Origin of the sequence: Streptomyces sp. NPDC007025 (genome assembly GCF_042869455.1) — a bacterium.
GTDB lineage: Bacteria > Actinomycetota > Actinomycetes > Streptomycetales > Streptomycetaceae > Streptomyces.
Genome location: NZ_JBIAFT010000017.1, coordinates 55770 through 110946 on the forward strand (window position 1 = coordinate 55770; position 55177 = coordinate 110946).

Annotated in this window: 53 protein-coding genes (2 of these 53 only partly in view); 19 read left to right on the forward strand and 34 right to left on the reverse strand. The window is 71.9% G+C overall.

The window, feature by feature from the left end; genetic code table 11:
• The 5 genes from cysS to ACFYMO_RS28115 all read right to left on the reverse strand — a co-directional run.
• Positions 1-316 carry the start of a cysteine--tRNA ligase gene (cysS, locus tag ACFYMO_RS28095; RefSeq protein WP_388549843.1) on the reverse strand. 1085 nt of this gene lie to the left of the window's left edge, so the window shows 316 of its 1401 coding nt (coding positions 1-316); its start codon is at positions 314-316; the stop codon falls past the left edge of the window.
• A 117-nt stretch (positions 317-433) separates the two neighbouring features.
• Positions 434-841, reverse strand: coding sequence for a PPOX class F420-dependent oxidoreductase (locus tag ACFYMO_RS28100; protein ID WP_019355192.1), 408 nt, complete (start codon positions 839-841; stop codon positions 434-436).
• A gap of 402 nt (positions 842-1243) precedes the next feature.
• Complete coding sequence (gene ispF, locus ACFYMO_RS28105) at positions 1244-1798, reverse strand: 2-C-methyl-D-erythritol 2,4-cyclodiphosphate synthase (protein ID WP_366771881.1); 555 nt, start codon at positions 1796-1798, stop codon at positions 1244-1246.
• Positions 1788-2567 carry a 2-C-methyl-D-erythritol 4-phosphate cytidylyltransferase gene (gene ispD, locus ACFYMO_RS28110; protein WP_366771880.1) on the reverse strand — a complete coding sequence of 260 codons (780 nt, stop codon included), beginning with the start codon at positions 2565-2567 and terminating at the stop codon, positions 1788-1790. Before ispD ends, ispF begins: the two co-directional genes overlap by 11 nt.
• A gap of 321 nt (positions 2568-2888) precedes the next feature.
• Positions 2889-3371, reverse strand: a complete 483-nt coding sequence (locus ACFYMO_RS28115; RefSeq protein WP_016472332.1) for a CarD family transcriptional regulator — start codon at positions 3369-3371, stop codon at positions 2889-2891.
• 739 nt (positions 3372-4110) lie between these two features.
• On the opposite strand from ACFYMO_RS28115, the gene ACFYMO_RS28120 reads away from it, so the two are divergent.
• A complete protein-coding gene (locus ACFYMO_RS28120) occupies positions 4111-4797 on the forward strand; it encodes a DUF461 domain-containing protein (RefSeq protein WP_366771879.1) in 687 nt (228 codons plus the stop codon).
• A gap of 201 nt (positions 4798-4998) precedes the next feature.
• On the opposite strand, the gene ACFYMO_RS28125 is transcribed toward ACFYMO_RS28120, so the two are convergent.
• Together ACFYMO_RS28125 and ACFYMO_RS28130 are read right to left on the reverse strand one after the other, a co-directional pair.
• Positions 4999-5682, reverse strand: coding sequence for a response regulator transcription factor (locus ACFYMO_RS28125; protein ID WP_019355196.1), 684 nt, complete (start codon positions 5680-5682; stop codon positions 4999-5001).
• Positions 5679-6980 (reverse strand): ATP-binding protein, encoded by a 1302-nt coding sequence (locus ACFYMO_RS28130; protein ID WP_366771878.1) that lies wholly within the window; start codon positions 6978-6980, stop codon positions 5679-5681. The genes ACFYMO_RS28125 and ACFYMO_RS28130 overlap by 4 nt, the downstream gene beginning before the upstream one ends.
• A gap of 223 nt (positions 6981-7203) precedes the next feature.
• On the opposite strand from ACFYMO_RS28130, the gene phoU reads away from it, so the two are divergent.
• Positions 7204-7944: a phosphate signaling complex protein PhoU gene (gene phoU / locus ACFYMO_RS28135; RefSeq protein WP_366771877.1), complete on the forward strand. Its 741-nt coding sequence runs from the start codon at positions 7204-7206 to the stop codon at positions 7942-7944.
• 415 nt (positions 7945-8359) lie between these two features.
• Here the strand turns inward: phoU and ACFYMO_RS28140 are convergent, their stop codons facing one another.
• Together ACFYMO_RS28140 and ACFYMO_RS28145 are read right to left on the reverse strand one after the other, a co-directional pair.
• Positions 8360-9715, reverse strand: a complete 1356-nt coding sequence (locus ACFYMO_RS28140) for a sensor histidine kinase (RefSeq protein ID WP_388549851.1) — start codon at positions 9713-9715, stop codon at positions 8360-8362.
• An 85-nt stretch (positions 9716-9800) separates the two neighbouring features.
• A complete protein-coding gene (locus tag ACFYMO_RS28145; RefSeq protein ID WP_366771875.1) occupies positions 9801-10163 on the reverse strand; it encodes a cupin domain-containing protein in 363 nt (120 codons plus the stop codon).
• Between the two features lie 162 nt (positions 10164-10325).
• Here ACFYMO_RS28145 and ACFYMO_RS28150 point away from each other — a divergent pair, with 162 nt between their 5' ends.
• The gene (locus tag ACFYMO_RS28150; RefSeq protein WP_366771874.1) at positions 10326-10523 is read left to right on the forward strand and encodes a hypothetical protein; all 198 of its coding nucleotides are present in this window, start codon (positions 10326-10328) and stop codon (positions 10521-10523) included.
• 14 nt (positions 10524-10537) lie between these two features.
• A complete protein-coding gene (locus ACFYMO_RS28155) occupies positions 10538-10924 on the forward strand; it encodes a type II toxin-antitoxin system death-on-curing family toxin (RefSeq protein ID WP_388550022.1) in 387 nt (128 codons plus the stop codon).
• Positions 10925-11058: 134 nt separating this feature from the next.
• Here the strand turns inward: ACFYMO_RS28155 and ACFYMO_RS28160 are convergent, their stop codons facing one another.
• Positions 11059-11817 (reverse strand): phosphoglyceromutase, encoded by a 759-nt coding sequence (locus ACFYMO_RS28160; protein ID WP_388549856.1) that lies wholly within the window; start codon positions 11815-11817, stop codon positions 11059-11061.
• A gap of 126 nt (positions 11818-11943) precedes the next feature.
• Here ACFYMO_RS28160 and ACFYMO_RS28165 point away from each other — a divergent pair, with 126 nt between their 5' ends.
• The gene (locus ACFYMO_RS28165; protein WP_388549859.1) at positions 11944-13449 is read left to right on the forward strand and encodes an MFS transporter; all 1506 of its coding nucleotides are present in this window, start codon (positions 11944-11946) and stop codon (positions 13447-13449) included.
• Here ACFYMO_RS28165 and ACFYMO_RS28170 read toward each other — a convergent pair.
• The 3 genes from ACFYMO_RS28170 to ACFYMO_RS28180 form a co-directional block, all read right to left on the reverse strand.
• Positions 13411-15597 carry a helix-turn-helix domain-containing protein gene (locus ACFYMO_RS28170; protein ID WP_388549862.1) on the reverse strand — a complete coding sequence of 729 codons (2187 nt, stop codon included), beginning with the start codon at positions 15595-15597 and terminating at the stop codon, positions 13411-13413. The genes ACFYMO_RS28165 and ACFYMO_RS28170 overlap by 39 nt on opposite strands.
• 10 nt (positions 15598-15607) lie before the next feature.
• Positions 15608-16459, reverse strand: a complete 852-nt coding sequence (locus ACFYMO_RS28175; protein ID WP_388549865.1) for a 3-hydroxybutyrate dehydrogenase — start codon at positions 16457-16459, stop codon at positions 15608-15610.
• A gap of 250 nt (positions 16460-16709) precedes the next feature.
• A complete protein-coding gene (locus ACFYMO_RS28180; RefSeq protein WP_388549868.1) occupies positions 16710-18275 on the reverse strand; it encodes an oxidoreductase in 1566 nt (521 codons plus the stop codon).
• Between the two features lie 932 nt (positions 18276-19207).
• Here ACFYMO_RS28180 and ACFYMO_RS28185 point away from each other — a divergent pair.
• On the forward strand, positions 19208-20035 hold the full coding sequence (locus ACFYMO_RS28185; protein ID WP_388549871.1) for a hypothetical protein: 828 nt from the start codon (positions 19208-19210) through the stop codon (positions 20033-20035).
• 790 nt (positions 20036-20825) lie between these two features.
• Here ACFYMO_RS28185 and ACFYMO_RS28190 read toward each other — a convergent pair.
• On the reverse strand, positions 20826-21380 hold the full coding sequence (locus tag ACFYMO_RS28190) for a tyrosine-type recombinase/integrase (protein ID WP_388549873.1): 555 nt from the start codon (positions 21378-21380) through the stop codon (positions 20826-20828).
• 152 nt (positions 21381-21532) lie between these two features.
• Here ACFYMO_RS28190 and ACFYMO_RS28195 point away from each other — a divergent pair, with 152 nt between their 5' ends.
• A complete protein-coding gene (locus tag ACFYMO_RS28195) occupies positions 21533-21715 on the forward strand; it encodes a hypothetical protein (RefSeq protein ID WP_388549876.1) in 183 nt (60 codons plus the stop codon).
• Between the two features lie 219 nt (positions 21716-21934).
• Here ACFYMO_RS28195 and ACFYMO_RS28200 read toward each other — a convergent pair whose 3' ends face one another.
• Positions 21935-22714 (reverse strand): hypothetical protein, encoded by a 780-nt coding sequence (locus tag ACFYMO_RS28200; RefSeq protein WP_388549878.1) that lies wholly within the window; start codon positions 22712-22714, stop codon positions 21935-21937.
• 403 nt (positions 22715-23117) lie between these two features.
• Here ACFYMO_RS28200 and ACFYMO_RS28205 point away from each other — a divergent pair, with 403 nt between their 5' ends.
• Positions 23118-23846, forward strand: a complete 729-nt coding sequence (locus tag ACFYMO_RS28205; protein WP_388549881.1) for a hypothetical protein — start codon at positions 23118-23120, stop codon at positions 23844-23846.
• Positions 23847-23980: 134 nt separating this feature from the next.
• The gene (locus ACFYMO_RS28210) at positions 23981-24127 is read left to right on the forward strand and encodes a hypothetical protein (protein ID WP_388549884.1); all 147 of its coding nucleotides are present in this window, start codon (positions 23981-23983) and stop codon (positions 24125-24127) included.
• A gap of 756 nt (positions 24128-24883) precedes the next feature.
• Here the strand turns inward: ACFYMO_RS28210 and ACFYMO_RS28215 are convergent.
• The 10 genes from ACFYMO_RS28215 to ACFYMO_RS28260 form a co-directional block, all read right to left on the reverse strand.
• Positions 24884-25963 (reverse strand): zeta toxin family protein, encoded by a 1080-nt coding sequence (locus tag ACFYMO_RS28215; RefSeq protein ID WP_388549887.1) that lies wholly within the window; start codon positions 25961-25963, stop codon positions 24884-24886.
• A gap of 36 nt (positions 25964-25999) precedes the next feature.
• Positions 26000-26230: a hypothetical protein gene (locus ACFYMO_RS28220; RefSeq protein WP_388549890.1), complete on the reverse strand. Its 231-nt coding sequence runs from the start codon at positions 26228-26230 to the stop codon at positions 26000-26002.
• Positions 26231-26500: 270 nt separating this feature from the next.
• Entirely contained in the window at positions 26501-27085 is a 585-nt protein-coding gene (locus tag ACFYMO_RS28225) for a DUF4913 domain-containing protein (RefSeq protein WP_388549893.1), read from the reverse strand.
• Positions 27075-28814: a type IV secretory system conjugative DNA transfer family protein gene (locus ACFYMO_RS28230; protein WP_388549896.1), complete on the reverse strand. Its 1740-nt coding sequence runs from the start codon at positions 28812-28814 to the stop codon at positions 27075-27077. Before ACFYMO_RS28230 ends, ACFYMO_RS28225 begins: the two co-directional genes overlap by 11 nt.
• A gap of 5 nt (positions 28815-28819) precedes the next feature.
• On the reverse strand, positions 28820-30358 hold the full coding sequence (locus ACFYMO_RS28235; RefSeq protein ID WP_388549898.1) for an ATP-binding protein: 1539 nt from the start codon (positions 30356-30358) through the stop codon (positions 28820-28822).
• A gap of 21 nt (positions 30359-30379) precedes the next feature.
• Positions 30380-31828 carry an SCO6880 family protein gene (locus ACFYMO_RS28240; RefSeq protein WP_388549901.1) on the reverse strand — a complete coding sequence of 483 codons (1449 nt, stop codon included), beginning with the start codon at positions 31826-31828 and terminating at the stop codon, positions 30380-30382.
• The gene (locus ACFYMO_RS28245) at positions 31825-33363 is read right to left on the reverse strand and encodes a hypothetical protein (protein WP_388549904.1); all 1539 of its coding nucleotides are present in this window, start codon (positions 33361-33363) and stop codon (positions 31825-31827) included. The genes ACFYMO_RS28240 and ACFYMO_RS28245 overlap by 4 nt, the downstream gene beginning before the upstream one ends.
• Positions 33360-34148, reverse strand: a complete 789-nt coding sequence (locus ACFYMO_RS28250; protein WP_388549907.1) for a hypothetical protein — start codon at positions 34146-34148, stop codon at positions 33360-33362. Before ACFYMO_RS28250 ends, ACFYMO_RS28245 begins: the two co-directional genes overlap by 4 nt.
• Positions 34149-34161: 13 nt before the next feature.
• Positions 34162-34446 (reverse strand): hypothetical protein, encoded by a 285-nt coding sequence (locus ACFYMO_RS28255; protein WP_388549909.1) that lies wholly within the window; start codon positions 34444-34446, stop codon positions 34162-34164.
• Complete coding sequence (locus ACFYMO_RS28260) at positions 34443-34922, reverse strand: hypothetical protein (protein ID WP_388549912.1); 480 nt, start codon at positions 34920-34922, stop codon at positions 34443-34445. The genes ACFYMO_RS28255 and ACFYMO_RS28260 overlap by 4 nt, the downstream gene beginning before the upstream one ends.
• A 479-nt stretch (positions 34923-35401) precedes the next feature.
• On the opposite strand from ACFYMO_RS28260, the gene ACFYMO_RS28265 reads away from it, so the two are divergent.
• Positions 35402-36409 carry an NlpC/P60 family protein gene (locus ACFYMO_RS28265; protein ID WP_388549915.1) on the forward strand — a complete coding sequence of 336 codons (1008 nt, stop codon included), beginning with the start codon at positions 35402-35404 and terminating at the stop codon, positions 36407-36409.
• Between the two features lie 47 nt (positions 36410-36456).
• Here ACFYMO_RS28265 and ACFYMO_RS28270 read toward each other — a convergent pair whose 3' ends face one another.
• Entirely contained in the window at positions 36457-37599 is a 1143-nt protein-coding gene (locus ACFYMO_RS28270) for a hypothetical protein (RefSeq protein ID WP_388549918.1), read from the reverse strand.
• Between the two features lie 1100 nt (positions 37600-38699).
• Here ACFYMO_RS28270 and ACFYMO_RS28275 point away from each other — a divergent pair.
• The gene (locus ACFYMO_RS28275; protein WP_388549921.1) at positions 38700-40091 is read left to right on the forward strand and encodes an MDR family MFS transporter; all 1392 of its coding nucleotides are present in this window, start codon (positions 38700-38702) and stop codon (positions 40089-40091) included.
• An 85-nt stretch (positions 40092-40176) separates the two neighbouring features.
• On the opposite strand, the gene ACFYMO_RS28280 is transcribed toward ACFYMO_RS28275, so the two are convergent.
• Positions 40177-40392, reverse strand: coding sequence for a DUF397 domain-containing protein (locus ACFYMO_RS28280; protein ID WP_388549923.1), 216 nt, complete (start codon positions 40390-40392; stop codon positions 40177-40179).
• The gene (locus ACFYMO_RS28285; RefSeq protein WP_388549926.1) at positions 40389-41246 is read right to left on the reverse strand and encodes a helix-turn-helix domain-containing protein; all 858 of its coding nucleotides are present in this window, start codon (positions 41244-41246) and stop codon (positions 40389-40391) included. Before ACFYMO_RS28285 ends, ACFYMO_RS28280 begins: the two co-directional genes overlap by 4 nt.
• A 362-nt stretch (positions 41247-41608) precedes the next feature.
• Here ACFYMO_RS28285 and ACFYMO_RS28290 point away from each other — a divergent pair, with 362 nt between their 5' ends.
• Entirely contained in the window at positions 41609-42757 is a 1149-nt protein-coding gene (locus tag ACFYMO_RS28290; RefSeq protein ID WP_388549929.1) for a methyltransferase domain-containing protein, read from the forward strand.
• Between the two features lie 78 nt (positions 42758-42835).
• On the opposite strand, the gene ACFYMO_RS28295 is transcribed toward ACFYMO_RS28290, so the two are convergent.
• Complete coding sequence (locus ACFYMO_RS28295) at positions 42836-43654, reverse strand: helix-turn-helix transcriptional regulator (protein ID WP_388549932.1); 819 nt, start codon at positions 43652-43654, stop codon at positions 42836-42838.
• A 71-nt stretch (positions 43655-43725) separates the two neighbouring features.
• On the opposite strand from ACFYMO_RS28295, the gene ACFYMO_RS28300 reads away from it, so the two are divergent.
• Both ACFYMO_RS28300 and ACFYMO_RS28305 read left to right on the forward strand, forming a co-directional pair.
• Positions 43726-44442, forward strand: a complete 717-nt coding sequence (locus ACFYMO_RS28300; protein ID WP_388549935.1) for an SDR family oxidoreductase — start codon at positions 43726-43728, stop codon at positions 44440-44442.
• Between the two features lie 98 nt (positions 44443-44540).
• Positions 44541-44945 carry a hypothetical protein gene (locus tag ACFYMO_RS28305; protein ID WP_276476079.1) on the forward strand — a complete coding sequence of 135 codons (405 nt, stop codon included), beginning with the start codon at positions 44541-44543 and terminating at the stop codon, positions 44943-44945.
• A 90-nt stretch (positions 44946-45035) separates the two neighbouring features.
• Here the strand turns inward: ACFYMO_RS28305 and ACFYMO_RS28310 are convergent, their stop codons facing one another.
• Positions 45036-45437 (reverse strand): hypothetical protein, encoded by a 402-nt coding sequence (locus ACFYMO_RS28310; protein ID WP_388549939.1) that lies wholly within the window; start codon positions 45435-45437, stop codon positions 45036-45038.
• Positions 45438-45662: 225 nt separating this feature from the next.
• Between ACFYMO_RS28310 and ACFYMO_RS28315 the strand changes: the two genes are divergently transcribed.
• From ACFYMO_RS28315 to ACFYMO_RS28325, 3 genes are all read left to right on the forward strand, one after another.
• Complete coding sequence (locus ACFYMO_RS28315) at positions 45663-46130, forward strand: phage holin family protein (protein WP_388549942.1); 468 nt, start codon at positions 45663-45665, stop codon at positions 46128-46130.
• Positions 46127-46555 (forward strand): DUF3618 domain-containing protein, encoded by a 429-nt coding sequence (locus tag ACFYMO_RS28320; RefSeq protein ID WP_360294989.1) that lies wholly within the window; start codon positions 46127-46129, stop codon positions 46553-46555. The genes ACFYMO_RS28315 and ACFYMO_RS28320 overlap by 4 nt, the downstream gene beginning before the upstream one ends.
• A 150-nt stretch (positions 46556-46705) precedes the next feature.
• Entirely contained in the window at positions 46706-47263 is a 558-nt protein-coding gene (locus ACFYMO_RS28325; protein ID WP_388549945.1) for a GNAT family N-acetyltransferase, read from the forward strand.
• A 49-nt stretch (positions 47264-47312) separates the two neighbouring features.
• On the opposite strand, the gene ACFYMO_RS28330 is transcribed toward ACFYMO_RS28325, so the two are convergent.
• Both ACFYMO_RS28330 and mshA read right to left on the reverse strand, forming a co-directional pair.
• Complete coding sequence (locus ACFYMO_RS28330) at positions 47313-47813, reverse strand: YbjN domain-containing protein (RefSeq protein WP_388549948.1); 501 nt, start codon at positions 47811-47813, stop codon at positions 47313-47315.
• Positions 47806-49173 carry a D-inositol-3-phosphate glycosyltransferase gene (gene mshA / locus ACFYMO_RS28335; RefSeq protein ID WP_276476085.1) on the reverse strand — a complete coding sequence of 456 codons (1368 nt, stop codon included), beginning with the start codon at positions 49171-49173 and terminating at the stop codon, positions 47806-47808. The genes ACFYMO_RS28330 and mshA overlap by 8 nt, the downstream gene beginning before the upstream one ends.
• Positions 49174-49369: 196 nt before the next feature.
• On the opposite strand from mshA, the gene ACFYMO_RS28340 reads away from it, so the two are divergent.
• Complete coding sequence (locus ACFYMO_RS28340; RefSeq protein ID WP_388549951.1) at positions 49370-50197, forward strand: class I SAM-dependent methyltransferase; 828 nt, start codon at positions 49370-49372, stop codon at positions 50195-50197.
• Positions 50198-50258: 61 nt separating this feature from the next.
• Here the strand turns inward: ACFYMO_RS28340 and ACFYMO_RS28345 are convergent, their stop codons facing one another.
• Positions 50259-51548 carry a CHAD domain-containing protein gene (locus tag ACFYMO_RS28345; RefSeq protein ID WP_366771839.1) on the reverse strand — a complete coding sequence of 430 codons (1290 nt, stop codon included), beginning with the start codon at positions 51546-51548 and terminating at the stop codon, positions 50259-50261.
• Positions 51549-51695: 147 nt separating this feature from the next.
• Positions 51696-53954 (reverse strand): RNA degradosome polyphosphate kinase, encoded by a 2259-nt coding sequence (locus ACFYMO_RS28350; RefSeq protein ID WP_366771838.1) that lies wholly within the window; start codon positions 53952-53954, stop codon positions 51696-51698.
• A 228-nt stretch (positions 53955-54182) separates the two neighbouring features.
• On the opposite strand from ACFYMO_RS28350, the gene ACFYMO_RS28355 reads away from it, so the two are divergent.
• Positions 54183-55177, forward strand: the 5' portion of a protein-coding gene (locus tag ACFYMO_RS28355; RefSeq protein ID WP_366771837.1) for a helix-turn-helix domain-containing protein. It continues 931 nt past the right edge of the window; the window shows 995 of its 1926 coding nt (coding positions 1-995); the start codon lies at positions 54183-54185; its stop codon lies beyond the right edge, outside the window.

A 55177-nucleotide genomic window follows, 5' to 3' on the forward strand; every position in this document is an offset into this window, starting at 1 on the left:
AGCCGAGCGCCTGGTAGGCGGCGTCGAAGGCGCGCTCGTTCTCGTAGCCGATCGCCCACCAGGGGCGGCCCTGCTCGGCGGACTTGGCGATGATCTTGTCGTCGATGTCGGTGACGTTGCGGATGAACGTGACGTCGTAGCCGCGGTGGGCGAACCAGCGGCGCATGATGTCGAAGTTCAGTCCGGAGCGGACATGCCCGATGTGCGGCGGCGCCTGCACGGTGGCACCGCACAGGTAGATCGAGACGCAGCCGGGTTCGAGCGGGCTGAAGTCGCGGATCTGCCGGGCGCTGGTGTCGTACAGGCGAAGAGTCACGATGCCCAGGGTAGTAGCCCACCGGGCCGCGCCGTGCCCGGACCGGAGCGGATGCCCCGGGCCGGACGCCCGGCGTCCGGCCCCGGCCGTCGGGCACGGGCGACCGGGGCGGCCGGCTCAGAGGCGGCCGACGACCTTGTCGACGCCGACCCGGACCACGACCCGCTCGGCGTCCTGGTCGGAGGCCGGGTTGAACTCGGCGTAGCTCTTGCCGACGTACTTGTGGGCCAGCTCGTCGATCAGCTCCTGCCCGCCCTCGGTGGTGAGGGAGGCCGTGCCGCGCAGTTCGGCGTAGGTGTAGGGCGCCTCGGCCGGGTGCACCAGAACGGTCACCCGCGGGTCGCGCCGCATGTTGCGGGTCTTGCGGCGGTCCACGGTGGTGGAGATGAGCAGGTCCTCGCCGTCGCGCTTCACCCACACCGGCGACACCTGGGGGCTGCCGTCGGGCTGGATGGTGGCGACGGCGACGAAGACCTTTCCGTCGAGTACCTTCTTCAGTTCCTCGGAGAGCACCTGCTGGGCCACGGGAACGGCTCCCTTCCTCATTCACGATGCGGGACGCGGGCCTGCCGGGCGCCGCGGGCGCGCCGGGGCCGCGGACGGCCCTGCCTGCCGGGACGGTATCTCACATCCGGCCGGCCACGAGGTGTACGCGTCGGACCCACGTCCCGCTCACCACCGGGCGCGGGCCGCTGGGCTCGGTCTCTCCCCATCCGGCAACCGCCAGGGGACTGCGGGAACACTGTTGGGCTGTGACGGACGGCATCAGGACTCCTCCCGCACCCGACGGGCCGAAGAAAAGACCCGGAGCAGGGTCCGCAAGGGCTCACACCACTGCGGCTGGGGGTCCTAGGGGGCGAAGCCCCCGACAACGGCGCCGCACAAAGGCGAACAACAAATGGGGGCACCCAGCGGGGGGGGAACCACTCAGCCGCGGCGGACGACCAGCGCAGTGGCAACGGCCGCCACCCCTTCGCCGCGACCGGTCAGCCCGAGCCCGTCGGTGGTGGTGCCGGAGAGCGAGACGGGCGCACCGACCGCGTCGGTCAGCGCCCGCACCGCCTCCGCCCGCCGCTTGCCGATCTTCGGCCGGACTCCGATGACCTGGACGGCCACGTTGCCGATGTCGTAGCCGGCCGCGCGTACGATACGCGCCGTCTCGGACAGCAGTGCGGTGCCGGAGGCGCCGGACCATTCGGGTCGGTCGGTGCCGAAGTGGGCGCCGAGGTCGCCGAGCCCGGCGGCGGAGAACAGCGCGTCGCACGCCGCGTGCGCGGCCACGTCGCCGTCGGAGTGCCCGGCGAGGCCGTACCGCTCGCCTTCCCACCGCAGCCCGCCGCACCACAGCTCGCGGCCCTCTTCGAAGGCGTGCACATCGGTGCCGATGCCGACCAGCGGGAGGGCGGGGGCCGGCACTGGTCCGGCGGGGCCCTGGATGTCCTCGGCGTCCTCGGAAGTGTCCTCGGCGTCCTCAGAACGCATCGTGCGCCCTCCTTCTGGCCAGTACGGCCTCCGCGAGTACCAGGTCGAGAGGGCGGGTGACCTTGAACGCCTCCTCGTGGCCGGGTACGACGACCACCTCGACGCCGAGGCGTTCGACCATGCCCGCGTCGTCGGTGGCGCCGTCTCCTTCGGCCGTCAGCCGGGTGTGCGCTTCGGCGAGCACCGTGCGGGCGAAGCCCTGCGGGGTCTGCACGGCTCGCAGCAGGCTGCGGTCGACGGTGCCGGTGACGGGTTCCGGCTCGGCGCCGGGGCGGGGCTCGACCTGTTTGACGGTGTCGGTGACGGGGAGCGCGGGCACGACGGCGGGTGCGCCGGCGCGGACGGCTCGCGCGACGGCGTCCACCGTCTCGTCCGGCACCAGCGGCCGGGCCGCGTCGTGCACCAGCACTGTCTCGACGGTGTCGGGGAGCGCCGCGAGTCCGAGGCGTACGGAGTCCTGGCGGGTTCCGCCGCCGGGTACGACGACGACTCCGGGGAGCCCGTGTTCGTCGAGCAGGGTGCGGACGGCTGGTGCGCCGTCCGGTGGGGCCACCACGACGACCAGGTCGACGGCGCGCGCCCGCGCCGTCGCCCGGACGGCGTGCACGAGCATCGGCGTACCGCCCAGTTCGCGCAGCGCTTTGGGGGTTCCGGGGCCGAGCCGTACGCCCTTGCCCGCCGCGGGGATGACGACGGCTGTGCGGGGTCCGGAGTCATCCGAAGGTTGCTGATCGCCGGAAGGAGCGAAGTCCGTGGAATCGATTGACATCGGTAGCGCGTTCAGGGTTTGTGTCCTCAGCCGGGGTGGGTATGGCCTGGGAGTACCCCCAGGCCAGGGTCGATGCCCTGGGTTGGCGGGAGTGCCGGGCGCAGCCACTCGATCGAGCCCTTTCCGTGACCAGCGGTCGAGTCGGGCGCCCGGGCCCGGCACGCGGCCCGTTCGGCCGCGTGCACGCCTGCGGCGGCACCACCGGGAGGCGGTTCCGGGGGCCGCGGCCGCAGCTGCCCGGATATGCCGCCGAACATGCCGCAGCGCCCGGCGACGACTGATGTCATCCGGGCACCGCGGCATCGTGGGGCAGTTCGAATGTCAGGAAGCGAGAACCTCGTCGAGCAACGCCTCGGCTTTGTCCTCGTTCGTGTTCTCCGCCAGCGCCAGCTCGCTCACCAGGATCTGCCGGGCCTTGGCCAGCATCCGCTTCTCACCGGCGGACAGGCCGCGCTCCCGCTCACGGCGCCACAGGTCACGCACGACCTCCGCCACCTTGATCACGTCGCCGGACGCGAGCTTCTCGAGATTCGCCTTGTAGCGGCGGGACCAGTTGGTCGGCTCCTCGGCGTACGGCGCGCGGAGCACCTCGAAGACCCTGTCCAGCCCGTCCGAACCAACGACGTCGCGCACGCCTACGAACTCCGCATTGTCCGCCGGGACACGAACGGTCAAATCGCCCTGCGCAACCTTCAGAACCAAGTAGGTCTTGTCCACGCCTTTGATCTGGCGAGTTTCGATAGCCTCGATCAGCGCGGCCCCGTGATGGGGATAGACCACGGTGTCGCCAACCTTGAACGTCATGTGTCAGGTACCCCTTCCGTGGCTATCCAGGGTAACACGGCGGCGACGTCTTCTGAATGGCGTTTTCGCAGGTCAGGGCGCATCTCGGGGCTTGACAAGCGGCCCTCTATCGTGCATCGACCAACCAATGCAAGCCGGTATTCGCAGGTGGGAGCGGTTCTGCACACCCGCGGAAACAGTCGCCGGGGACCCGGGGAAGTACACGGCGACACGTCCATAGTGCCCGATTTGTCCGACTGTAGGGAGTAGCATCTTCGCGCCGCCCTTCCCGCTTTCCGGGAATTGATCAATGACCCTGCAAGAGCCCGTTGATCAATTCTTCATCGGGCTCTCGCATTCTGCTGGAATCCCCCGTACGGAGGTCGCCCGCACCGCGGCCGGAGCTATTCGACGGCGCACGGGACTGCCGCGCGCCCCCGCCGCTCCCGGGCCGGGCCGGCACCCGACCCTCCGACCCGGTCCGGCTGCCCCGGTCCGGCTGCCCCGGCACAGAAGGCCGGGCCCGGCCCCGCGGAGCCGGTGCCGGGGTCGGAGCGCCGGGTCCCCGGGCCGGATCCCCGGGCCGGGTCGGAGGGCCGGGTCGGAGGGCCGGGTCGGAGGGCCGGGTCGGAGGGTCGGGTGCGGGGCGTCAGCGGGCTGTCGGTAACCTGAGCGCGCACGCGAAAGCCCCATCCGTACGCGACCGGCACGCGCTCTGGAGCGTGCCGCCGCCATAGCTCGCCAAGGAGTTGCCGCCGCCGTGAGCAGCAGCCTTCGTCGCGGCGCCCTCGCCGCCACCACCCTCGCGCTCGCCGCCGTCTCGCTGACCGCCTGCGGCGCCGGGAACGACGCGCAGACGCTGGAGGTCAAGCCCGACAACGCGGCGACGCACGTCGGGGTCATCAAGGTCCAGAACGCCAACATCGTCACCGACACCAAGGGTTCGGGCGAGGCGACGGTCACGGCGCGGATCTTCAACGACGGTGACCGGGACCAGACCCTCAAGGGCATCCGCGTCGACGGGGCACGCGCCGAACTGAGCCCCGCCAAGGGCGAGAAGAAGCTCGTCGTACCGGCCGGCGGCTCGCTGGCGCTGGGCGGCAAGGGCAACGCCTCCGCGCTGCTCCAGGACGTCGAGGCGGCTGGTGTCAAGGACGGCAACGCGCAGCCGGTCACGTTCGACCTGAGCCGGACCGGCGCGGTCAAGCTGCGGGCGACCGTGCTGCCCGCCAAGCACGCCTTCGAGACGGTCGGCCCGAGCTCCTCGCCGAGCGACAGCGCGCCCCAGCCGGGTTCCTCCGCGTCCCCCGGCCAGGACGGTGCGCAGAGCCCCTCCGACGACGCCTCGACCGGCGCCTCGGCCGACGAGCAGGGCGCGGGCGAGGGCGCGACGTCCCCGAGCAGCTCGCCGGGCACCGAGCAGGGCGGCGCGTCCTCCGGCCACTGAGCGCGGCGGTCGGCGGCCGTCCCTCGGGCGACCGCCCCGCACACACGTACGGCGAGGGGCCGTACCCACCACGGGTGCGGCCCCTCGCCGTACGCAGGTTCCCGGCACCGCCCGGACTCCGCCGGGGCGGGGCCGCCCCCGGAAGCCCCTCGACCGCGACCCGCGAGGGGTGCGGTGGGGCAGGCGGCCGGGCAGGTCGGCTTACGGCTCGAACTTGTAGCCGAGGCCGCGCACCGTCACCAGGTAACGCGGCGCCCCCGGGTCGGGTTCGATCTTGGCGCGGAGGCGCTTGACGTGCACGTCGAGGGTCTTGGTGTCGCCCACGTAGTCCGCGCCCCAGACCCGGTCGATGAGCTGCATCCGGGTGAGCACCCGCCCCGCGTTCCGCAGCAGCATCTCCAGCAGGTCGAACTCCTTGAGCGGCAGGTCGACCTTGCCGCCGCCGACGGTGACCACGTGCCGCTCCACGTCCATCCGGACCGGGCCCGCCTCCAGCGCCGCGGGCGCGACCTCCTGCTCCGGCTCGCCGCGGCGGCGCAGCACGGCGCGCACGCGGGCCACCAGCTCGCGCGAGGAGAACGGTTTGGTGACGTAGTCGTCGGCGCCTATCTCCAGGCCGACCACCTTGTCGATCTCGCTGTCCTTGGCCGTCACCATGATCACGGGAACGTTGGAGCGCCCCCGCAGCTGCCGGCAGACCTCGGTGCCGGGCAGCCCCGGCAGCATCAGGTCGAGCAGCACCAGGTCGGCGCCATTGCGTTCGAACTCATCGAGCCCGTCGGGACCCGTGGCCGCGACCGCGACCTCGAAGCCTTCCTTACGGAGCATGTACGACAGTGCGTCGCTGAACGATTCCTCGTCCTCGACGACGAGCACTCGGGTCACGGGAGGACCTCCGGGGCGGAAAGTTGTTCATCAGCCTGATCGACATACGGCCGCTCCTCGTCCTCGAAGGCGGCCGGTTCCTGCAGTGCGCCCGACAGGCGGTTCCGGCCGAGCCGGTCGGCCTTGTCGAGTGCGGCCTGCTCCCGCGCGCTGCCCGCCTCGGGCAGCCGCAGGGTGAAGGTGGAGCCCTGTCCCTCGGCACTCCACACGGTGACCTCCCCGCCGTGCGAGGCGGCCACGTGCTTGACGATGGACAGGCCCAGTCCGGTGCCTCCGGTGGCCCGGGACCTGGCCGGGTCGACGCGGTAGAAGCGCTCGAAGATGCGTTCCCTGTCGCGTTCGGAGATGCCGATGCCCTGGTCGGTGACGGCGATCTCAATCAGATCGCCGCCCGGGGCCTGGGCGAGGCGGCCCGCGACCTTGACGCGGGTGCGGGCCGGCGAGTAGTTGACGGCGTTCTCCACGAGGTTGCCGAGCGCCGCGGCGAGCTGACCGCGGTTGCCCCACACGTGCAGGCTCTCGGTGCCGCCCGCGAGGAGGGTGATCTGCTTGCTGTCGGCGCTGTGCCGGCTGCGCTCGATGGCCTCGGTCACCAGTTCGTCCACCCGGACGGACTCGGAGTCCTCGAGCGGGTCGTCGTTCTGCACCCGGGAGAGGTCGATGAGCTCCTGGACGAGGTTGGTCAGCCGGGTCGCCTCGTTCTGCATCCGCCCGGCGAAGCGCTGCACCGCCTCCGGGTCGTCGGAGGCGTCCAGCACCGCCTCCGAGAGCAGCGAGAGCGCGCCGACCGGGGTCTTGAGTTCGTGGCTGACGTTGGCGACGAAGTCGCGCCGCACCGCCTCGATCCTGCGGGCCTCCGTCAGGTCCTCCACCAGCAGGAGGACCAGCCGGGAGCCGAGTGGGGCGACCCGTGCGGAGACCGCGAGGGCATCACCCCGTCCCGTGCCGCGCCGGGGCAGATCCAGCTCGACCTGCCGTATCTCGCCGTCCCGTCTGGTGTCCCTGGCCATCTGGAGCATGGGCTCCACGGCGAGCTTGCCGCCGCGCACCAGACCCAGCGCGTAGGCGGCGGAGCTGGCCTTGACGACGGCGTCGCTCTCGTCCAGCACCACGGCCGAGGAGCGGAGCACCGACAGCACGGTGTCGACACCCGGGGGCAGCCCCGGCTCGGTGTGCAGGGAGGTGCGGGTGGGGCGGGCCTGCTCCCGCTCGCTCCACCGGAACGCCAGCATCGCGATCACACCGGTACAGACCCCGGCGATCGCTGCTGCCGCGGCGACAGCCGCATTAACGTCCATACACCCAGGTTATGCGCCTCTCGCGAGAGTGCCCCAGCCCTGGACGGCACCGCCGAAAGAGCTGTCGCCCAGTGTTTACCCGCACGGCGCCTCCGGTTCACCGTGGAGGGCCGCACCGGTCGCATTTCGGGCGCACCGTGGGAGCGTAGGGGCCCGAGCGACCCCGTGAGAGAGGCCGGGGCCGTGTGCCCCGGAAGAACATTCGTACGAGGGAAGGACAGCCATGCGGGACGCGTACCACGAGGAGCTGGACTCGATCGGGGACAGCCTGGTCGAGATGGCCCGGCTCGTCGGCTCCGCGGTCGGGCGCGCCACCACGGCGATGCTGGACGCGGACCTCAAGCTCGCCGAGAGCGTCATCGCCGCCGACGAGAAGGTCGACGACATCCAGCGCGACCTGGAGACCAGGGCGATACAGCTGCTGGCCCGGCAGCAGCCGGTCGCCACCGATCTGCGGATCGTCGTCACCTCGCTGCGGATGAGCGCCGACCTGGAACGTTCGGGTGACCTGGCGCAGCACGTGGCGAAGGTCGCCCGGCTGCGCTTCCCCGAGTCGGCCGTCCCCCAGGACCTCCAGGCGACCCTGCTGGAGATGGGGCAGCTCGCACAGCGGCTGATGGCGAAGGCGGCCGAGGTGATCGTCACCAAGGACGTCGACCTGGCGATGCAGCTCGAGCAGGACGACGACGCCATGGACCTGCTGCACCGCACCCTCTTCCAGCACCTGATGGACGACCGCTGGAAGCACGGCATCGAGACCGCCGTGGACGTCACGCTGCTGGGCCGCTACTACGAGCGGTTCGCCGACCACGCCGTGTCGGTGGCCCGCCGGGTCGTCTACCTGGTGACCGGCGACTACGCGGACGAGATCGACCCGGCGGCCGCCGCGGAGGCCGCCGCGGGTGGCACCGCGGGTGGCGCGGGCGACGCGGGAGAGGAGACCGCGGCGAGCGAGGGCCGGTAGCTCCCGCTCTCCGGCGCGGACCCCGGCAAGCGACGGCCGCCGCCGGGCGGCGTGCACCCGCGCGCCCTTGATGCGCCCGTGCCGCCGCGGCCTGCAATGGGGACGGTCATGTCCTGTCCATGACTGTCCCTGCCGAGGAGGGCACGATGGCTGACTCCACCGAACCGCTCCGGACCACGGCCGACCAGCAGCCGCCGACCGCACCACGGGAAGCCCGGCACCTGCCCCTGCTGGGGGCGTGCGGGTGCGGTGCCGGCTGCGGCTGCGGCTGCCAGTCGGGCGGCCCCTGCCAGTGCGGGGGTTCCTGCGGCTGACCGTCCGCCGTCGCGCACCCGTGCCCCGCGAGGCGCAGGGCGCGGGGCACGCGACGGTCAGCACGCCGAGCACGCCCGGGGCCCTGGCCGGTTCGCGCCGGTCAGGGCCCCGCGTCGTATCCGGGCTCCGGAGGCGGCCACGGCAGCCGGACGGTCAGCGTGAACATGCCGTCCTCGGGGCCGTAGGCGAGGGTGCCGCCCTCGATCTCCAGCCGCTCCCGCAGCCCCGTCAGCCCGGCACCGGCGCCGGGGATCGGGGAGCCGGTGCGCCCCGGGGCGCTGCCGGCCGGCAGCGGGTTGCTGACCCGGACGGTCAGCCCCTGCTCCACTTCACCCGCCACCCGCACCTCCACCGGCCGGCCCGGCGCGTGCTTGCGCGCGTTGGTGAGCCCTTCCTGGACGGCCCGGTAGGCGGTGCGCTGGAGTTGCGGGCGGAGCGGATAGCCGCCCTCGCCGTCGGCCCGCTCGGGCAGTGCCAGCTCCAGCCGTACGGTCTGGCCCGCGGCCCGCGCCTCGTCGACCAGTTCGTCCAGCCGCGTCAGGTCCGGCTGCGGCCGGGCACCGTCGGACGCCCCCGGCGTCCCGGTCGCGTCGACGGGGACGCCGGGGGCGTCGTCCTCCTCGTCCTCGCGCAGCACGTGCAGCACGTCGCGCAGCTCCTCCAGCGCCTGGTGCGCGTTGTCGCGGATGACGGTGGCGCTCTCGGCGATCTCCGCGTCGTCAAGCGCGGGGCCCTCGCCCGCGGCCGTGCGCTGCGTCCGGTAGGCCAGCGCGCCCGCGTGCACGGACAGCAGCGAGACGCGGTGCGCCAGCACGTCGTGCATCTCCCGCGCGATCGCCCGGCGCTCGGCCCGCCGCACGTCCGCCAGCCGCCGCGTATGGTCCGCCTGGGCGCGCACCGCGTCCTCGCGCAGCTTGAGCACGAGCTGGCGCCGGGCCCGGGTCGCACTGCCCCAGGTGAAGAAGAGCAGATAGAAGACGAGGACGAACGCGGCGACCGTCCAGCGCTCCTCGTGCGGCACCCCGTAGAGCAGCACGTAGGGAAGCGTCGCCGCCAGGTGCAGCAGCAGCACCAGCGCCGCCGTGCGGGGCGGGACACGCAGCGCCAGATTGAAGATGATGACGGCGAGCGCGCCGACGACGGTGTCGGTCAGCGCCGCGGCGGGCACCGCCGCCAGCGCCACGCCCAGCGGCCACCGGCGCCGCAGCCACAGCGACAGGCAGGCCAGCGCACCCAACGGCGGGTCGATCGCCACCAGCCAGCCGGGCAGGTACTCCTTGGCCTCGGCCTGCTGGAAGAGCAGCGCCCAGCACAGCACCGCCCAGCCGAACAGCAGGACGTCGACGACCCAGTCGCGGGCACTGCGCCGCACCCGCCGCTGGTCCGGCGGGCCGCCCGCGGTCAGTTCGCCGGGCAGCAGCCGCTGCGTCAGCACCGGAACGGGGTGGCTCGTCATGTTATGAGCGTATGCGGGAAACGGCCGGACGCCCGCGCCCGCCGGACCGGGGCCGACCGGGCGCCTTCGGGCATCGGGGCGCGGGTCAGCGCTTTGCGTACCCCGAGAAGCCCTGCCAGTCGACGAGGACGCAGGGTTCTGGACCGACGACCCAGGCGTCGTGCCCGGGCGGGCAGTCCAGGGCGTCACCGGGCCCGATCTCGACCTCTTCGCCGTCGTCCATCACGATCTTCATCCGCCCCGAGACGATGTACCCGGCGTGCGCCGCCTGGCAGCTCTCCGTCCCGGCGATCGGCTTGACGTGCTTGGACCACTGCCAGCCCGGCTGGAACGTCCCCCGGCCCACCTCTCCCCCGGCCAGGTTGACGACCTCCAGCTGCCCCGTACCACCCTCGAAGGGCCGGACCTCGTCCGGCGCGTCGAAGCTCTTGCGAACAAGTCCCGCCATAGCGCACCTCCCGCATCGACCATTCCCCGCCCCCATCGTCCGGGGCCCGAAGCGTGGTCGCATCCGGGAGGCCGGGACACGGCCTGCATGCCGTCTCTGGCGTCAGAGTGCCCTGGTAATCTGGTACCGGGATGGGTACCAAAGGCGGAGGGAGGAGGCATCATGCCCGCACTGAACGTGACGTTCAGCGAAGAAGAGATGGCTCAAGTCCGCGAGGCTGCGGCCCAGGAGGGCACCAGCATGAAGTCCCTCGCACACGACACCGTTCTCGCCGAACTGCGTCGCCGGAAGGTACGTGCCGCCGCTCTGCGGACGGCCAGGATCTCCGCTGGTCTCAATAAGCGGCTGGCCACCAAGTAGCTCGGAGCCCTCTCATCACCGAGTACCTCGACGAAGAGGATGTCCTCTCCATCGCCGAAATCACGCTCGGTGGTCGACCGGGGATTCGGGAGTGGGGGCTGCTGTCCTCTGCCGTGCAGCGGCCCCGCTCCAGCGCCTTCGGCCAGGATGCGTACCCGGACGTGTTCGAGAAGGCTGCCGCCCTTCTCCATTCCGTCGCCGGCAACCACAGTCTGATCGACGGCAACAAGCGCACCGGCTGGGCGACGGCCATCGTCTTCCTGGACCTCAACGGGTACGAGCTTGTCGAGCCGCTGGACGAGGACAGGGCAGAAGCCTTCGTCCTCGCAGTCGCTCAGAGCAAGCTCGAGGTTGGTGAAATCGCCGATACCTTGTCGGCGTTTGTGCGCCTTCGCAGCTGAGGCTCTGGCGTCGGCGCAGTCGGTGTCCACATCGGTGGTCCACAACTGAGGCGGCCCACAAACGGCCCGCCTCCAGAGCGAAGCCCCCTGCTCGCGGGAAGACCGCAGGCAGGGGGCTTACTCGTGCTCTGGTGTTACTTCTTGCCCTGGTTCTTCACCGCTTCGATGGCGGCCTTGGCGGCCTCCGGGTCGAGGTAGGTGCCGCCCTTGGCGACCGGTGCGAAGTCGGCGTCCAGGTCGTAGACGAGCGGGATGCCGGTGGGGATGTTGAGGCCGGCGATGTCCTCGTCGGAGATCCCGTCCAGGTGCTTGACCAGGGCGCGCAGCGAGTTGCCGTGCGCGGCGACCAGGACGGTGTGGCCGTCGATCAGGTCCGGGATGATGCCGTCGAACCAGTACGGCAGCATCCGCTCGACGACGTCCTTGAGGCACTCGGTGCGCGGCCGCAGCTCGCTGGGCAGCGCCGCGTAGCGCGGGTCGCCGCTCTGCGAGAACTCGGCACCGTCCTCCAGGACCGGCGGCGGGGTGTCGTAGGAGCGGCGCCAGAGCATGAACTGCTCCTCGCCGAACTCGTCGCGGACCTGGGCCTTGTCCTTGCCCTGGAGCGCACCGTAGTGGCGCTCGTTCAGCCGCCAGGAGCGGCGTACCGGGATCCACAGGCGGTCGGCGGACTCCAGCGCGAGCTGCGCGGTGCGGATGGCGCGCTTCTGCACGGAGGTGTGCAGCACATCGGGGAGCAGGCCGGCGTCCTTGAGCAGCTCGCCGCCGCGGACCGCCTCCTTCTCACCCTTGTCCGTGAGGTTGACGTCCACCCACCCGGTGAACAGGTTCTTGGCGTTCCACTCGCTCTCGCCATGGCGGAGCAGGATCAGCTTGTACGGTGCGTCGGCCATACCGGAGAGCCTACGCGCCCCCCGGGAGCCCGGGAGCGAGGTGGGGTCCCGTCGGACAGCGGGGCGGCGAAGTGTGGGGTGCGGCCACATGGGGGCCGGGGGCGGGGTTACCTAGCGTGCGGCGGCATGGTCTCCGCTTCCTCGTCCCCACATGACTCCGGTTCCGCCGGGTCTCCCAAGTCCTCCGAGTCCTCCCAGGCTCCCGAGTCCGCGCCGGGCGGCGGGCGGTCGCTGCGCCGGATCGTCGCGGCCAGCCTGGTCGGTACCACCATCGAGTGGTACGACTTCTTCCTCTACGGCTCGGCCGCCGCGCTGGTCTTCAACAAGCTCTTCTTCCCGGACTCCGATCCGTTGGTCGGCACGCTGCTGGCGTTTCTGACCTACGCGGTCGGCTTCGCGGCCCGCCCGGTGGGCGCGCTGGTCTTCGGCCACTACGGCGACCGCGTCGGCCGGAAGAAACTGCTGGTCATCAGCTTGCTGATGATGGGCGGCGCCACGTTCGCCATCGGGCTGCTGCCCACCCACGCGACGGTGGGCGCGTTCGCTCCCGTCCTGCTGACGACGCTGCGGCTGGTGCAGGGCTTCGCGCTGGGCGGCGAGTGGGGCGGCGCGGTGCTGCTGGTCTCCGAGCACGGGGATCCGCGGCGGCGCGGCTTCTGGGCCTCCTGGCCGCAGACCGGAGCGCCGGCCGGTCAGCTGCTGGCCACGGGCGTGCTGGCGGCGCTGACGGCGCTGCTGTCCGACGGCGCGTTCGAGAGCTGGGGCTGGCGGATACCGTTCCTGCTCTCCGGGCTGCTGGTGGTGGTCGGCCTGTGGGTGCGGCTGGCCGTGGACGAGTCGCCCGTCTTCCGGGAGGCTCGCGCCCGTGCGGAGGCCCGCAAGGAGCGGGACCGCGCGGCGGGCGCGACGGCGGCGGAGGAGATGCCGGTGCTGGCCGTGCTGCGGCATCACTGGCGGGACGTGCTGGTCGCGATGGGCGCCCGGATGGCGGAGAACATCAGCTTCTACGTCCTGACCGCGTTCCTGCTGGTCTACCTGACCGATCACCTGGACCTGTCCAAGCAGACCGGACTGAACGCGGTGCTGATCGCCTCCGCCGTCCACTTCACCGTCATCCCGCTGTGGGGCGCCCTCTCCGACCGGGTCGGGCGGCGCCCTGTCTACATCCTGGGCGCTGCCGGCGTCGGAGTGTGGATCTTCCCGTTCTTCGCCCTGCTGGACACCGGCAGCTTCGGGCTGATCGTGCTGGCGGTGACGGTCGGGCTGGTGCTGCACGGTGCGATGTACGCGCCGCAGGCGGCGTTCTTCTCCGAGCTGTTCGCCACCCGGATGCGGTATTCGGGCGCCTCGATCGGCGCGCAGTTCTCGTCGGTGGCGGCCGGTGCTCCGGCTCCGATGATCGCGACGGCGCTGCTGGCGGAGTTCGACGGTTCGGCGCTGGTGTCGGTGTATGTGATCGCCGCCGCGCTGCTCACTGTCGTGGCGCTGGCCTGCGCGAAGGAGACCCGGGACCGGGACCTGGCGACCGTGGGGGAGCCGGACGCGGCGGCGGCCGGGGCCGCTGGGGCGACGCCCGCCCCGGACTCCCCCGGCTCAGCCGCCGAGGGCGCCCGTCAGCCGGTGGAGCCGTAGGGCGAGCTGGATCTCCAGCGCGCGGTGCGGCGCCTGCCAGTCGTCGCCCAGCAGCCGGCCGACCCGCTCCAGCCGCTGGGCGACGGTGTTGACATGCACGTGCAGGACGTCCTTGGCGCGCACCGGGCTGGCGCCGCTCTCGAAGTACGCGTCGAGGGTGGCCACCAGTTCGGTGCCGCGCCGCCGGTCGTAGTCGAGCGCGGGGCCGAGGACGCGGCGGACGAATCCGGTGACGTCCCGCGTATCGGCCAGCAGCAGTCCGAGGAAGCCCAGGTCCTCGGCCGCGGCGCCGTCGCCGCGGCGGCCGAGCAGGCTGAGCACGTCCAGGCAGCGCCGGGCCTCCGGATAGGCGGCGGCGACGGAACCGGGCCGGGTGGCCGGGGACGGTACGGGCACGGAGGCGCCGACGGTGACCGGGCAGCCCACAGCGCGGCCCAACTCGGCGGCGGTCCGGCGCGCCGTACGGGAGACGGCATCGGCCGAGTCGGGGCCGGTGTCACCGGAGTCGGGGGCGCCCCGGTCGGTGGCTTCGAGGGGCAGCAGCAGGACCAGTCCGCCGTCCCGGGTCGCGGCCAGTCCGCGGCGGGTGGCGGCCAGATGCGCGGCCGCGGACCACAGGCGCTGCCGTTCCGCCTCGTCGGGCGCCTGCCCGGCGTCGTGCGGCGGCGCCCCGGCGGCAGAGGCGTGCGCCGCGTCCCCAGGCGGGCCGCCGGAAGGCGTCCCGGCGTCGGACGGCGCCCCGGCGTCGGGCGCCCGGTCGAGGCGGGCTGCCAGCACGGTGTGCGGTACGTCCAGGTCGGCGCCGACCCGCGCGGCGCGGTCGCGCAGCAGGTGCGGATCGCGGTGCGCGGCGTCCAGCAGGTCGTCCAGCAGTTCGCCCCGGACCCGCTGTTCGGCCTCGCCCGCCGAGCGGCGGGCGAGTTGCAGCAGCGAGGTGACCATCGCGGCGCGCTCCAGGGTGCGCTGGTCCACCGGGTCGAGGTCCGGGTGCCCGTGCAGCAGCAGCGCGCCCAGCAGTTCGCCGCCCGCGGAGACGGCGGACACCCAGCTGCCGCCCTCGCGCACGGCGTGCCCGTCGCGGCGGGAGCGCTCGACCGCGGCCGGTACGCCGTCGGAGGGCACGGGAGCGGGGGGTGCCCCTTCCGGCGGCACGCCCCCGGAGGCCACGCCCCCGGGCGCCACGCCGCCCGCCTGCGCCGGTACGTCGCCGAACCGTACGCTGTCGCGGAACTCCACCCGGCCGCCCAGCACCTCGGCCAGCGCGCGGGTCACGTCGTCCACCCCGCCGCCGCGCAGCACCAGCTCCGTCAGCCGGTCGTGGATGTCGGAGGCGCGGCGGATGGTCTCGTTGACGGCACGCAGCCCGGCCAGCGCCTGGGTCGTCTCGGTGAGCAGGCGGGTGCTGTCGATCGCGACGGCGGCGTGCGCCGCGAACGAGCGCAGCAGCGCGATCTGCTCCGGTTCGAAGACCCGCTCGCGCCGGTCGGCCGCGTACAGCACGCCGATGACCTCCCGGCCGCCGAGCAGCAGCGGCACTCCGAGGATGGCGACCAGCCCTTCCTCACCGACGCCCCGGTCGATGGGGAGGGTGTGCTGGAAGCGGGCGTCCCGCGGGTAGTCCTGGGTCGCGTAGGGGCGCGCGGTCTGCGCCACGAGCCCGCCCAGCCCCTCACCCATGCCGAGCCGCAACTGCTGGAAGCGGGCCGAGACCGAACCCTCGGTGACCCGCATGTAGGTGTCGCCCCGCTCGGGATCATTGAGGGTCATATAGGCGACCTCGGTGCCCAGCAGCCGGCGGGCGCGCTGGACGATGGCCTGGAGCACGTCGTCGAGGTCGCGGAGTCCGGCGAGGTCGTGCACCGTCTCGAACAGCGCCGTCAGCTCCGCCTCGCGGCGCCGTCTGCCCTCCAGCTCGGCGTGGATGCGCAGGGCGAGCTGCTTGCCCTGTTCGGCGGCGGGCACGCCCCCCTCGGCTGCGGTGTGTGCCGCCGGGTCCTCGTACGCCTCGGCCGGGGCGCCCCGGGCCAGCAGCTCCAGATAGCCGAGGCAGGCGGCGGGTGCGGCGTCGCCCGGCGGTTCGTGGCCCGCGGCGCTCTCGTGGCGTGCGGAGCTGTGGCCGTCGGGACCGTGGTCGGTGGTGCTGTGCATGGGCACAGGGTCAGTGAGCGGTCCAGGCGCCGTCGAGGGGCAGGGAGGAACCCGTGAGGAATCCGGCGGCGGGAGTGCACAGATAGGCGACCGCCTCGACCACCTCGGACGGCTCCAGCAGCCGCTTCAGCGCCGAGTCCGCGAGCAGGACCTCGGCCACCACCCGCTCCTCCGGGATGCCGTGCGCCTCGGCCTGGTCCGCGATCTGCCGCTCCACCAACGGGGTACGCACATACGCCGGGTTGACACAGTTGGCGGTCACACCGTGGGCCGCCGCCTCCAGGGCCGTCGTCTTGGAGAGTCCCTCCAGACCGTGCTTGGCCGCCACGTACGCCGATTTGTAGGCGGAGGCCCGCAGCCCGTGCACGGACGAGATGTGCACGATCCGCCCCCATCCCTGCGCGTACATCCCGGGCAGCGCGCCCCGGGTGGTGCGGAACGGCGCCTCCAGCATGAGGGTGAGCATCCGGCGGAACGCCTCGGGCGGGAACTCCTCGATCGGCCGCACGAGCTGCGTACCGGCCGCGTTGACGAGCACGTCGGCGCCGTCCGCGGCACCCTCCACCGCGTCCAGCCCGTCGGCGTCCGTCAGGTCGAGGGGGTGGCTCTCCACGGGCGCCGCACCGGCAGGCCCCCCGGCGGCCGCGGCGACCTCGGCCGCCAGCGACGCGAGCCCCTCCGGGTCCAGGTCCACCGCGCGCAGCCGGGCCCCCGCCGCCGCGAGCCGCAGTGCGCAGGCCCGTCCGATGCCGCTCGCCGCGCCGGTGACCAGTGCCGTCCGGCCGGTCAGGTCCAGGTGGACGGAGCGGGTCGGTACGGGCGACTGCTGCTGCGGAGGCACGGACTCGGGCTCAGGCGTCATGGCCGCAGCCTAGGAGCGCCCCGCGGGCCCCCGGATGTGGCGCACCTCCGCAGTTCGTGCGGGCTGTATGTGCCTGAGCCACATGGGGGGTCCGATGGCGGCACCTGGTTTCCGACGCCGGGCGCCCCGGACCGGCGGACCCCGGACCCGCGGCTCCCCCACCGGCGGGCCCGGCCCGGATCCGGGGACCGCTCAGCGGCTCCGGAGCACCGCCCGCACCGCCCCCACCGCCCCCACCGCCCGACCGGATTCAGTTCCGGCGCAGGACGACGGCCGCCGCTCCCGCCGTCACGATCGTGGCGAGCAGCCAGCCCAGCACGACCAGCGCCAGGGCTGCCCACTGGGAGAGCCCGGCGGGGCGCCAGGCCGTCTCCTGCCCGAGGTCCAGCACCGGCAGCAGGAGATCGAGGGTGTAGATGGCAGGAACCCAGTGCGGCCCCTCACCGGGCGTGTTCGCAGCCGGCGGGTTGCGGGCGAACCACACCGTCCCTGCGGACAGCAGCAGGCCGAGCCACAGGACCGCGCGTCCGGGCCGGTATCCGTAGCCGAGTACGGCGTCCTGGACATGTTCCCAGGCCCTGAACGGCAGCGGGAGCGTCCGCCGTCTCCGCCGGAGCTTGGTGAGCAGGACGGTGTGCGCGTCCGCGTCCTCGCCTCCGGCCTGGAGGCAGGCGGCGAGACGGTCGTAGGGCTCGGGAGCGAACTCCGGGGTCGCCGCCCGCACCCACGCGAGCCGACGGGCCAGCGGGAAGGGGGCCCCCGGCGCGAGCTGTTCGTAGGTGAAGCCGCGCAGTACCAGTCGGCCGTCGCTCGGCCAGCTGTCCGGACGGTCGACCAGCCGGCGCACGGAGGCGTCCTGGAGGACCACGCGGCCGCGCTCCGGTGCCCGGGGCGTGAATCGCAGCTCCGCCGCCTGCACGGAGCGCAACGAGAACTCCTGGTCCGCTGCCAGTTCCAGGTCGGCGTCCTGGAAGTCCAACGCGCCCCCGAACGTCGAGCCGTCCAGTTGGACACCGCCGTGGAGGCGGGCGACCCGCGGCCGGCCGTCCGGCGCGGACGGAGAGCCGCCCCCCGGACGGCGCGGAGCGGGGGCCAGCACAAAGTCCTCCTCGACGGTGAGCCGGGGCGCGGTGAGCACCGGCCCGCCGTCAGAATGCCGCAGCAGGCATCCGCGCAGGCTCACCGCGCCCCCCACCCGCGCGGCCCGGAGGGTCAGCTCACCTGTGGCCCGCAGCAGGTCGGCCGCCACGTCCCGGGTGACGTTCAGCCCGTCGGCGTCCAGCGCCCGGCCTCTCCCGACGCTGCCCAACCGCACCTCCTCCAGGGCGAGATCCGCGCCGATGCGGGCCTGCGCCAGCAGCAGACCGTGCACAAGTTCACTCCCGGTCAGCCGCAGATCGCCGGTGACGGCCAGCCGCTCCGCTTCCAGGCGCGGTATCCGGCACCGGTGCAGAATGACCGTGCCCGCTCGGCAGTCGACCAGCCGTAACGGCTCCTCCAACCGGCAGTGCCGCAGTTCGAAGGGGACGGTGATCTCCGAGTTCGACAGGTCGAGCGGCCCGGTGAGGCGGCAGCCCGCCAGCTTCAGCGCGGGCGCCCTGCCGGGCACCGGAGGCGGCCCGCCGAGGAGCAGCAGCGAGATCACCCGGGCCCGGACGGTGCGTTCGGGCCCCCAGGGGATGTCGCCGTGCGCGTCGTCCCGGGCCGGGTCCCCGACCCGCAGGTCGTACGCGTTGCCGTTCCGGTACGCGTGCCACAGTCCGGTCTCCGCTGCTGTCAGTCCCTCCGGCGGTTCACCGCTCTCCTGGTCGGCCACTGCGTCGCCCTCCCCCTCCGGCACCGCGCGGTCTCGACGCGACCGCGCCTTCCCGAACAGCAGATGCCCAACCCGGAGGGCGCCAATCGCCCCCGTGTCCGGGAGCCGGCCGTCGGGACCATCCGCCCCCAGGAGCCGCCCGCCGTCCGCCGCCCCGAGCCTCCGGCCGTCCGCCGCCCCGGGCCGCCGATTGACGGCAGCTGCGCTGCCGGGACTGCAAGCGACGCGGGGCAGACAGGCCGCGCAGGTCCCGGGGCCTGGCGCTCGTCGTCGGCCGGGCCCTGAGCCCGGGCGCCCTCTCCTGGGGGAGGGCGCCCGGGACTCCGATCCGCTGCGCAGCCTCGATTGCGGCCCCGGCACAGCCGCTCGCACAAATACACCACCAACACACAACAAGAGACCCGACAGGAGGCGCACCATGGCTGAGCCGCGCATGGGCGACGAGGTACACGACACGCTCGCCGACCGGGTGGGCACCGTCACGGACGTGATGTCTGACGGGACGTACGTACTGCATGTCGGAAACTTCGAATGGAAGGCACAGGATCCCGCCCGTCTCGTTGTCACGAAAACTGCTGGCCGCCCCTCGCGGCCAGCAACGTAAGCGGCCGTTCGTCCCGTGCCTCCCCTGTCGCGGGGCGGACGGCAACCGTCGGCCGAGCACACTCCTGTCCTACACGGCCGAACGGCAGAGCCCCCCAGAAGAAAATCTTCTGGGGGCTCCTTCATGTCTCCGTGAGAGGCGGTGAAAGACCTCTGGCTGAGCGCGGTGGTACCAGAGGGCTTCGCCGCCCCCTGGACCCCGCTTCCCCCGGTACCCGACGGCGCGAGACCGTATCGTCGGGGCTCAGCCCGGTGCGCGCCGCCAAGCACCGGGGCCTGCCTTCCTGCCGAGGGGACGCGACATCCCCCGCATCGGGCACAGGGGCGAGGTGCTGGGCGAGGACTACCACGGCGGTGCACCCAACTGGCAGACAGTCGGCTGGTGCACGAGCCGCGGCGACGCCCGCCAGATTGCCCGCGCGTACACCGCGCACGACGGCCACTACGCCCGCGCCGACGTCGTGGAGCACGGCACCGATTTCGGCGTCATCTCCATGACCACGGACACCTACCTCCCGGCCCCGGGCGCTTCCGAGCGGCCCCGGCCCGTGGCCTCGTCCCCTCCGCGCCCGGCCTCGCCGGACCGGTCCAAGATCCCCGAACCCGCCTGGCACTCGGGAGCCAAGCATCCGCCGGACTCATCGCTGATCGTCTGGACGGGCACCGGCTGGCGCACGCTGGTGCACACCGACTGGCAGTCCGCGAACATCGCGGCCGTACTCGGCATCGGGGCCGACGGCCCGTACGAGTGGGCGGAATCCTGGGGGCCGCGCCACCCGGACCGGGACCTGCACGACTGGACCCAGGAGGGCCGCGAACTCGTAGGCCAGTTCCCGGAGCCCACCTGGCAGGAGCAAACCGGGGCCATCGACGCCCGGTGCCGGGACGGAGAGAGCGCCCTGGTGGAGGCGCTCGCCCACCGGGGTGGTCTCACCCGAGAGCAGTCCGTCGCCCGGCTCACCGAAGGTGGCGAGGAGTACCGGGAAGTCCTGGCCGTCGGGCAAGCCGCCATCTGCCGGGCCCTGCACACCGCTCGCCGCGCCCTGCCCGAGGGGCCGGAGCGTACCGCGCTCCGTCATGCCCTGGACGACCTGATGGACCGGCACCTGCTGCCACCAGATGCCGCACGCCTCGCGGGCGAGCAGCTCGACAGCTAGATCGAGCGCACCCGATCCCCCGAAACCACCGCGTGGTGCCGCCGGGCCGTCGCCGAGTACATCGCGCCGTCCTTCGACACAACTGCCCTGGGCGGGCGCTGAGAGAGCACCAGCTCCGCGTACCACTGACCTGGCCGTACGCAGGGAAGGCGAACGATGAATGGATGCCGATCCACGCGGATCGGAATTACCGGCCGGTCAGACAACAGGGGGGTTTTGATCTGCGTGGATCGGCATTTCCTCTAACTCCTGGGAACGCGGTATTGTGACCGGGCCCTGTCGGACGTGCGCAGAGGGGGTGATTATTTATGCGCAGGTACTGGTGGAGTCTGCTGGTACCCGAGCCGATGGGTCCGAATGAGAACAGGGTCGTGATAGTGGCGACAGCCACCTACCTGTGGGCCATGGCGGCCTACTGGACGGTCAGGACGGCGCAGGAAGTGGTCGAACTGTTCTCATAGAAAGGGCGGCCCACCTCGGCCAGGAGGTGGACCGCCGACGGATCCATCGTGGCGAGTGGCCCCGTTCCCGCCAGGGAGCGGGGCCACAGTGGGTGGATCCCAGCACGGATGCTGTACCCGCACCTTAGCATCAAAATGCACAAAGAAAATCCCATGCGCAACGCTGAACGGAATCACCATTCCCAAGAACATGCGGCACACAAAATACCGAGTCACGAGTTCTTGGATGAGATCGGAAGAATGAACCGTCATCGCGCAGGACGAAGTTGCGAAGATGCAAACCCCATGAAGGACGAGGGTCGGGATCGCACCCTGCGCATGGCCCGGCGCTACAGCACCCCGTTCATGGCGTTGTTCTCCCAGCCGTCGTCGATCTCGAAGTAGGACTCCAGCGCGGTGCTGTTGTCACTCCAGCCACCCTGTTTGGCGATGACCTTGCGGTCGTTTCCGGCGCGGTGGGAGCTGGTGGCCGCCTCGCGCCGGGGCGAGTGCCCGGTGGGCCGGTATGGCAGCTTGGCCCGGGCGCCGAGGCGGGTGATGACGTCGCCGATGGCCTCGGGGGACAGGCCACCGTCCAGAACGGTGTGCCAGCGCGGGTGGAGCGGCTTGAAGAGGAAGTCATCCGGATCGTCCCACCCCCGGATCTCCCTCCATGCCTTCAGGTTGCGCACCGGGCAGGTGGACAGGCGGCTCCCGTACTTCAACACGACGAGACGGGGCTTGACCTTGGAAACGCGCACGTCGACCACCAGACCCTGCGGGTGGTCGGTGATGTGGCGCTGGCGCAGTGCGGCGACTTCGTGCTCGCGGCCGGTGATGCCGAAGTGCACGCTGGCGATGGCGCAGTCACGGATGCCCAGCCGGGTGTCGGGAGCAGCGTGCATGCACCTGTCCAAGTCCTCGATCACCAGAGCGGCGGCGGGTCCACGGCCGCGGGTCTCCTCGCTTTTCTCTAGCTCGCGCTTCTTGGCTTTCAGGACGCGGCGCGCGGGCGGCGACGGTATTGTCGAGCTTGAGCCGGTACTCATCGCGGCCGGTGACCACCACGCCGGACAGACGGCGGTCGATGGTGGTGGGCGCCATGCAGGTCCCCTTGCGCCATCCGGGCTGGACCCACAGCCACTCCACGAATGCGGTGAGGCTGCCGGGGGTGATGGCGGTGACCGGCAGGCCCAGCAACGAGCAGAACCGCTGCCAGTCCTTCCAGTCGGAGCCGTAACCGTTGACGGTGTTCTCCGGGCCGCAAGTCCTGATCGTGCCGGACGGAGCGGTCTTCCAGCTCCTGCAGTCTGGCCAGTACCTCGGGGGTGTAGTCCTCGGCCGGGGCCGACCCGGGTTCGCTGTGGGGTTTCATGTGGTCTTCCTCTTCTCGTCGGCGGCCGTACTGCGCTGCTCGCAGACCGACATGGGCCGGATCTTCCACCAATACACGGCTGCTTCACCCCTGCTGCTGGAGCTGGCGGGCGATCACGTCGGCGTAGTCGCGATTGTTGGTCGCGTAGCCACGGTGCCGCTCGGCATCGGCGTGGTGTTCGTCGGCCAGTTCCGGCTCCAGGGGGACGAGCTGGTCGTAGAGGCGGGCGACCTTCTCGTCGTTGTCGACGGTGGCGAGCAGGTTTGCCTCCAGACCGGCCAGGTCGTCGGTCTGGCGCAGCCGGTTGTACTCCTCGGACATGATCTTGCCCTGCTCGCGGAGCGCGTCGAGGCTCTGCCGGAGGCTCCCGGCGCGCTCGCGGCGGGCGCGGTCCAGTCGCTGGGAGCCGGGGATGCGCACGGCATCCAGCCCGGAGGTGACCGCCTTCTCCTGTCCGCCGGGGCACAGTTCGGTGTACCACTGGTCGTAGAGGGCCGCTTTGTCGAGAGCGCCCGCCGGGTCGGTGGTGCAGGTGCGGCCGTTGGCGGCCCAGGCCGCCACGGCGCCTGCCCACTTCTTGTGGGCGCTCTGCCGGGACATCCCCGCGACGCGGCCGAGGACGTCGTAGGAGGTGCCGCGCTCCCGCTCGGCGACGACCGCCGCGGCGACGAGATCCGCGGCGTCCTTCTCGGCCCGGAGGGCGGCGGCCAGCAGGGCGCCGGGCTCGGCGTCGGGGTCGACCGGCACCCGGTCCAGAAGGTCGCGGGCGAGGCGGATGAGGGAGCCCGCATGGGCGATGCGGGCTTCGTCGCAGGGAGAGAGGGGGCCGGTGTCGGCGGCCGGGGCGTCGGTGTTGTCCATCATGGCGTCACCCTAGAGCTGACATCTGACAGGTGTCAGCGATCGGCTGACAAATACGATGTGTCAGCCAGCATTTGACGTGAAGTCGCCGTCAGTCCGGAGCTGACGCTCATGCGTCTTGTACGGTTACCGCATGATGAGCGCAGAGGGTCCGGGAAGTCAGTTTTTCCGTAGCACCTTTTGTAGCGTCTTCATCCCGGATATGTGAGGTTATCCGGAGCGAACACTCCCCCCTCCCCCTTCGTCAGGAATTCCTGATGCTCCCGCACGCCGTCGCGACATTATGACGACTCGGCCCAGCGTCAGGAATTCTTGACGCTGGGCGGCCCGCGTCGGGAATACTGCCTCCTCCAGGGTGCGTCAGGAATGCCTGACGCGCATGAGCAGCGTCAGGAAGGTGTGACACATGGGGTGGGAGAGCGACGAGTTCGGCGGCGACCACGAGGGGCACTGCGTGGCCGTCCTCGGCGACGGCAGCAAACCGGCGCCGGTGCAGGTGCCCTTCACCCGGCCCGACGGGACCGAGGGCACCTCCCCCAACAGCTCCTGGTGGATGTACGACGGCGAGCACGGGCCGCGGGCCGTGGCCGTACGCGCCGGCTGCACCTGCGGCTGGCGCTCTACCGACATGTTCCCCATCGACTTCGACGACTGGGGCAAGACCGACGGGTTCGAGGACAACACGGGGCCGTATGCGGCCTGGGAGATCCAGCACCTCGCCCGCCTGCTCGGCGCCACCGTCCCCGATCGGGTACGCGAGGCCACCGACCACCTGCGCGAGATGCTCACCGACCTGGCCCGCACCCGGCCCCTGGCCGCCGCGGCGGCCGCGGCCGCCGCCGAGAAGATGAGCGGAAAGCGCCTCCAGCTCGCCGTCACCGCCGCCCGCGACATCGAGCACACCTGGCCCGAGATCGGCGACGCCATGGGCGTCACCCGCCAGTCCGCCCACCAGCGCTTCGCCAAGAACCCATACCGGGAGGACACGACGATCCCGCTCCGGCCCCGCCGCATCTGGGCGGACCAGGACACACCCCTCGTCGACCTGCCACCGGTCCCGCCCGGCTGGGCAGACGCGGACGACGTCCCGCTCATCACGTTCGACGGTCCCGGCGAAGAGACCTCGGGCAAGTAACGGCCACGCTGGCAACGTGCCTGAAGCAATCGGGCGCTGAATGACAGGGGTTGCGGGGCTTACCTCTGCGCATTCCATCCTCAGCCTCACGGTTCCGGGACCGCCCATCCACCCGTCTTCGTGAGGAGCACCTCATGCCCGCATCCCAACTGCTGCCCATCCTGCTGGCAGGCGCTGGAACGCTGTACGTCTGCCACCAAAACCCCCGCCTCGTCGAGCCCGTGGGCGCCGCCGCCTGCGTCATGGCACTGCTCTTCACGGCCATGGCCGCACTCAGCTGAGCCCCTGCCCCGACACGACGATCATCGACCCGGGCGCGGGGACCGGCTACTGGCCGCGGAGCGCCGGGCCTCGCTGCTGCACCGGCAAACACACACCGAGGCAGAGCGAACTTCGCGGCCCGCGCCAGCTCCCGGGAGGGATCCGCAGAGGCCCGGCGCCTCCGCGGCGCCGGGCCCGGGGCCTGTCAGGTGCAGTCGAGCCCGCACCCGGTGCACAGCAGGACCTCGCTGTCGCCGTGCCCGACCACTCCGTGTCGCGGTCGCCGGCGGGGCAGGTGTCGGGGGTGTGCGCCCAGTCGCGGCCCGGGATGGTGAGCACGTACCGGCCGGGGAAGACCCACTCACCTGCGTGGTGGGGCATCTCGGTGAGGTCCCAGGCGGTACCGGCAGGGGGTGTGGGGGTGAGCGGGGGGGGTGAGCATGATGACCTCCGAGAGGGGGTGTGGTGCGTCCTGACGGGCTCCGCCCACCACGGTTCTGGGGCGGGCCGCAAGGTGGAGCGCCCCACTGGCCGAACGACCCTGCGGCCCGTCCCAGGTTCGTGGTGCTCTCCGATCGGCAGGACGCGCCGCGCCCTCTCGGCCGTCACCATGCACCCCGGCACCCACGCCTGCACGGGCGGGCTGACCGACCCTCCCCGCCGCGCGGGTGCACACCGGCCCCACGAACCGCTGCACCGAGTAGCCCAGCCTCAGCAAGATCAATCTCAACGGCACTTTCAGTACCGCAACTACTCACACCCGCCCTCGGACTGCGTTACTTCCCACGACCACGGCGTTCGTGTTGCTGCGCGTCCTGACGTGGGGCCACTGGCCGGGGGACCTGGGGGGTATCGGTCCCAGACGGTCGGCTGGGTCGGCGCTTGACCGTGACGGACTTGGACCGGGCGGCTGCGGTACTGATCCGCATGCCGGCTTCCTGGGTCTGGAACTGCGGTGTCAGGGCATGCGGGCCGGGGGCGGGCGTGTCTTCCCATGTTCCGCGGTCGAGTTCGATCAGCCCTGTGAGGGCTCCTTCTGCGTGGAGCTGCTCGGCGTTGGCGCGAGCGACGGAGTAGGAAGCTCCCGCATCCGTGGGGTACAGGGCGCGGATGAGGGGTTCGGGGGCCATGCGGCCGCCGTAGGGGTCTCGGCCCGCGTCGAATTCGACGCGGCCTGCCTGCCACCGCAACGCGTTCTGCTCCAGCGACGTGCGCATGGGCACCTCGACGCTCAGGACGACGCGCCGCCCATACCCTTCTTCGGCAAGGTCGCCAAGGAGGGTGCGAGTCCTGTCCAGGTTTTTCATGACGCCGTCGTAGATCAGGTTGAAGCCTTCCCCGCGCGCCCAGCTTTCGAAGGTGTCTTGCAGGAAGGAGCTCTCGCGGTGGACCAAGGGGGCCAGTTCCGCCGGAGCCAGCTGCCGTCCGCCGGGCAGCGCATATGCAGATGGAGGGAGCTTGGGGGCCCCGCCGTGGCGGATGATTGCTTCCTTGAACTGATCGGGATCCAAGACCAGGTATTCGCTGGGATCCACCCCGTGGGCCTGGTTGAGGGCGTCGCCCAGTTCTGTGCCGTCTCCCTGGCGGGTGCGCAGCAGCCCCAGTGAGGTCCCCTTGCCGGCGCCGGGCGGACCCGAGGTCAGCAGCACAGCCTGGCCGTCGCGCGGGAGGTTGGAACAGGCGGCTTTGGCCTCCTCCAGGATCTCCTGGTGCAGTCGGAGGCGTTCAATCGTCCACAGGCCGCCTTGGTGGTGCTGGCCGTAGGTGTCGGCCTCGCCGGTGGACAAGTCGCCTGTGGTGAAACGTTCTTGCAAGTGCCGGTAGAGGTCGCGGTATTCCTCGCGCAGTACGTCCATTCCCCGTCCGGCCCCTTCCGGTTGATCATTGTCGTGTCAGCGTAGCTTTCGGCGGCGCAGGATCTCGCGGTAGTCCTCCTCCGAGATATGGCCGTTGAGCATGGCTGCTGACAGCACGTCTGCGGTGTTGTCCTGGTGGTCCGGGAGCGTGTGAGCGGGGTCGTGGTCACGCTCTTGCAGGGGCCAGGCTGCGGCCCTGGTGAGCATCTCGTCCCGGCTGACGTCACCAGCTGCGTAGCTGGCCAGGTAGTCGCGGAGCGATGTCATGAGTGGTTCCCTTCTGCCGCCCATCGACGGCTTGCTGGCGTGGTGTGAGGTGGCCGCGGACAGCGGCTCATTGCCCGTTCGGTCTTACGTGAGTGAGGCTGGTGCACTCGCCTCGTCGCTCCTGTCGTTCAGGAGCGGGGCGGTGTCGGCGGGATCGAGCGGAAACCGGGAGTGAGAGACCGGCCATCGGGAGATCCGTCCGTCACCAACCACATTACGCTATCCCCGCACTGCGGCGCCTCCCCAACGCGGGTGCCCGGCCTTGTCGGGCTACGTCTCCTGGCTGTTCCAGGCGCTGGGCACCGGTCCGGGCATGCGGTGCTCGATCCGGTGCTCGCCTTTGGTACAGCCCTGAAAGGGGCCGGTGGAGGCGCGCAACTCCCTCATGCAGGGGTCGTAGTGGTCGCGGTGCCAGGTGCTGGGGCCGGTGTATCCGCAGGTGGCGGGGTCGGTGAGTTCCTGCCAGGCGAGCCACAGGGCGTGGAGGCGGGCGAGGGCGACGGGGTGCTCGAACCACAGGTGGCACCAGCGGGCATCGGCTGAGGGCTCGGCCAGGTAGCCGGGGACCAGGACGCTCTCCACCCACTCGATCAGCGCGCGCAGTTCGTCGTCGTACTGGGGGCCGTCGAGGAGGAAGAGGAACGGCGGGTACTGCCAGCCCTCTTCCTCTCCCGCCGGTCCGTCCTGCTCGTCCTGGTCGGCGCCGGGCGCGGGGCTCTCCTGCGTCGGTGGTGCCTGACGGACCTGGAGCTGGCTGGTGAGCGCCCGCACCTGGGCTTTGAGGTCTTCGACGTCTTCGAGGAGCTCCCGCGGAACGCCACCGGCCCCGGGTGCTGCCGGGAAGCTATCGGGCACGGCGGGCCTCCTTGCGCTCCTCGTGGGCGTCGATTGCGCGTGCGGTGATGGCCTTCTCCTCGGCTGCCATGCCGGCGCCGATGTGGGACATGGCCTTCTCCTCATACCACGGGCGCAGGGCGATCTGCGCGACTGGCATGCCGGTGGCCATCAGCAGGGCTGTGCCCTTGGGCATGGCGCGGATCTCGGCGGCTTCCCGGATCTGCTCCTTCTGCTCGTTGACGGAGTAGGAGTAGCCCTCCTTGCCTTTGGAGTAGGAGCCGCGGGAGATGTCGTGGTTGCCGATGAGGGTGGAGATGTCAGAGACGAATTTGGGGTCGTCCAGGCCGACGCCGATGACCTTCTTCGTAGCGGCTCCCCACAGGGCGTCCATTCCGACTTCGCCCCACGCCTTCACGCCTTGACGGTAGGACTGGAGGATGGTGAAGGGAGTGATGCCGCGCGAGCCCAGGTGGCTGTAGAGGTCGGGGAGGTCGGCGATCTTGCAGATGTTCGCGGCCTCGTCGAGGACAGCGCGCATGGGTTCGGGAAGGCGGCCGCCGTGGCGCTCGCCGGCTTCGGACGCGGCGGTGAAGACGGCGTCGGCCAGCGCGGCCACGACCGCCGAGCTGGGGCCGCCCTTCTTGGACAGCAGGTAGAGGGTGTCCCGACCGAGGGCGAATTCCTCGGGGTCGAAGCGGGGGCGGTCCTTGTCCGGGGTCACCCAGGCCAGGACCCGCTCGTCGCGCAGCGCGGAGACGGCGGTGCGGGCGTTCTGGTAGATGCCCGACTGGGTCTCCTCGGCGATGTTGATGCTGGATTCGACCTGCTCGGCCAGGACCGGCTCGTGGTCGTAGAGGATCCGCATCGGGGCCTTCTCGCGCGGGTCGGCGAGCCAGCCCAGTACGTCCCGCACGCTGGCTCCGTCGTGGTAGGCGGCGCGGAGGAGTCCCACCAGCAGGTCCTGTGCGGCCTGGTGCCAGAAGGGGTCGGCCTGCTCGCTCATGATCTGGGCGACGAAGTGGCTGGCGAGCCGTTCGGCGCCCTCGATGGTCTCGGCCTGGGCGATCATGTCCCACCACATGCCGCGCTCGGTCTGGGCGACCCCTTGGGTATCGAGTACCCAGGCGGTGCCCATCCGACGGCGGGAGGCGAGTGTCGCGGCGTACACGTCGGGCTTGTTGGAGGTCAGCAGCAGCGCGGCCGGGGCTTCCTCCGCGACGGGGATGGCCAGTGCGGTCGACTTGCCCGCGCGCGGTGCCATCAGCGCGACGTAGGTGTCCTCGTCCGAGCCGCGCAGTTCCACCTTGGAGGGCAGGTGGTCGCCGAGGAGCACTCCGCGGTCCGCGGGCTTGAGGTGCTTGGGTTCGGTCACCTTGAGGGAGGCCCGCAGGCGGGTGGCCGTGCGGGCGGCGCTCTTGGGTGCGAGGTCGCGCACCTGCCGCAGAGTCGCCATGTGCGAGGGGTTGCGGAACCAGCGCCAGCACAGCCGCAGGGTCCATACCGCGGCGGCCAGCACCAGGACGTCGAGGAGGGCCGCACCCGCCAGGGAGGCAGTGGGCGACTCGGGCCAGACGGCCGACCAGTCTCGCGCCATGTCGAAGACCGTCACCACAGAGGCCGGGGCCACCGGTTCCCCGGTGACGGCGGCGCCGGCAGCCGCGCCCGCCCAGGTGGACGCAGACAGGACCACCACTCCGCCGAAGACGATGCCGCCGAAGAGCCAGGCCCGGTCGTTCTCCGTCATCATCGCGCTCAGGCTCCCTCAGTCGCCGGATCGGTCGGGTCGGTGTAGTAGAGGCGCCGCTCGGTGTCGGTCAGCTCGGTGGCGGCGGCAATGCCCGGCCGGGTGCCGATCTTGATCAGATACTTGCCGCGTCCGGGATGGACCTGGTCGCTGGTGTCCAGCCCGGTGCTGGTGGCCGACGACCAAGAGGTGATCATCATGCGTTCCTGCTCGGTCAGCGACCGCTTGCCGGTCACCCGCACGAGTTCTTCGGCCGTGGAGGCGCCCAGTACCCAGGTGTCGCATCTGTCCATCAGGCCGCGGGCCTTGGCCCGGTCCTCCTCGGTGGGCAGGGACTCGGAGTCCAGCAGCGAGTGGGTGACGTAGATGGTCACATCGTCGGTGGTGCGGTTGAGGCGGCTGATGCCGTCCATGGCATCGACCAGGCCGGGGCCGGAGCGCAGGGCCCGCCACATCTCGTCCATGGGCAGCACGAGCTTGCGGGACATCAGCCCGATGCTGCGGGCGCTGTCGATGCTGGAGTAGGCGTACGCCCAGGTGGCAATCATGCCGGCGGAGATGACGTCGTTGCCGCGGGCCCGCAGCCCGGAGATGTCCACCGAGACCGCGGGCACGTTCAGGTCCAGGGGTGCGGTGGTCGGGCCGTCGAAGAGGCCCTTGAGCGGGCCGGAGACCAGGTTGTCGAGCCCGGCGATGACCGAGCGGGTCAGGTTGCGGAAGGCGTCGCCCTCGGCGGCGAGCTTGTCCCGCAGCTCCTGGGGGGCCTGCCGCATCACCGTGATGACGTCCGGGATGATCGGGTCGTCCCCCGGCTTGGCGTCGGAAGCCAGTTGCACCGCGGTGTTCAGCGCGGAGCGCTCGATCTCGTCCGGGGCGCGGCCCAGGCCCTGCTTGGTGGCCAGCAGGGCCCCCAGCGTCTCCATCCGCCGTCCGTTGAGCACGTCCAGCAGCCCGGTGCGTTCGGTCGGGCTGAGAGTGTGCACGTGGGCCTTGAGCGGTCCGGAGTCGAGCGGGTTGAGGCGCCCGCCGCCGTCGCCGATGCGCACGACGCTGCCGCCCAGCTCGCGCACCATGTCCGCGTACTCGCCCTTGACGTCGCCCGGCACCACGCACATGTAGCCGTAGGCCGCATACACCAGGCAGATGCGTTTGACCAGCGCACTCTTGCCCGCACCGGGCTGGGACATCACCCACACGCCCGGGTTGGTGGTCAGCTTCCCCGTCCAGCCCGACGGGTCGATGCACACCAGTTCGCCCGTCAAAACGTCCCGGCCCACCGGAACACCGCGCGGGGGAAGCCCCGCCCCCAGCAGGAACGGGTAGACGCCCCCGCCCTGGGTGGACGGCCCGGTATAGACGGTCCCTCCGTCCTCGACCGGGGCGCGGCCGCTGAAGCGGCCGCCCCAGCCCAGCCGCCCCGCATACAGGCGGCGCTTGCGCCCTTCCTCCTGGCGCTGCGCGCGCCGCTGAGCCGGTGTCAGCGCATCCTGCGCTTTGGGTGCCATCCGCCGCGCGACGGTCACCTCCGGCGGCTTCTTGCGTGCCACCTGCCATCCCCCCTCTAGCTTCTACTTGACCAGTGGCGTGTAGCCCAGCGGCAGACCGGCGGCGAAGACCGCCGCCTGCGCACCGTAGGCAGGACGCATGCGGATACCGCGGGTGGCCTTGATGGCCCGTTCGATCTCCTGCCGCGCCGCGGGCAGATCCTGGGCACGCAGCGCGGTCACGGTCACCATCAGCGTCCAGTCCACGACCTGCGCACCTCCGGCCGCCTGGGCGGCGGCCTTCTCCGCCCGCTGGTAGTCGGCCCGCTGCGTCCACTTCGCGCGTCCCTTGACCTGTGCTGTGGCGTGCGCCCGGTTCTCGGCGTTGCTGATCTCCCGCTCCAGCACCATCTCGCCCTCGTGCGGGTCCAGGACCCGGTAGGAGAGCGTGATGCGCCGCTGGAAGTAGCCGGGGCTCAGCAGGGGCAGCAGCACGCTGTAGGGGATCGGACGTCGCGGCATCTCCCGGAGCACCCACGAGAGGGAGATCCCGCCGTCGTGCGCGTACTCCTCCCATCCGTCGTCGGCCGCCTGGGGCCCGCACTCGCTCCACTGAAGGTCTGCGAACTCCTCCTCGCGGGCGTGGAAGGAGGACGGATCGTAGGCCGAACGCACCAGGCGGCGCACGTCCACGTCCGTGGCCCGGCGGTAGACGTCCGTACCGGTGCCGCTCAGATCCAGCGAGTCCGCCACCCGCAGCGCTTCGCCGACCTGCTCAGCCAGGTCCTGCGGCGGGTTCGCCGTCGCGTTCGGATCGACGATCACGCTCATCCACGGCGCCACCGACGCGGTGGCACGCGGAGTCGTGCGCACCAGCTCCTCGATCGTCTCCCGCGCCAGCTTCGGGGCATCCGCCTGCTTGCGCCGCTTCACATCGTCCCCCAGCGCCTCGCCGGCGCCGGGAGTGATCTGGATGGTGACCGACGCGGCCTTGATCTGCTCGTCGGTTGCCATGGCGTCCAGGACGCTGCTCCAAGTGCGGATGTTGCCGCTCACCGCGCCGGTGGGCGCCATGAGGCTCCCACCGGGCGCCAGCAGCGTCGAGATGGTCATGTAGCCGGTGGCGCGGTCGTGCACCACGCCGACCACCTTGCTGCTGGCAGGATCGTGCGCCTTGATCAGCGTGCTCGACGCCCCGACGCCTGGCAGATCCAGCGCATAGGGATGGGGCAGCAGCACCCGACGGTAGGACGTCGCATCCGAGCGGTGCGCCCGCGACCACGCGTACTTGGCCCAGTAATAGGACAGCGCGGGCATCCCGTGGCGCCGGGCCGCGGCCAGCCCCAGCACCAGCAGCGTCACCGGCAGGGTGACGAACAGCGATGCCGGGTACTGGGTGGCGATGATCCCCTCGGCCGCCAGAACGCTGGCGCCGAGCATGGTGGCGCCCTTGGAGAGGTTCAGAAACCCGTAGCTGCGGCGGGTGCGGAAGCCTTCCACCCGCAGCGTGTCGGGCACCTCGTGCGTGGTCACTGCTGGTTCCCCCCGTCTCCCATCTCCCCGGCGCCCTTCTGGACGGCATCGTTGACCCCGTCGTAGACCGCGAGAACCACCCCCGCAGTACCCGCAGCGGCACCACCGCCCTTGGTGGCCGCACCGGTCTTGGCGCCGCCTCCCGCCTCGGTGGTAGCGCCGCCGCCCAGCCCGTCGCCACCCCCGCCGCCCAGGCCATCACCGCCCAGGCCGTCGCCGCCGCCGCGGCCCGCGTCCGGACCGCGCTGATTGCGGGTGGCCTGCTGCTGTGCCTCTCCCTGCCGTTCGTCGCCGTCCGGCTCCTGCGTGCTGCCGTCCCGCTGCGGAGGCATGGTCCGGTTCACGTAGTTGGCGTGGTCCGGGGCGCTCGGAGGCGTCGGATCACCGCCAGACGGGGGCGGGCCATCGTCCGGGCCGTCGTTGCCGCCGCCGATCTTCGAGGCGGCTGCCGAGGCTGCGCCCAGGGCGCCGCCCGCCGACAGTCCGGCACCGACCTCGGCACCGAAGGGGGCGAAGAGCCGCATCAGGGGCCCGGGAGCCAGGATGCCAAGAATGAGGGTGGCGACTCCACGCAGCCATCCGGTGAGACCTTCGGCATGGCCGAACTCCTCGAAGCCGACGCAGACGATGACAGCCAGCATCGGCTTGTAGGCGATCACCATGAGGATCGAGGTGATCAGGCGCGGGGCCCACTTCCGTGTGGTCTCACCACCTACGCGTCCGGCCCCCGCGATCGGCAGCAGCATGCACTGGATCGGGATGGCCGAGATACGCAGGAAGATCAGCACCATCTGGACGAACCCCACCAGTAGCAGCACCACGACCACGCTGATGACCAGCGCGGGATTCTTCAGCGACGTGGGCACCAGCACAGCGACGATCGTTTCGTAGGCCAATCCGCCGTCGCCGAACACATTGTCCAGCAGCCCGCTGGCGATCTTGTCGCCCAGCTTGAGCAGCAACGCGATCACAGTGAACCCCGCGCCGGTGATCAAGGCGTTCTGCACCCAACCGGCAAGCGCCTGGCCCGCGTACTTCATCTGACCGGTCACGGCCATCTTCCCGAGCTGCCACATCAGCCCGAACGCGGCGATGACCCACCCCAGCCACACCATCATGCCCGCCAGCGTGGCGTCCTCCGCGAACAGACCCGTCTTCTCCAGATCGAGCGACGGTCCGTCGAAGGCCAACGTCAGCGTGTGCTTGATCCCCCACTTCGCAGCGTCGCGGCCCGCTCGGATGAGCTCACCCACAGTGGAGTCCCACACACCCTGCCAGGCATCCTTGACCTTTTTCTCAGCCTTGTCCCCCGCCTTGTCGCACTTGTCACTCACGAGGGAAACGACGGCACCGGCCCCGATTGCGCAGGTGTAGTCGACCCCTTTGTTGAACCAGCCGTCGTCCTTGTCGGCCCGGGCTGCGGGCGCCGCGGCGGTGGCCGAGGACTGTGCTGCGGCCGCCGAGGAGGGGGAGACGGCCACCAGCCCCAGCGCCGCGATGATGACGAGCAGCAGACTGCTGAACCGCCTGATCATGAGGCTTCCCGGATGGCGGTCCACCCCTCCTCGTTGAAGAGGGCGTCACCGGGTGCCGCGATCTCCGGCTTGGCCGGGTCGTCTTGGGCGGCCCGGTTGATGGCGGCCGCCGACACCTTCCAGTCGCCGTCCTCCCATTCGACCGCGGACAGCGCGCGCGCCCGCGAGGACTGTTCCTCCTCCGTCTCTCCACCCTTGCGGGTAACCCGGGAGGTCACCCAGACCACCACCTCGCTCTTGGACTCCGAGACGACCTTGAATCCGACCGGGTGGCTGCGGAACCACACCCCCGACGGCAGGGGCTCGCCGTCCGCCAGGTCGAGGGAGGCTCGCATCTTCTGATCCGTCTGGGCGGCGTGCTCCTTCACCTTGCGGAGATTCGCGGGGGTCTGCTCGTCCCGCACCTCGTAGGAGCGGAAGTCATCGAGTTGCTCGTCGGCCAGGCTGCGCTCGCCCTCCACCGAAGCGGAGGTGGCCTCCAGGATCACGGCCAGTGCGCCCTCGGTTGTGTGCGGGAACTTCACAGGGTTGCCCCGGCTGTCCTTCTCCTTGCCGGGCGGCAGCGTGATCCACCGCTTGGGCTCGGTCCAGTCTTCAGGAGTCGTGTAGGTGGGGTCGGGGCTGGCCGAAGCACTCGGAGACTTGCCGCCGCCCTTGCTCTCCTTGTCCTTCTCCCCGCCGCCGTCATCGCCGGTGAGGAACGCACCCAGCGTCAGTGCCACCAGCACCACCGCCGCGATGCCCGCCCCCCACAGCAGGCCCCTGTTCAGCCGCTCTGTCCTCATGCCGACTCCCTGCTCAGCTTGCGATGCCGTTGATGATGGTGATCAGCGACCCGGCCAGCAGGACAGCGGCGATCCCGCCGCCCATCCACTTGAACGGCTCGCTGCCGCCGCCGTGCCGGCTCTTGTCGGCCGTGGCGAGCTTGAAGACCCCGAACCCCACACCGCCCGCCCCCGCCAGCACCAGCAGCCACAGTCCGTACCCGGCCAGCTCCGAGACCGTCCCCGAAACCCCGGGGATCTCGGTGGGCTTCGTCTTCGGGATCACTCCATCGGCCAGCAGCATCAGACTCTTCATCATTTCCCTCCCATGTGGCGGCGCAGCTTGGCTGCCGCACGCTGTACGTCCTTGTTCCTCATCGCATCCACGGGGCCCTCGGCCGACCGCAGACTGGGCAGATACCGGATCCACGCCGTGCCGGCCACGCGCTGTTGCAGGGCCCGGACGCGGAAGCGGACGGCTGCCGGGGCCCGGGCGGGCACGTCGGCGACCAGCACCAGCCACGGCCGCGGCAACTGCATCGGCCAGGAGAACAGGAGCTGCTCGGCCCAGATCGCCGCGTACACGCTCGTCTCCGCGACCAGCACGGGCTGCGCCCCGTAGGGGACCTGCTCCTCCGGAGCCAGAATGCGGCTGGCCACCCCGCTGCCGTCGTCGAGCATGCAGGCGACAGTGGCCACCGCGATGCTCTCCCCACGAACGGGCAGGAGCGCGAACCTCAGCCCTGCGGCGTGCTGTTCGTAGTCGGTGCTCGGCGCCGTCTGATGGTCGATCACCGCGCTGTCCCCCTCTGCTGCGGTCTCACACTACGATCTTGGTCTAAACGAACTACAGAGGGTAGCGTGCCTCAAGCGTTGCAAGTTGAGTAGCGTGCTTTGAAGTGACAGGAGTGCGGTGTGGCCCTCTTCGAGACTGCGTGGGCGCGAGCGCTGCGCCTGTCCGCGGATCCCTGACCACGTCCGGGAACATTCTGACCCTTGCCCAAGCACGGCTCCGACTCGGGCTCGGACAAGCGGAGATGGCCCAGCGTTAAGCGTTAGGGATCTCCCGCCAGATGATCTCGCGCGTCGAACGCGGCCTGGGAGGCGTGAGGGGCGCACCCCAGTGGGCCCCGGGCGTACGAACTGACGCTCAGCCGCTGGAAGAGCGCGCAAGCCGCCTCGCGCGAACAAGTGCAGGCGAAGGTAGCTGTTCAAACGCGTAGAAGCCTGGGGGGGCATGCGTGAAGTACATCGTCATAGGGATAGCCACAATCGTGGCCATCGTCTTGACCCTGCTCGGACTGATCGCCGCGGCCTTCGCAGGCGAGGACGACGCATCCGCGCAGTCCCTGACCGGCGTTCCCGATGAGTTCCGCCGCTGGCTGATGAATGCCTCCGAGGAGTGCGAGCACAAGGAACTCACCCCCGCGCTGCTGGCCGCACAGGTAAAGCAGGAGTCCGGCTTCTCCACCGCACGCACCACCGTCTCCGGCGCCGGGGCCCAAGGCCCGGCGCAGTTCATCCCGAGCACCTGGGCCACCTGGGGGCGCGACTACAACCACAACGGAGACGTCGACGTCTTCGAGGTCGGCGACGCCGTCATGGCCCAGGGCGCGATGATGTGCTCACTCCTCGGACAGGCGAAGTCCTCCGGCTTCGCGGGCGACGTGCGCGGGCTCGCCCTGGCCGGATACAACGCGGGCTGGTTCGCGGTCGAGAAGCACAAGGGGATCCCTCCGTTCCAGGAGACCCGCAACTACGTGAAGATTATCCTCAAATCCATGAAGAAGTTCGGAACGCTCTCCAAGGGCTCCGGGCTGACGGTCCGTGGAAGCGGCGTACGCGCCGACGCCCTGCGCAAAGCCTCCGCGCAGATCGGCACCCCCTACTCCTGGGGCGGCGGCGACGCCGGCGGCCCCAGCAAGGGCTTCTGCGACAGCACCAACGGCTACCTCAACGGCCGCTGCTCCGCATCGAAGACCGTCGGCTTCGACTGCTCCAGCCTGGTGCAGTATGCCTACTGGCCCAAGCGGAAACTCCCCCGAACCGCAGCCGCCCAATACCGTGCGACCTCCGACCACCCCGTCGCCAGAGGCAACCTCAAGCAAGGCGACCTGCTCTTCTGGAGCAACGGCAGCACCCCCAGCGGCATCTACCACGTGGCGATCTACGCCGGGGACGGGAAAGTCCTCCACGCCCCCAGGACCGGCAAGGACGTCCAAGTCGCCCCGCTCAAGAACGCCATGCCCAGTGGCGACTACCAGGGCGCCACCCGCCCCTGAGCCCCGCAGCCGGGGCCCGGCCGTTCGCGGGCCTGGCCCCGGACTGCTCACCGGCTTCGACCAGTCCCTTGGGTGCGCGCTCGCTCCCGGTGCGCGGCCGCCGCTGGATCACTCGGCGCCGTCGCCTTCTTGCGCGCCGATGGGGTAGGGCCTACCGACGGGGACTCCGCCCTGGCGGCCGCGGGCGAAACCCGTGGGCTGTGCGCTCTGGTCGGCTCCTCCTCCGTCACGCGCCAGGTGGCGCGCTCCAGCATGTGTTTGCCCGCCATCGCCGCGGTCCCCTTGGCATGGACCGTGTCCTGCGCCATACCTGCCAGACGCCGATCGACACTTCCGGGCTCGGCGGCCTCCACCCGCGCCATCTGCGCAGCCAGCACCGGCCATCGCCGGTGTGTCACCAGCGCGTCCGCCAGCCGCTCCTGGCCCGGCAGCGCCTCGCGCACCGATCGCATGAACCGCTCGTTCTCCCCCCGGCTAACACCCAACTGGTCCAGCGCCTTCTCACGGTCGTCGAGGTCGAGAGAGTCCGGCATCTTCAGCCCCACTGTCAGCGGCCCGAACGACTGCAGGGCATCACGGCTCACCGGCTGCCGCTCCTGCCCTTGGCCCGTCACCCGGGCCACCGCCTGGTCGACGCCCAGCCCTTCGTCATGAGCCGCCGTCAGGATGCCGCGCACATCCACATCAAGCCGCTGCAGATCGGCCATCTGCCCTGCAATCTCCGGCCATGACGGTGAGGAGAGGATAGCCTCCCGGACGAGGCCCTGCGGCATCGTCTCCCGCAGCAGATCGGCCCACTCGTCATTGCCCTGGCTGTTGATGCGCTGAGCATTCCTCGCGATCGAGTCCCGCACCTGCACGGCAGTCTCGCCCAGTTTGGGAAGGAAGCTCTCCATGTCGACGCCGGCGGCCCGCAGCGCCGTGAGTTGCTGAGCCATCCGCGGCCAGTCACCATCACTCGTCACTGCCTTCAGCAGGTCCTCTGGAAGAACCCCACGCAGGTCTCCGGCTGCGTCGGAGACTGCCTTGTCTTTGGGCGGAAGCGGTCTCCCCTTGCTGTCCCTGCGCTGCTCCGCCTTACGGCGCACAGCATCCGCGATGGCCGTCATCAGCTTGAACGCCATGGTGGCGGTCTGCACCGCTTCCCCGACAGCCTCGGCGAACTCTTCACCCTGCTGTGGCATCGCCACGATCCGCTTCCCCTCCTCGATCAGCGGGCCCGCCTGGGCCCTCTGCTCCCGTGTGCTCCGGGCATCCGGGACGCAGGATTCGTCGTACCCCCGGCGCCCAGGCCCGGCCTGCAGACGGCGTGCCCATGCTGGCCGACCGTGCACCACCCGCCCGGGCCCAACCGGTCAGGCGCTAGCTAAGCACTTCGGCGACCGATTCCGCAGACGTGAGTTCACGCTGCCCGGCCACCGCGGACAGTGCTGCCGCTGCATCCCCCCTCCGGCTGACTTCGGCGAGCTGCGCACGCAACGCCGGCCACGCCGGGTCGGCCAACACCGCCTCGGCGTGCTCGGGCACGGCCGCACGCACGGCTGCAGCCGCCCGATCGCGGCCAGCCCCTGCTCGTGCGGCGCGGCGGACGGCGCCGTCTTCCCGCGCGCGCCAGCCGGGGCTGGGCTCTTCCGCTGTCGGCTCTCGGGACCCTGGGAGTGCTCACGCGCGCTCAGCGTCCCGGCCGTGACATCCACCGCCGCCCGGACCAGACGTCCAGCCCGTCCCGCAGCCTCGGCCTGGCTCCGGTACTGCTGCGCCTGATGCCACTTCTGCGATGCCGAGATCGACTCCACGAGGGCCAGCAGAAAGCCCAGCATCGCCGCTGTGTCGTTCCGGCCCACGGACGCTGCTGCCGCCGGCAACGTCTGGCTGGACTGCCGGTACAACTGCTGCGCCTCGCCCTCCAGCTTCCTGGAACCCGGAGCCCGTGACGCGCGCTCGAACTCGGACGCCGCACGGGCCATCTCCGCTCGGACCCACTCCGGTGCCACCGCCGCGGCGGTGACCACCAGATCGCCCAGCGCCGCGACATCACCCGCTCCCTGCCGCGAGCCCCCTCACCCAGCAGCTCGGCGGCAGCACGCAGGTTGACCGCAGCCTGCTCCCACGCCTGAGCGGGCGAGAGCACAGCGACGACCGCAACGGTCTTCTGCCAGCACTCCCCAGCCGTCAATTCGCTGGCGGCGCCATGAGCGCCCTGGGTAACGTGCCCGACGCGGTTCAGCCGCTTACGTCTTTCGCCGTATACGTCTGTCGCGGCGGGTGCGGGCACACAGGGGGAGCGGTCATGGCCGGGAACGTGTCGTTCGGCAAGGTGCGGCGGGCTGCCGCCGAGAGCGTCGGGGGGTTGCCCCGCCAGTTCTGGTGGCTGTGGACGAGCACCCTCGTCAACCGGCTCGGCGCCTTCGTGGCGACGTTCCTGGCGCTGTACCTGACCCTGGACCGCGGCTACTCCGCCTCGTACGCCGGTCTCGTCGGCGCTCTCTTCGGCCTGGGCGGAGTCGTCTCCTCGCTCGGCGCCGGGGTGCTGACCGACCGCATCGGGCGGCGCCCGACGCTGCTGGCCGGCCAGTTGGCGACGGCCGTCTCCGTCGCCTCACTCGGCCTGGTCACGCACCCGGTGGCGATCGCGCTCCTCGCCGCGCTCGTGGGGATGTCCACCAACGCCTCCCGGCCGGCCGTGCAGGCGATGATCGCCGACATCGTCCGCCCCGAGGACCGTGTTCGCGCCTTCTCGTTGAACTATTGGGCCATCAACCTCGGCTTCGCCGTCTCCTCCACCAGCGCCGGACTCATCGCCCAGTACAGCTACCAGCTGCTGTTCTTCGGCGAGGCGGCCATGGTGCTGGCCACCGCGCTGATCACGTTCCGGAAGCTGGCCGAGTCCCGGCCCGCCGCGGCCGACTCCCCGACGCCCGCCCCCGACACCGCTACCGAGGCGGTGCCGGACTCCCGGCCCGACGGCAGCAGCGACGTCTCACTGTGGACGGTGCTGCGCGACCGGCGCTTCATGGTCGTCGTCGCGCTCAACCTGCTGCTGGCCACCCTCATCCAGCAGGCGTTCGTCTCCCTCCCCATCTCCATGGGCGAACAGGGGCTCACCAGCACCGACTTCGGCACCGTCATCGCCCTCAACGGCGTCCTGATAGTGCTCCTCCAACTCCCCCTCACCCGCTTCATCCAGCACCGCGACCCGGCCAAACTGCTGATCGTCTCCGCGCTGCTGACCGGATACGGCTTCGGGCTGAACGCGTTCGCCGCGTCCGCCGCCTTCTACGCCCTCGCCGTCGCCGTCTGGACCCTCGGCGAGATGATCAACGCCCCCACCCAGATGGGCCTGGTCGTCCAGCTCTCGCCCACCCACGGCCGAGGCCGCTACCAGGGCGTCTACGCCCTCTCCTGGTCCGTCGCCTCCCTCGGCGCACCCCTGCTGGGCGGCGCCGTCATCGACCATTTCGGCGCCGACACCCTGTGGGCCGCCAGCGCCGCAGTGGGCACCCTCGCCGCCCTCGGCTACGCGCTGCTGCTCCGCAGCATGCGGGCCCACCCCGCCCCGGAGCCGGTGCACTCCCCCGCGGAGGCCGCGTCCGCGGAGGCGCCGACTTCCGCGGAGGCCGCATCCCCGGACCAACCCGCCTCTGCGGAGGCGCCGACGGCACCCCCGGAGCCCGCGGTCTGAGTGCGCTTCGGGACCGCGGCCTGAGCTGCCTTACTGAAACGCCCCCGCCCCGGCTCAGCCAGGGCGGGGGCCATCTGTCGTTGACCTACCGGTCGAGCTGACCGTCGGCGACCGCGGAAGCGAACGCGGAGAGCTGCCCGCGGGTCAGCAGCAGCGCGGGCCCTGTCGGATTCTTGCTGTCCCGCACCGCGACCGAGCGGTCATCGACGTTGCCGACCTCCACACAGTCCGACTGCGCCGCAGACGCCGAGGACTTCCACCACGACACGGGAAGAGTCGACGCGTCGTCAACATGGCTCATTTGTTCTTCCTTATCTGTGTGATCAATTCCGCCGATGCCTCGACCGACTCGGCAGCGGACGTGAGGCGTTGCCAGGCATCACGGTGCGTGGCGACCTTGTCCCGCTCCTCGACGTACAAGGCCGACGTCAGCCCTTCAGTGTGAACGACATCGAGGTTTGCATGCGGACCGAATCCGAGGATGGTGAATGTGCCCGTCTGTCCGACGTGCAGCGGAGCGTCTGACCGCAACACCTGAATGTTGACGTTCGGACGCCGCCCCATCGACAGCAGCCGCCCCAACTGCTCATCCATCACACCTTCGCTCTCGGATGTCGAGCGTAGGGCCTGCTCGGCGATGATCGCCCACAACGTGAGCGGGTCCTCGCGCGTGAGTACCGCCTGACGTGCAAGGCGCACCTCGACCAACGCGTCGACACCGGCCTCGACCGCTTCGGACATGGCCGTCGCACGGATGATCTCGCGGGCGTACTCGGCTGTCTGGAGCAGGCCGGGAATCAGGCCCAGTTGCCAGGACGACACCGATTCGGCTTCCGCTTCGAGGCTGATCAGATCCTCGTAAACGGGCGTGAGGACGCCTCGGTACGAGTGCCACCAGCCGCGGCGTGCACCCTCTCGTGTGAGTGTCAGAAGTGCGGCGCACACGTCGGGGTCGGACACCTCGTACAGGTCGAGCAGCGCTCTTACATCGTCGGGGCGTGCGGCTGTGCGCGCTGTCTCGATGCGGCTCAACTTGGCAGCGTTGAATCGGCCGTCGCTGCGTTCGGCGACATCGTCGAGAGTCCATTCGCGCGCCTCGCGGTACTCGCGAAGCTTCGCGCCGAGTCGTCGGCGTCGCACCGTTGGCGCGCTCATTCGCTCCCCTCCCAGGTCGGGTATTCAGTCTGCCCGTGCGGTGTTCGCTGACGCTACCCCGGGCCGAGCCCCTCGGGCAGGTATATGCAATTTTGCACGATCGAGTTGATTCTCTTGCATGGATGGCTAGTTGAGGAGCACGCTGTTGCGTAACGGAGTGCACCCAGACCGCAACGGTGTGCACAGCGATGCTGCCTGCTCTCAGCAGGCAGGCACCTGACTGGAGCCACGATCTATGGCCGCACAGACCTACCGCATCGGCGTTTACGTCATCGACCGACGCACGGGCCGCCTCGGCCGTGTCATGGGGCAGGACGGGCCCCACCTCTTACTGCGGCCCCCCGGACCGCGCACGCCCGCATATGAGGGCCCTCGCCGACCAGCTCACCGCAGCGGGCGCGATCCGCACCCGCCCCTGGGTCGACGCCTTCGCCGACGTTCCCCGGCATCTGTTCGTGCCCCGCTGGTACGAGCAGGAGGCCGACGCGCGCGGGATCACCGTCTGGCGTGAGCGGCAGGCCACCGGCACGGACGCCGACCTCGCCGCCGTGTACCGCGACCAGACCCTCGTGACCGCGCTCGACCCGACCACCGCCGAACAGGTCGACGAGACGGCATGGACCGGCATTCCCACCTCCTCCAGCACCCTGCCGAGTCTGATGGCCCGCATGCTCGAAGACCTGGCCGTCGAGGACGGACACCGTGTGCTGGAGATCGGTACCGGCACCGGCTACAACGCGGCGTTGCTCAGCCACCGGATCGGCGAACACCTCGTGCACTCCATGGACATCGACCCGGCCCTGGTCGGGACGGCCCGGCAGCGCCTCGCCGACGCCGGGTTCGTTCCGCAGCTCGCGGTCGGCGACGGCTCGCACGGACACCCTGCCGGTGGCACGTTCGACCGGATCATCGCCACCTGTTCCGTGCCGGCCGTCCCCGACGCATGGCTCGACCACAGCAAACCCGGCACACTCGTGCTCACCGACCTCAATCTCGGTATCGAGGGCGGACTTGTCACGCTCCGCGTCGACGGCAGCCGCCGGGCCGTCGGGCATTTCACTGCGACCTGCGGACGCTTCATGGCCGCCCGCACGGACGCGACCAGCTACCCGGCACCCCAGTGGCCCGACCGGGCACCGACCGCCGACACCCGCCCGACAACGGTCACCGCGGCCGACATCCGGGCCGACTACCCTCTCGGCCTGCTCCTCGCCTTCCACCTGCCCGGCGCCCAACTCGTCCACCACATCGACGAAGCCGGTGCCATGGCGCTCCAGCTCCAGCACCCCGACGGCTCCTGGGCTCGCGCACCCCTCGCCGACGGCCCCACCACCGTCACCCACGGCGGGGCCCAGGACCTGTGGCAGCAGGTCGAAGCGGCCTGGCAGTGGTGGAACGAGGCCGGCCGCCCCTCCCAGGACCGGTTCGGGTACGCCCGCGAAGCGGACGGAAGCGCCTACGCCTGGCACATCCCCGACGGCACCCGCTGGGACCTGCCCGCACCAGCGTGAGCGCCGAAGACGAGGACCGGGCCCCTCGCGCGGCACCCGGCCACGCCGCTCCTGCCGTGCCCGTGCGCCGCGTCCGGGTCAGGTCGCCCGGGCGGCCAGGCTGCGCAGGGTGCGCGCGTCGGGTGATCCGGGGTCGGCCGTCATCAGGACGACCTCCTGGTCGTCCTCGGGTACGAGCAGGACGTCGCAGTTCAACCGCAGCGCACCGGACTCCGGATGGTCCAGGGTCTTGGTGCGGTGCCCGGGGGCGTGGACCGGTCGCGTCTCCCAGATCTGCCGGAACTCCGCACTCCCGGCCTGGAGTTCGGCCAGCAGCGAGGCCAGTTGCGGGTCGTGCGGATAGCGGTCCGCGGCCCGGCGAAGCCGGGCCACCACGATGTGTCCGAACTCCTCGGTGCTGGTGCTCTCGTACGCCGGTCCCCCACCGAGGAAGCGGCGGCGGGCCAGGTTCGGCCTCCCGCCCCCGTGGTCGGCGCCGAGCAGTGTCCGGGCCAGCGGGTTCCAGGTGACGACGTCGTACGCCGCGTCGGTGACGACGGCGCCGGTCTCCGGCAGCCGCTCCAGCATCCGGGCCACGTGCGGTCGCACCTGCCGCACCGCGCCGGCGCCGGGGGGCGGCGCGGTCGAGCCGGCCAGCCGGAACAGATGGCTGCGCTCGGCCGGTGCGAGCCGCAGCGCGCGGGCCAGCGCGTCCAGGATCCGGGCCGACGGCCGCGGCCCGCGGGCCTGCTCCAGCCGCGTGTAGTAGTCGACCGACATGTGGGCGAGTTCCGCCACCTCTTCGCGGCGCAGACCCGGTGTGCGGCGGTCGGTACCGGCTGTCGCCAGGCCGATCTCGTCCGGCTGCAGGGCAGCCCGACGGTCCCGCAGATAGTGGGCGAGTTCCTGCCGGGCCATGCCGCCTCCTCCCGCTGCCTGGTACAGGCTGTCCCTGGCAGGGCACTCACGCCCGGAGAAGCATGGTTGCCATGAACGCACGCACAGCTCTGGTCACCGGTGCCAACAAGGGCATCGGCAAGGATATCGCCCGGCTGCTCGCCGCCGAGGGGTTCACCGTGTACGTGGGCTCCCGTGATCCCGCGCGCGGGAAGCGGGCCGTGGCGGAGCTCGGCACCGGGGCCCGCCCGCTGGTCCTCGACGTGACGGATCCGGACGGCATCGAACGGGCAGCGGCTCGGCTGGACCGTCTGGACGTACTGGTCAACAACGCCGGCATCTCGCCGTCCCTCGCCCCGCCGGCCGAATGCGGCATCGAGGAGTACCGGCGCACATTCGAGACCAATGTGTTCGGTGTGGCGGCGGTGACCAACGCCTTCCTGCCCGCGCTGCGCCGGTCCCCGCATCCGCGCATCGTCAACGTCTCCAGCGGCACCGCGTCGCTGACCTGGAGCACCTCACCCAATCCGCAGTTCGCCCCGGGCACCGGCGGCGCCGCCGCCTACCGGTCGTCCAAGGCGGCCCTCAACGCCCTCACCGTCCTGTACGCACAGACGCTGGCCGAGGACGGCTTCAAGGTCAACGCGCTTGCCCCCGGCCTGCGCGCGACCGACCTCAATCCGCAGGCCGCCGCTGCCGGCGGCGATCCGGCCGAGGCCGCGCAGGGCGCCCTCCACCTGGCCCTGCTGCCGGACGACGGCCCCACCGGCGGCTTCTTCTCCTGGGACGGAACACCCGTGCCCTGGTGAGCGGCCGGGGCGGCGAAGAGGCTCTCCCGGCCACTCGCGTGGTGTTCAATAATGCGCACAGGTACGTCACTTGAGTCACACAGGCAACAGGAGCACACATGAGAACACTCGGGCGCGCGCTGCTGGCGGTTCCCGCCGCGCTACTCATCACCGCCGGAACGGCGACCGCGGCAGCCGCCGCGAACGGCACCCCCAGCGGCGCACCGCCGTCGAGCGCCCCGTGCGTGTCGACGTCCGGCGCGAAGGCGTGCTTCGTCGCGAACGGGGACGCGATCTACGTCAAGGACACCAAGGCCAACGGCGACTCGGTCGCGGGCACGCTCAATTCGAGGCTCCCGTCGCACTGGGACCGCCAGTGCTTCAACGCCCGTGGCGCGGCCGCCGGCTGGGTGAAGTGCAGCTTCAACGTGCCGGAGTACGAGTGGGCCGACCTGTGGGCGGTCAACAAGCCCTTCATCGGCAGCCAGGCATACACCGGGGTCTACACCAGCCCCATCATCTGAGGCGTGGCCGGTCGGTGGCCGGGCGGGGCGACTCGGCCGACCACCGATCGGGGCACAGTCGGCGCAGGGCCACCACCACCCGCCCGCGGCTCAGACCGTGGCCTGACCGAGCGCCCACTGCACCAGCAGGAGCAGCAGGAGTATGCCCAGGCCGATGCCGCCCGCCTGGGCACCCCGCCGGACCGCGAACATGGCGACCAGCGTGCCCAGTGTCGTCAGCGGCACTCCGACGTGGTCCGTGACCATCAGCGCGGTGCCGAACCGGAGCGGGCCGCGGACGCCGTCCTGGCAATCCGAGCAGGCGATGGCCAGCAGCGGACCGAGGACGAACACCATGGCGCCGAAGATCAGGACTGCGGCGGCCAGGAGTACCAGCCCCGACCACTCGGCTGCGGTACGCGGACGCGGGCGCTCCGCGGCGGGCCCGGCGGCCGTGGAGTCGGCGGAGTCGGCGTCCCGGGGCGCGGTCTTCGCAGTGCTGTTCGGTTCCATATGAGGGAACGTACGGACCATGCGGGGGCGCGACCATCCGTCCTCGTACTCATCCGCCGATCCGAGTATTCATCTGCGGATCCGGGCACACTCCGTGACCGACGCACCCGGCAAACCCGGTATTCGGTCACGGAGCGCTACCGCATAGGCCGGGAAGGCCGGGGTACCGCCGGGGGGAGAGTGACCCGGCACCGGACGCCGAGCAGCGAAAGGCTGGTGCGCACCATGACGACGACGCATGAGGCCCCGCCCCGGAGCCACGAGGCCCCGCCCCGGACACCCGAATCCCCGCCGCGTGAGGACGCGGTCGGCGAGGAGTCGGTCGGCAGGCTGGTACAGCACGCGTCGGAGCAGATCTCCCAGCTGATGCGGCAGGAACTGCAACTGGCGCAGGCCGAGATGCGGCAGAAGGGCAAGCGCTTCGGCCTCGGCGGCGGCATGTTCGGCGGAGCGGGGGTGCTGGGCTTCGTCGCCCTCCAGGCCCTCGCGGCCACCGTCATCGTCGCCCTCGACCTGGTGCTGCCGCTGTGGCTCGCGGCCCTGGTGGTGACCGCCGCGCTGGCGGTCGTCGCTGGGACGCTGGCCGTGCTCGGCAAGGGCCAGCTCGGCAAGGCGACGCCGGTGAAACCCGAGGGGACCGTACGGAGCCTGAAGGCGGATGTTGCCGAGGTGAAGGAGAGGTCGCACCGATGACGCAGAGCCCCCACAGTCACGGTTCCGCACCGAGCCCGGCGGAGCTGCGGGCCCAGGTGGAGGAGACCCGCCGGGAACTCGGCGAGACCGTCGAGGCGCTGGCGGCCCGCGCGGACATCAAGCACCACGGACAGCGGAAGGCCGCCGAGCTGAAGGCGAGAGCGCGGCACGCAGGGGAGACCACCCGCGGCGGCACGGCCCTGCCGGTCACCGGTGGCGCGGCGCTGGTCGCCGTGGCCCTGTTCCTGCGGCACACCCGGCGGAAGCAGGGCGGAACGCGGTCGAGTTCGCCTGCGATCCGTCGGCATGCTGCCGGGGGCCGGGGGCGGCGCCTTGGCGGGCGTGGCCTTCGAGCAGGTCTTGATGGCCACCGACCTGGAGGAGGAAGCACCCGACGCCACCGTCCTGGCCAGCGGCCGGCCTGACGTTGCTGTTGGCGGCCCCGCACTGCAAGGCGCGCTCTTCGCCGCGGCCAGGGTCGCGATCCACTGCCGCGGTGCCATGCTGGCCGTCCACCGCCCGACCGGAGCCCGGTGGCCGAGGCCGGCCCGGGGGTTCCGGCGTAGGCTGGCCGGGTGCTGAGCCGGCGGCGTCTCGACGAAAGCGACTTTCCGCTGCTGCGGGCCTGGTTGGCGCAGCCGCATGTGGCCCGCTGGTGGCACCACGAGACCTCGCCGGAGGCGGTGGCGCGGGATTTCGGGCCCGCGGCCCGCGGTGAGGAGCCGTCCGAGGACTGGCTGGTCCTGCTCGACGGCAGGCCGCTGGGGCTGGTGCAGCGGTGCTTCCTGGCCGACTATCCGGACTGCCGGGCCGAGTTGGCGACGGTCACCGAGGTGCCCGAGCGAGCGCTGACCCTCGACTACCTGATCGGGGAGCCAGGACTGACCGGTCGCGGCCTCGGCCCCGAGCTGATCCGTTCCGCTCTCGCCCGGGCGTGGACGGACCACCCGGACGCCACCTGTGCCGTGATCCCGGTACACGCCGCCAACCGGCCGTCCTGGCGGGCCCTGGAGAAGGCGGGGCTGCATCGGGTCGCGGAGGGCGAGCTGACCCCGGACAATCCGGCCGACGACCGCCGCCACGTCATCTACCGCATCGACCGGCCGGCAGCCGGACCGGCCGGTCCCGCCTGAGCGGCCGCGCACCGACTGCGGCGCAGGTGCGGCGCGACGCGGCGCGCGCTCAGCCCTCGTGGCCGGTCAGGTGCGTGAACGCGTCCAGGTTCCGGGTGGACTCGCCGCGCGCGGTGCGCCAGGCGTACTCCTTGCGGATGGCGTCGGCGAAGCCCATCTCCAGCAGGGTGTTGAAGGAGCCGTCGGCGTTCTCCAGGACGCTGCCGAGCAGGCGGTCGACCTCCTCGCCGGTGACGGAGGCCAGCGGCAGCCGTCCGACGAGGTAGATGTCGCCGTGCCCGTCGATCGCGTAACCGACGCCGTACAGCTTGGTGTTGCGCTCCAGGAGCCAGCGGTGCACGGCGGCGTGGTTCTCGTCCGGGTTGCGGACGACGAAGGCGTTGACCGAGAGGGAGTGCGCGCCGACCGCCAGTGAGCAGGTGGTCTGCAACTTCCGGGTACCCGGGAGGGTGACGACGTACGTGCCCTCCGCCGGGCTCTCCCACTCCAGCTCGGCGTCGTTCAGTGTCCGCTCGATCGCCGCACGTGCCGCGGCAGCAACGTCACCCATGCGGCGATCGTAGGCGACGGCGCCGCTCCTGCAACGCGGCGGCGTACACCTCGGCGGTGGACCCGGCGGCGGCGGCCCAGCCGAAGCCCTGCGCGTGCCGGGCGGCGGCGGTGCCGAGCCGGTCCGGGAGGTGCGGGTCGTCGGCGAAGCGGCGCAGGGCGCGGGCGTACTCGGCGGGGTCGTGTCCGGCGACCAGGTAGCCGCTGACGCCGTCCCGCACGGCGACCGGGAGCCCGCCGACGGCGGCGGCCACCACGGGGGTGCCGCACGCCTGGGCCTCGACGGCGACCAGGCCGAAGGACTCGCTGTAGGACGGCATGACCAGCACGGAAGCGGCCCGGTACCAGTCGGCGAGCTGTTCCTGGCCGACCGGGGGGCGGAAGGCGACCAGGTCGGCTATGCCCAGCCGGGCGGCGAGCTTCTGCAACCCTTCCGGCTTGGCGAGGCCGCTGCCGCTGGGCCCGCCCACCACGGGCACCACCATCCGGCGGCGCAGCGAGGGGTCCTCGTCCACCAGCCGGGCCACCGCGCGCAGCAGCACGTCCGGGGCCTTGAGCGGCTGGATGCGGCCGGCGAAGAGCGGGATCAGCGCGTCCTGGGGCAGGCCGAGCCGGGCCCGGGCGGCGGCGCGGCCGTCCGCGGGCCGGAAGCGGTCGAGGTTGACGCCGGGGTGGACGACGGCGGTGCGGTCGCGGGGTGCCTCGTAGTGGTGGACGAGGTCGCCCGCCTCCTCGTCGGTGTTGGCGACCAGCCGGTCGGCGGCGCGCACGATCTGCGTCTCGCCGATGACGCGGGCGGGCGGTTCGGGGGTGTCGCCGTCGGCGAGGGCGGCGTTCTTGACCTTGGCCATGGTGTGCATGGCGTGCACCAGCGGGACGCCCCAGCGCTGGGCGGCCAGCCAGCCGACGTGCCCGGACAGCCAGTAGTGGGAGTGCACCAGGTCGTAGTAGCCGGGCCGGTGGCCGGCCCACACCTGCATCACTCCGTGCGTGAAGGCGCACAGTTGCGCGGGCAGTTCTTCCTTGGAGAGGCCCTCGTAGGGGCCCGCGTCGATGTGCCGCACGAGGACGCCGGGGGCCAGCTCGACGGTGGGGGCCAGGGTGCCGGTCGTGGCGCGGGTGAAGATCTCGATCTCGGTGCCCTGCGCTGCGAGCTGCCGCGCCAGTTCGACGATGTAGACGTTCATGCCGCCCGCGTCGCCGGTGCCCGGCTGGTGCAGCGGAGAGGTGTGGACGCTGAGCATCGCCACCCGGCGGGCCCGGCGCGGGCCGGTCAGGCGCAGCAGCGGGGGCCTGGACTGGTGCGGGAGGGCGGAGCGTCCGCCGCGCCGCTGACCGAGCCGGGACACGTGGTGGCTCACGGTTCCGATGCCTCCTCCGTTGCGGACGGTACGGTCCGGGACACGGTGCGGTACGAGGTCGCGGCAGCCGCGACCCGGCCACGCGCGGCCCGCGAGCGAGAACAGCGAAAAGGTTGCTTCGTCTTCCCTCTTCGCGGTCGAATTTGCCGAACTGTGACAATCGGCTCGGTTCTCCGGGCCCGCGTATCCTCGCCTCATGCCGCCGCGTTCCCCCGTACCGTCCCGCCCGGTCGGTACGGTCACCCGCGGGACGACCAACCCGAACCGGCTGCGCCGGATGGACCGCTGGATCGCCGCCGCGCACGGCCCCGCGCTCCGCCGCTCCCCCGCCCCGCCCGCCGCCGTCGACCTCGGCTACGGCGCGGCGCCCTGGACGGCCGTCGAGCTGCTGGAGCGGCTGCGCACGGTGCGCGGCGACGCGCGGGTGTACGGCGTCGAGATCGACCCGGCGCGGGTCGCCGCGGCGCACCCGTACGCGCGCCCGGGCCTGGCCTTCGTCCGCGGCGGCTTCGAACTGCCCGTCGGCGAGGGCCGCGGGCTGACACTGATCCGCGCGGCGAACGTGCTGCGCCAGTACCCCGAGGCGGAGGTCGTCCCGGCGTGGCGGCGGCTGTGCGCGCGGCTGGCGCCGGAAGGACTGCTGGTGGAGGGCACCTGCGACGAGATCGGCCGCCGCCATGTGTGGGTGGCGCTCGGCCCGGAGGGCCCGCGCACGGTGACCTTCGCGGCCCGCCTGGCCACCCTGGCGGCCCCCTCCGATCTGGCCGAACGGCTGCCGAAGGCGCTCATCCACCGCAATGTGCCCGGCGAAGGGGTGCACGCCTTCCTCACCGACTTCGACCGGGCCTGGGCCACCGCCGCCCCCTACGGCGCCCTCAGTGCCCGCCAGCGCTGGATCCGCGCGGTACACGCCCTCGCCGCGGACTGGCCGCTGGCCGACGGCCCCCGCCGCTGGCGCCAGGGCGAGGTGACGGTCCGCTGGAGCGCCCTCGCCCCGCGCACCCTGCCGAGCACCCTCACCTGACACCTCCCGCCCCGACGGCTTGCCTCCGACTCGCCCCGGTCAAGCGCCCCGGACAACCGCCTCAGGAAGGGGCGCCCTCCGAGTGGGCGCGGGTCCAGTGGCGGCCGAAGGTGAAGCGGGCGGCCTCCACCTCGTGGCGCTGGTCGGCGTGCAGGACACCGAGCGCGTAGGCGGTGGCGGGCGCGATGCGGGGGGTCGCGGCGGCGGAGGCGGCAGCGGCGGCTGCGGCGGCGGCAGCGTGGTGCCGTTCCAGGGCCTCGCCCGCCGGGCGGAGCCGCGGGTCGGGCACCGCGTGCGGCCCCAGCACCTCCTGCGCGTAGCGGTGCACCCGCAGCAGCACCCGGACATGGTCCCAGGCCGCGTCCTGCCGTGCCTCGGTGCCCAGCGAACGGGAGAGACCGTCGGCGTTGTACGGGGCTCCGGCGCGGGAGAGCGGAAGCGCCGCGACGGCCTCGTCGAGCCGGCGGCGCGCCTGCTCGGCCTGCGGCGCGAGCACCGCCGCGGGCCTGCCGGCGTCGCCGCCCGGGCGGAACGGTGTCTCGGAGGCCAGCAGCGCCACCGCGTCGGCGACGGCGTGGAACCGGGCCGAGCCCAGCGCCTGGAGCGCGGCCGAGTGGGCGCGGGTGCGGGCCAGGGTCAGCTGGCGCTCCAGCAGGGCCCCGGCGCGGGCCGCTCCCACCGGCAGGGCACCCCGCTCGCGGGTGGCCGCGGCGCCCCCGGCGGACCGCCGCCCGCCGCCCGGGGCGCCGGGAGACCGGCCGCCGGCCTCTGCGGCTGCCGGGCCGATGCCCTCGCCGCTGCCTGCCGTGCCGCTCGCCAGCCGGTGCAGGGCGCCCGACAGCCGCTCCAGCCGGTCCGCGCAGGCGTACTCGCGGGCCACCACCCCGGCCAGCCAGCTCAGTTCGGTGCGCAGGTCGTCGGCCCAGACCGGGTCGAGCAGCGCACGGTAGGTGACGAGCACTCCGTTCATCCGGCGGGCGGCGGAGCGCAGGGCGCCGACGGACGCGGCGGCGCGGGCGGGGTCCGCCGCACCGGCCGGCCCGCCGGGGCCGGCTCCGGCGCCTCCCGTACCGGCGCCGGTGCCCGGGGCGTGGTCGCGCAGCCCGCGGAGGAACTCCGCGGCGCGCTCCTGGAGGTAGCCGCCCAGCACCTCGGCGACCGTCCCCGCGGGCGGCGCCACCGGACCCGCGGGCCCGGGGACCGTCCCCGCGGGCGCGGCCGCCCTCGGGGCCGCCTCCGGCGCCCGGTCCACGGCCGGATCTGCCGCCGTCCCCGCGGGCGTCCCGGCGGGCCGCGGGGGCTCCCGCGTACCGCGCCCGGACTCGACGACCACGTCCCGGCTCCGCCCCATCACGTCCCCTTCCGCACACCGCGCACGTTGTGAAGACCGGCCCGACCCGGCCCACCGGACCCGCCGGCCGCCCCGCACGTGTGTGCCCGTGCGCACCCGCGTCGCTGCATCGCCCTCAGTCCCCCAACCGCCGCGCGGCGCCGCGCGTCACGTCCCGGCCGGACCGCGTTTCCGCCGCCGCCCCTCGATCTGCATTTCCTGCACGTTCGGCAGCCGCTGCCCGCCTTCCTCCCCGGCGGCCCGCGCGTGCCGCGTCCACGCCCCGTCCGGTCCCAGGTGCCAGGAGTCCGTGGCGTCGGACATGCCGGTGGCCAGCAGCCGGTCGAGCGAGGCGCGGTGCGCGGGATCGGTGACCCGCACCAGCGCCTCGATCCGCCGGTCGAGGTTGCGGTGCATCATGTCGGCGCTGCCCAGCCACACTTCCGGCTCGCCGCCGTTCCGGAAGGAGAACACCCGCGAGTGCTCCAGGAACCGTCCCAGCACGCTGCGCACCCGGATGTTCTCGCTCAGCTCCGGTACGCCGGGCCGCAGCGCGCAGATGCCGCGCACCCACACGTCCACCGGGACGCCCGCGGCCGAGGCGCGGTAGAGGGCGTCGCACACCGTCTCGTCGACGATGGAGTTGACCTTGATGCGGATGGCGGCCTCGCGCCCGGCCCGGTGGTGCTCGATCTCCCGCTGGATCCGTGCGACGAGTCCGTCCCGCAGGGAGCGCGGCGCGACCAGCAGCCGGCGGTAGGTCTCCCGCCGCGAGTAGCCCGACAGCCGGTTGAACAGGTCGGACAGGTCCGCGCCCACCTCCTGGTCGGCGGTCAGCAGCCCCAGGTCCTCGTACAGTCTGGCCGTCTTGGGGTGGTAGTTGCCGGTGCCCACGTGCGCGTACCGGCGCAGCACCTCGCCCTCCTGGCGCACCACCAGCGACAGCTTGCAGTGGGTCTTCAGCCCGACCAGCCCGTAGACGACGTGGCACCCCGCCTCCTCCAGCTTGCGGGCCCACTTGATGTTGGCCTGCTCGTCGAAGCGCGCCTTGAGCTCTACCAGGACGAGCACCTGCTTGCCGGACTCGGCGGCGTCGATGAGCGCGTCCACGATCGGCGAGTCGCCCGAGGTGCGGTACAGCGTCTGCTTGATGGCCAGCACGTCCGGATCGGCGGCGGCCTGTTCCAGGAACGCCTGCACGGAGGTGGAGAACGAGTCGTAGGGGTGGTGCAGCAGTACGTCGCGGCGGCGCAGCGCGGCGAAGACGTCGGGCGCCGAGGCGGATTCGACCTCCGCGAGGTCCCGGTGGGTGCCGGCCACGAACTTCGGATACTTCAGCTCCGGCCGGTCCATGGCGGCGACGATCCCGGACAGTCCCGTCAGGTCGAGCGGCCCGGGCAGCGGGACGACCTCCGACTCGCCGACCTTCAGCTCCCGGATGAGCAGGTCCAGGACGTAGGGGTCGATGGACTCCTCGACCTCCAGGCGCACCGGCGGGCCGAACCGGCGCCGCATCAGCTCCTTCTCCAGGGCCTGCAGGAGGTTCTCCGCGTCGTCCTCCTCGACCTCCAGGTCCTCGTTGCGCGTCACCCGGAACATGTGGTGCGCGAGCACCTCCATCCCCGGGAACAGTTCCTCCAGGTGCGCGGCGATCACGTCCTCCAGCGGGACGTAGCGCTGCGGCGAGGCCTCCAGGAACCGCGGCAGCAGCGGCGGCACCTTCACCCGCGCGAAGTGGTTGTGTCCGCTGACGGGGTTGCGGACGACCACCGCCAGGTTGAGCGACAGCCCCGAGATGTAGGGGAAGGGGTGGGCCGGGTCGACGGCCAGCGGGGTGAGCACGGGGTAGATCTGCTGCCGGAAGAGGGTCAGGAGCCGGGCCTGCTCCTTGTCCGTGAGTTCCGCCCAGCGCAGCAGGTGCAGCCCCTCGGCGGCCAGTGCGGGGGCGATGTCCTGCTGGTAGCAGGCGGCGTGCCGCTCCATGAGCTGCTGCGAACGCTCCCAGATGCCCTCCAGCACCTCGCGCGGCTTGAGCCCCGCCGCGCTGCGGGTGGCCACGCCGGTCGCGATCCGGCGCTTGAGGCCCGCGACGCGGACCATGAAGAACTCGTCCAGGTTCCCGGAGAAGATCGCGAGGAAGTTCGCCCGCTCCAGCAGCGGCGTCTCCGGGTCCTCGGCGAGTTCGAGCACCCGCTCGTTGAAGGCCAGCCAGCTGCGCTCCCGGTCCAGGAAGCGGTCGGCGGGCAGGTCGGTGGCGGACTCGTCGTCCAGCCGGCCTTCGCCGCCCGCGTACACATCCGGGTCGGAGTCGAGGTCGGGGTCCAGGCCCAGGCCGGGTCCGGCGCCCGGGACGCTGCCGGGATCGGTGGGTGAGCTGAGGCGGTGGGCCGCGATCGAGCCGACCGGGGACTGCGGCTGCTGGGTCATACCGCCATTGTCGATGCTCTCTGCGAGGGAGGACCGGGCCATTCCGCGAGGCTCGCACGCGAGTTTGAATCAAGGGTTACGCCGACATGGCATCGCGGGGCGCCCCGGATGACCTGCCGGGGCGGGCGGCCCGCACATTCCTCCGCTCCCGGGCGGTCCGGGGAGCGGCCGCGGCGGTTAGGATCCCCGCACCCCTCACCCGGCCTCTCCCTCCCCTGCGGCTCCATCATGCTGAACCTCCGCCAGCTGACCACCGGCCCCCACCCGGTACTGCGCTCCCCCGACTCCCCCGGCCCACCGGACCGGCCGGACTCCCCCGGCCCGCCGGAACCGGCCGGCACCCCGGCGCCGACGGCCGCGCAGCACATGGACGACGCCGTGCGGTGCGATGCCCGCTGGCGGCTGCCCGCGGACGCGCCCCCGATGCGGGCAGGACTGGCCGTCCTGCCCACCGGCCCGGAGGGGGCGGTGCCGGACTGCGCCGGCCCGGCGCTGCGGGAACTCGCCCGCGCGGGCGTGGCCGCGGTGGTGCTCGCGCCCGCCGCGGCCCCCGCCGGCCGGCAGGCCGCCCGGGCGGCCGGCCTGTCGGCACTCGTCCCGGCAGCGCCCTGGGACGCCGACGAGACCCTGCGCCGCGTCCTGCGGAGACAACTGGCGGTCGAGCGGGAGAACGCCCGCACCACCGCACGGGTGCTGGCCCTCTCCGCGGCCGCGCTGGAGCGGGCGGAGGGGCCGGCGCGACTGCTGCGGGAGGTGGCCGCCGTCACCGGGGGCCCGGTGACCCTGATCGAGCCGGGGGACCCCGAGTGGGACCGGCTGGCCGCCGAGCGGCGCCGGACGCTGGAGGAGGTGCGGTGCGGGAGGATCCGCACGGCGGCCGTGCCCTTCCGGGACCGGGATCTGGTGCTGCACGCGGTCGGAAGAGACCGGCCGCACCGGGTGCTGGCCGCGCTCCGCTCCGGCGGCTGGCCTTCGCACCTGCGGCAGTTGCTGGCACACACGGCGGGGCAGGTGGCACTGCTGGACTGCGCGGTGCGGCACCGCCGGGACCGCGAAGCGCTGCACACCGCCCTGCGGGGCGTGCGGGTGTCCGTGCTGCAGTACCTGATGCTGGGGAACTGGGAGGGCGCCGTGCGGGTCGCCGAACCGCTGGCCCGGCTGGGTGCCGCCGAGTACGGCGTCGGCGAAGTCCTGGCCGCAGCGCGCGGAGTGGTGGCCGTGGT

Excerpts from the sequence above, each read along its gene's own strand:
- ispF (WP_366771881.1), bottom strand. The coding sequence starts at position 1,798 with ATGCGTTCTGAGGACGCCGAGGACACTTCCGAGGACGCCGAGGACATC.
- ispD (WP_366771880.1), bottom strand. The coding sequence starts at position 2,567 with ATGTCAATCGATTCCACGGACTTCGCTCCTTCCGGCGATCAGCAACCT.
- ACFYMO_RS28115 (WP_016472332.1), bottom strand. The coding sequence starts at position 3,371 with ATGACGTTCAAGGTTGGCGACACCGTGGTCTATCCCCATCACGGGGCC.
- ACFYMO_RS28130 (WP_366771878.1), bottom strand. The coding sequence starts at position 6,980 with ATGGACGTTAATGCGGCTGTCGCCGCGGCAGCAGCGATCGCCGGGGTC.
- phoU (WP_366771877.1), top strand. The coding sequence starts at position 7,204 with ATGCGGGACGCGTACCACGAGGAGCTGGACTCGATCGGGGACAGCCTG.
- ACFYMO_RS28140 (WP_388549851.1), bottom strand. The coding sequence starts at position 9,715 with ATGACGAGCCACCCCGTTCCGGTGCTGACGCAGCGGCTGCTGCCCGGC.
- ACFYMO_RS28145 (WP_366771875.1), bottom strand. The coding sequence starts at position 10,163 with ATGGCGGGACTTGTTCGCAAGAGCTTCGACGCGCCGGACGAGGTCCGG.
- ACFYMO_RS28150 (WP_366771874.1), top strand. The coding sequence starts at position 10,326 with ATGCCCGCACTGAACGTGACGTTCAGCGAAGAAGAGATGGCTCAAGTC.
- ACFYMO_RS28160 (WP_388549856.1), bottom strand. The coding sequence starts at position 11,817 with ATGGCCGACGCACCGTACAAGCTGATCCTGCTCCGCCATGGCGAGAGC.
- ACFYMO_RS28165 (WP_388549859.1), top strand. The coding sequence starts at position 11,944 with ATGGTCTCCGCTTCCTCGTCCCCACATGACTCCGGTTCCGCCGGGTCT.
- ACFYMO_RS28170 (WP_388549862.1), bottom strand. The coding sequence starts at position 15,597 with ATGCACAGCACCACCGACCACGGTCCCGACGGCCACAGCTCCGCACGC.
- ACFYMO_RS28175 (WP_388549865.1), bottom strand. The coding sequence starts at position 16,459 with ATGACGCCTGAGCCCGAGTCCGTGCCTCCGCAGCAGCAGTCGCCCGTA.
- ACFYMO_RS28190 (WP_388549873.1), bottom strand. The coding sequence starts at position 21,380 with ATGCACGCTGCTCCCGACACCCGGCTGGGCATCCGTGACTGCGCCATC.
- ACFYMO_RS28200 (WP_388549878.1), bottom strand. The coding sequence starts at position 22,714 with ATGATGGACAACACCGACGCCCCGGCCGCCGACACCGGCCCCCTCTCT.
- ACFYMO_RS28205 (WP_388549881.1), top strand. The coding sequence starts at position 23,118 with ATGGGGTGGGAGAGCGACGAGTTCGGCGGCGACCACGAGGGGCACTGC.
- ACFYMO_RS28210 (WP_388549884.1), top strand. The coding sequence starts at position 23,981 with ATGCCCGCATCCCAACTGCTGCCCATCCTGCTGGCAGGCGCTGGAACG.
- ACFYMO_RS28215 (WP_388549887.1), bottom strand. The coding sequence starts at position 25,963 with ATGGACGTACTGCGCGAGGAATACCGCGACCTCTACCGGCACTTGCAA.
- ACFYMO_RS28220 (WP_388549890.1), bottom strand. The coding sequence starts at position 26,230 with ATGACATCGCTCCGCGACTACCTGGCCAGCTACGCAGCTGGTGACGTC.
- ACFYMO_RS28230 (WP_388549896.1), bottom strand. The coding sequence starts at position 28,814 with ATGATGACGGAGAACGACCGGGCCTGGCTCTTCGGCGGCATCGTCTTC.
- ACFYMO_RS28245 (WP_388549904.1), bottom strand. The coding sequence starts at position 33,363 with ATGATCAGGCGGTTCAGCAGTCTGCTGCTCGTCATCATCGCGGCGCTG.
- ACFYMO_RS28250 (WP_388549907.1), bottom strand. The coding sequence starts at position 34,148 with ATGAGGACAGAGCGGCTGAACAGGGGCCTGCTGTGGGGGGCGGGCATC.
- ACFYMO_RS28255 (WP_388549909.1), bottom strand. The coding sequence starts at position 34,446 with ATGATGAAGAGTCTGATGCTGCTGGCCGATGGAGTGATCCCGAAGACG.
- ACFYMO_RS28275 (WP_388549921.1), top strand. The coding sequence starts at position 38,700 with ATGGCCGGGAACGTGTCGTTCGGCAAGGTGCGGCGGGCTGCCGCCGAG.
- ACFYMO_RS28280 (WP_388549923.1), bottom strand. The coding sequence starts at position 40,392 with ATGAGCCATGTTGACGACGCGTCGACTCTTCCCGTGTCGTGGTGGAAG.
- ACFYMO_RS28285 (WP_388549926.1), bottom strand. The coding sequence starts at position 41,246 with ATGAGCGCGCCAACGGTGCGACGCCGACGACTCGGCGCGAAGCTTCGC.
- ACFYMO_RS28290 (WP_388549929.1), top strand. The coding sequence starts at position 41,609 with ATGAGGGCCCTCGCCGACCAGCTCACCGCAGCGGGCGCGATCCGCACC.
- ACFYMO_RS28295 (WP_388549932.1), bottom strand. The coding sequence starts at position 43,654 with ATGGCCCGGCAGGAACTCGCCCACTATCTGCGGGACCGTCGGGCTGCC.
- ACFYMO_RS28300 (WP_388549935.1), top strand. The coding sequence starts at position 43,726 with ATGAACGCACGCACAGCTCTGGTCACCGGTGCCAACAAGGGCATCGGC.
- ACFYMO_RS28305 (WP_276476079.1), top strand. The coding sequence starts at position 44,541 with ATGAGAACACTCGGGCGCGCGCTGCTGGCGGTTCCCGCCGCGCTACTC.
- ACFYMO_RS28310 (WP_388549939.1), bottom strand. The coding sequence starts at position 45,437 with ATGGAACCGAACAGCACTGCGAAGACCGCGCCCCGGGACGCCGACTCC.
- ACFYMO_RS28315 (WP_388549942.1), top strand. The coding sequence starts at position 45,663 with ATGACGACGACGCATGAGGCCCCGCCCCGGAGCCACGAGGCCCCGCCC.
- ACFYMO_RS28320 (WP_360294989.1), top strand. The coding sequence starts at position 46,127 with ATGACGCAGAGCCCCCACAGTCACGGTTCCGCACCGAGCCCGGCGGAG.
- ACFYMO_RS28330 (WP_388549948.1), bottom strand. The coding sequence starts at position 47,813 with ATGGGTGACGTTGCTGCCGCGGCACGTGCGGCGATCGAGCGGACACTG.
- ACFYMO_RS28340 (WP_388549951.1), top strand. The coding sequence starts at position 49,370 with ATGCCGCCGCGTTCCCCCGTACCGTCCCGCCCGGTCGGTACGGTCACC.
- ACFYMO_RS28345 (WP_366771839.1), bottom strand. The coding sequence starts at position 51,548 with ATGGGGCGGAGCCGGGACGTGGTCGTCGAGTCCGGGCGCGGTACGCGG.
- ACFYMO_RS28350 (WP_366771838.1), bottom strand. The coding sequence starts at position 53,954 with ATGACCCAGCAGCCGCAGTCCCCGGTCGGCTCGATCGCGGCCCACCGC.